This window comes from Aeromonas media, from assembly GCF_020423125.1.
In the GTDB taxonomy this organism is placed as follows: domain Bacteria; phylum Pseudomonadota; class Gammaproteobacteria; order Enterobacterales; family Aeromonadaceae; genus Aeromonas; species Aeromonas media.
The window spans coordinates 2544675-2601714 of record NZ_CP075564.1 but is presented as its reverse complement, the minus strand read 5'-3'; the positions used below and the strand labels follow the sequence as shown (position 1 = coordinate 2601714).

Here is a 57040-nt window from a genome sequence, read left to right as displayed (position 1 = left end):
GAAGCTGGCTCTGAACGACAAGGGCCAGCTTATCTCCCAGTCGAGCAAGGAGGCGGTGACGCCGGCCATCGGCGCCACCATCAAGGCCCACAAGGATGAGCTGGTGCGCTGCCTGGCGGCCCGCGTCGCCTTCGAGGCACCTATCGAGGTGCAAGGGGCATTGAGCGGCCCGCTCTCCTCCTCCCAGAGCGGACTCTGGTTTATCGAGCAGTACGAGGAGGCCTCCCGCCTCTACAATATGCCGGTCTATTTTCGCGTTAAGGGAGAGTTGGACACGGCGGCGCTGGAGTTTGCCTTCGACCACCTGTTTGCCCGCCACCCCAGCATGCGTACCCGTTTCATCAAGGACGAGGCGGGCAGGGGGGCCCAGGAGATCTTGCCCCACCAGCCGTTCAAACTGCAGATAGAGGATGTGAGTGCAGAGCCTGATGTCGAGCGCGAGGCCTATGTGGCCAGGCGGGTGCGCGAGGAGATAGGGCGCCCCTTCTCCCTGACCCAGGGGGATCTCAGCCGAGTGCATCTTATTCGGCTGGGCAGCCGCGAGCACGTGCTGCTGATCACCCAGCACCACATCATCTCCGACGGCTGGTCGGTCAAGAACATGTTCGCGGATCTCAAGCGCGCCTTTCTTGCCCATCAGAATCGTGAGCCCCTGCAGGTGAGCGAGCTGCCGCTCACCTACATCGACTATGCCCGCTGGTTCAACTCGCCGCGTTTTCTTGACTATCACGCCGAGTTCAAGCCGTTCTGGGTCGACCGGCTCGGTGGCAGCCCCGAGGTGCACGGTCTACCGCTCGACAAGCCGCGCCCGGCCCATCAGGACAGCGGCGGCGAGCTGGTCTTCTCCACCATCGAGAGCGACCTGTGGGAGGGCTTCAAGCGCCTCTGCCAGCGCCACAGCACCTCCAACTTCATCGGTCTGCACGCCCTGTTTGCATTGCTGATGGTGCGCCAGAGCGGCGAGAAGGAGGTGGTGATCGGCACCCCGCTCGCCTACCGCGAACGCCACGAGATAGAGTCCCTGGTGGGCTTCTTCGTCAACACCCTGGTGCTGAGAACACGGCTGGAGGGACGGCCTAGCTTTATCGACTACCTGCAACAGTGCCGGGAGGAGGATCTGGCGGCCTTTGACCATCAACTCTATCGGTTCGAGGCGTTGGCCGAGGCCATAGGAGCGGATCGCACTACCGCCATCAACCCCATCTTCCAGATCATGCTGGTCTATCAGGCCAAGGTGGATTTCAACGAGCTCATCCCCGGCTGCCAGCTGGTGGAGGAGACCTCCCCCGTGCTGCCCGCCAAGACCGACATCTCGGTCAAGGTGACCGAGCTGATGGATTCCGTCAGGGTAGACTGGCTGTTCGCCACCGCATTGTTCGAGCGAGAGACCATCCAGTCTTACGCCGATCGCCTGCTGCACCTGATGCGCGCCGTGGTGGCGGCCCCGGAGACCGATATCTGGCAACTGCCCCTGGAGGCGGGCACAGACAGGGCCGCACTGGCCGCCGAGCTTGCCGACCTGCCGCGGGACTACCACAACCGCGACACCCTGCTCTGCCATATCGAACGCCGCGCGGCGGAGCGTCCCGACGCCCTGGCGGTCAGCGACGGCGAGGGTGCCCTGAGTTACGGCGAGCTGGAGGCGCGCGCCAACCGGCTGGCCCACTGGCTGCTGGCCCGAGGCATCACCCCGGGCGCCGCCGTCGGCATCCAGGCCAGACGCGATGTCGCCTTCGTCATCGCCCTGCTCGCCTGCTGGAAGGCGGGGGCGGCCTGTGTGCCGCTGGATCCTGCCTATCCCGCCGAGCGGCTGGCCCATATCTTAGGCGATGCAGCCATCAGCCTGGTGCTGGGCGGCGTGCCAGACCCGCGGCTTGGCGAGGCGCTGGCGGGCACGACTGCCGAGTATCACGATCTGCACCAGCTTGCGCTGGACAAGATGCCAACCAGCACGCCCGCACTGCCTCGGGACGCCGCCATGCTGGCCCAGATCATCTATACCTCCGGCAGCACCGGCCTGCCCAAGGGGGTCATGGTGGAGCAGGGCAGCCTGGTCAACCTGATGGCGGATCACGGTGAGCGCATCGCCATTGATCAGAATGGCGCCATGTTCAACTGCATGTCCCTCTCGTTTGATGCGGGCAACATGACCGCCTTGCTGCCCCTGTACTGCGGCGCGGCCCTGCACTTCGGCGAGCCGGGGGAGGGGGTGATCGGCGCCGCCATCGCTTGCGGTGCCAGCCACATGATCCTGCCCACGGCGCTGTTGGCGAATCTATTGCCAGCGGCGGAACTCGGTTCCCTCAAGGCCATCGGCTTTGGTGGCGAGGCGTGCCCGAGCAGCCTGGTGGAGCGCTGGGGGGAGCGGGTGGCGCTGTTCAACATGTACGGCCCGACCGAGTGCACCGTCACCGCGCTCTGCGCGCGGCTCACCCCGGGGGCGCCCATCACCATAGGTCGCCCCGTCAACAACCTGAAGGCGCTGATCCTGGACGAGGCGGGCAACCTCTGCCCGGTGGGGGTGCCCGGCGAGCTCTGCCTGGCAGGGCTGGGGCTGGCTCGCGGCTACCTCAATCTGCCGGCGCGCACTCAGGAGGCCTTTATCGAGCTGGCCTTTGATGCAACGAATGAGGAACGTGCCCATCGCCTCTATCGCACCGGCGATCGGGCCCTGCTGCGCCGCGATGGCAACATCCAGTATCTGGGCCGGATTGACGAGCAGATCAAGCTGCGGGGCTATCGCATCGAGCCGGGGGAGATAGAGACCCGGCTCGCCGAATTGTGCCCGGACATTCGCCAGATCAAGGTGGTGGTGCAGGAGGGGCGCCTGCTCGCGTACGCCTGTTTGCAGGCCGGGGCAAGGGAGCCCGACGGCGATGCCCTGCTGCAACGGGCCGGCGAATGCCTGCCCGAATACATGGTGCCGGTGCGCCTCTGCTGGCTGCACGAGATGCCGCTCACCCCCAACGGCAAGCTGGACTTGCGCCGCCTGCCCGCCATCGTCTGGCAGCAGAGCAAGGGCGAGCCGCAAAACGAACTGGAGCAGACCGTGCTCGCCATCTGGCAAGGGGTGCTCAAGCAACCGCTCGGGGTGGAGGATGACTTCTTCCGCTTAGGCGGTGACTCCATCCTCAGCATCCAGCTCACCACTCGGTTGCGGGATGCGGGGCTGCACTGCAGCGTGAAGGACGTGTTCGAAGCCAAGACGGTGCGCCGTCTCTGCCGCCAGCTCGGCCAGCAGCAAGCCGTCAGCCACAGGAGCGAGCAGGGCAGCCTGACCGGCGAGTTCCCGCTCCACCCCATTCAGCACTGGTTCATCGAGCAGGGCTTTGCCAGGCCCGGTCACTGGAACCAGGGGGTGATCCTGCGCCTGCCGGCCGGGGTGGACGATGAGGCCCTGCGCAGCTGGCTGAATGCCCTGCGCCAGCACCACGATGCCCTGCGCCTGGCGGTGACCCCGGCCGGTCAGCGCTATCTGGCCGAACTGCCATTGCCGCCGTTGCCGACCCTGGATGCCGCCAATCTCGACGAGGCCGGGCTACAGGCCCGCCTGACCGAGCTGCAGGGAGATTTCGACCCTGCCAGCGGCCATACCCTGGCCTGGGCCCGCCTGCGCAATCTCTCCCTCGAGGGCGAGCGGGAGGGCGAGACGGTGGAGGGGCTCTTCCTCGCCTTCCATCACCTGGTGATCGATGCCGTCTCCTGGCGCATTCTGGCCGAGGATCTGGCCCGGGTGAGCAGGGGCGAGCCGCTGCCCGCCAAGGGCAGCAGCTATCGCCAGTGGGGTGAGGGGCTCGCGGCCTACGCCAAACGGGAAGAGGATCAGCTTGGCTTCTGGCTGGCTCAGGGGGAGGCCAGCAAGCCAGGCTTGCTGGAGGAGCGACGCGCCGCCAATGGCCGCGCCGCCGCCAGCCTGCTGCAACTGAGTCAGGAGACCACGGCCCGTCTCATCGACACCGCCAACCAGGCCTACTTCACCCGGGTGCCCGACCTGCTGCTGGCGGCACTGACCCGTACCCTGAGCGAGCAGGGTTACGGCAATCGTCACTGCGTGATGCTGGAAGGGCACGGCCGTGAGGCCATCGATGCCGAACTCGACGTGAGCCGTACCCTGGGCTGGTTCACCAGCACCTACCCGCTGGCGCTGGCGGATGCCAATGAGTGGGATGCGCTGGTGTGCGCCACCAAGGAGCAACTGCGCGCCGTGCCGGACAAGGGGGTGGGCTTCAACGCCCTGCGGCTGCACCACCCTCGTGGCAGGGCACTGCCCGAAGCCATGGTAGTCTTCAACTATCTGGGGGTCAGCCATCAGGGCGAGGCTGTTCAACCCTGGCAGCCCCTGCCGCTGGCGCCGGGGGCACCCACGTCCCCTGACAACCTGCCGCGCGAGCTGGTCAGCCTGCACGGGGGCGTGTTTGATGGCCGCCTCACCCTGCGTCAGGTGGGCGCCCTCAACCAGCAGGCGAGCGACGCCCTGATGGCGCGGCTGGCGGACAATCTGACGGCGCTGGTGGAGCACTGCTGTACGGTGAAGGCTCCGCGCCATACCCCGAGCGACTTCCCGGGGCTGGGACTCTCCCAAGCTGCGCTCGATCGGGTGCTGGCCGGGCGCGAGGTGGAGACCCTGCTGCCCATGACCTCGCTTCAGCAGAGCATGTTCCATCACAGGGCGCTGCTGCCCGGTGACACGGCTTATCACCTGCAGACCGAGTTTGACTATCACCAGCCGCTGGATGTGGCGGTCTACCGTCAGGCCTGGCAGGGGCAGATCGCCCGCTGGCCGGCCCTTCGCAGCGAACTGGTGCTGGCAGACGGGATCGCGTTGCAGCGCATCCTCAAGCGCGCCGAGCTGCCGTTCCACTATCAGGATCTGGTGGGGGATCCAGAGGCCGAGACACACATCGCGGCCTACCGCCAGCAGGATCTGGCCCGCCCGATCCCGCTGGAGCAGGCGCCTTTGCTGCGCCTTGCCTGCTTCAAATTGGCCCCCGATCACCACAAGGTGATCTTCAGCGCCCATCACGGCGTGCTGGATGGCTGGAGCGGCCCCGTGTTGCTGGGTTCCTTGCATCGTGGCTATCAGGCGCTGATGAACGGCCTGTTGCCGCAGGGCGAGCCGGATACCGCCTGGCTCGAATTTGGCCGCCATATCGCCAGCCGAACCCGCAGCGCCGAGACCTACTGGCAGGGGCGTGGCGAGCTCTTGGCAACACCTAACGATCTCGCCTGCCTGTTCGGGGTGACGCTGGACGCTAGCTCAAGCGGGCGCCATACCCAGCTGCGACCGGCGGTGTGCGCCACGGCGCTGTCGGCCGAGGTGGCAACCTTGCTCGCGAGCCGTGCCCGCGAGCTTGGCGTGACCGCGGGCCTGTTGGCCCAATATGCCTGGCACCGTCTGCTGGCACGCCGCTCTGGCGATGCCGTCACCCTGGTGGGCAACGTGACCCCAGGGCGGGACTATCCCATCGAGGGGATCACCGCGAACGTCGGGCTCTACATCAACAGCCTGCCGTTGGCGCTGGCGTGGCGCACCGAGCTGACCCTGGCCGAGCATATCGCCCGGTTGCAAGCCGACCTGATGGCGCTCAATGAGCACGGCACCCAGTCGCTGGCGGCACTGACCAAAGGTCGGGCGCGTCTGTTCCAGAGCCTGTTCGTGTTCGAGAACTACCCCATGCCGGCGGCCCCTGCCGCCCCCGAACCCCACCAGCTGGTGCCGCAGTTTGGCGCCGTGGTGGAGAAGGTGGAGCTGCCTCTGTCGCTCGTGGTCAGCAGTCGGGGCGAGACGCTCCAGCTGCGCCTCGAATTCGACGGCGAGCAGATCCCCGAGGCCCGGGCCGAGGCGGTGCTGGCTGACTGGCTGGCCGAGCTCGACTGGCTGGCGCAAGCGGATCTGAGCCAGCCGGCCAGAGTGGCGGCGGCCGCGCCGTTCCCAGTGAGGGCGCAAGTGGCCGCCACCAAGGCTGATGAACCTGGCCTGGCTCAGCCGCCGGCCGAGGCCCGCAGGCTGGTGGCCCTGTGGGAGCGCCTGTGCGGCGTGCCCGGCATCTGGCAGCAGACCCTGTGTGAACTCGGGGTGGATTCGGTGCAGCAGCTCGCCCTGCTGGCGGCCCTCAACGAGGCGTTTGGCCAGGATCGGGCGTCGCTCACCCTGCAGACGCTCAAGGCCCACCCATCACCCAGCCGGCTCTATCGGCATTGGCTGGTGCGCCAAACGGAGGCCGCACTATGACGGTGACCATCAAGCATGAGGCTTCGCTCGTGCAAACCCGGCTTGCCCCCCGTGAGGGGGCGGCCAACCTGGGCGCGCGGCTGGCGGCATGTCTGGCCGCCACCCCGCTGGCCCCCGCCATCCGTATGGGCGTGGGCATGAGTGTGGAAATGGCAGAGATCCGTGACGGTGCAACCGCAGGGCAGTGGCTCAGCTACGGCGCCCTCAATGCAAGGGTCGGCCAGATTGCCGCCCGCCTGCAGGGGCTGGCGGTGGGAGAGCGGGTCGGCCTCTATCTCTCCCGCAGCCCGGATCTGGTGGCCAGCCTGCTGGCCTGCCTGCGGCTCGGCCTCTGCTTCGTGCCGCTGGAGCCGGACTTTCCCCTGGAGCGGCTGCAGGGGATAGCCCGCCAGGCCAGGCTCTCGGCGGTGATCTGCGATGAGGAGGCGGGGACCCCGGACTTCGGTTGCCCCCTGCGTCCCCTCAAGGGGCCGGCCCCCGGCGGGGCTCTCTCCTGGCCCAGGGTGGACGACGCCCTGGCTGCCTACATGATGTTCACCTCGGGCTCCACCGGCGAGCCCAAGGGGGTGGTCATCAGCCGGCGGGCCCTGCTCTGCTTCCTCGACGGGATCCGCGATCGGCTCGGGCTTTCACCTGGCTGCCACTGGCTCTTCATCACCACCCCGGCCTTCGACATCTCCCTGCTGGAGATGCTGGGGCCGCTCTGGGGCGGGGGCCGGTTGACGGTGGCCGGCGGCGAGCACAACAAGGATCCGCTGGGGATGCTGGCGCTGCTCGAGGGCGACCCCTCCATCAACTGGCTGCAGGCCACCCCGGCCTGCTGGCGCATGCTGCTCAAGGCCGGCTGGCAGGGACGCAATACCCTCACCGCCCTGTGCGGCGGCGAGGCGCTGGACCCAGGTCTGGCCGAGCAGCTCTGTGCCCGCACCCGGCGGCTGTGGAACTGCTACGGGCCCACCGAGGCCACCGTCTGGTCCCTGGTGAGCGAGGTGCGCTGGCCACCGGCTGGGGGCCAGATCACCATCAGCCACAGCCTGCCCGGCTATCGGCACTGGGTGCTGGACGAGGCGGGGCTGCCGGTGGCGGAGGGGGAGTGCGGCGAGCTCTGCATCGAGAGCCCGGCCCTGTGCGAGGGGTACTGGCGCAAGCCGGCCTTGACCAGCGCCGCCTTCCTGCGCCTTGCCACCCATCGCCTCTATCGCACCGGCGATCGGGTGCGCCGGCTGGGGGCGGACCGCTTCCTCTATCTGGGGCGGCGCGATGATCAGGTCAAGCTGCGGGGCTTTCGCATCGAGCTCGGCGAGGTGGAGGCGGGACTGCGCCGCCAGGCAGGGGTGCAGGAGGCAGCGGTGCGTCTGGTGGGTGAGGGGGACGAGGCCATGCTGGTGGGCTACGTGGAGGTGAAAAGCGGGGTGACCCTCAATCGCCTCGCCCTGCGCAAGGGGCTGCAGGCGACGCTGCCGCACTACATGGTGCCGGCGCGGCTCATCCTGCTGGATGCCCTGCCCAAGACCGGCAGCGGCAAACTGGACAGAAAGGCGCTGCCCCTGCCGGAGTAGCATTGCCCGTTGCTCGCAAGCGTTGATAAACAAAGAAGCCCGCATGATGCGGGCTTCTTGTTGGCAGTCAACCGAGATGGGGATCAGTGCGCGATGGGGGCCGCGTCCGGCTTGGTGAGCAGCTGCTCGACGTCGTCGATCACCTTGAGGGCCGCCTGGGGGCCGCCGGTGGAGGTCCACAGCGATCCGTCCACGGCGCCGAAGCGCTTGCCCTTGATGGCGCCAAGCTGCTGGAAGGCCGGGGTCTGCTCGGCCTGCTTCATGGCATCCACCGCATCGCCGCTGGTGCTGAGGGTGCCGACCACCAGCCAGTCACCGTCCAGCAGGTTGAGGGATTCGAGACTCAGGGCCGGGGAGTGGGGGCTCTTGTCGCCGATCTGGTGGGCCGGGCGAGCCAGCCCCATCTCGGTGACCACGCTGCTGGCGAAGGTGCCGCCATGCATGTAGCTAGGCCCCTTGGGGTTCCAGCGCACTATGCTCACCTGCTCCCCCTGGTGCTTGGCGAGCTTGCTGCGGGCCTCTGCCAGGCGGGCGTCATACCGGGCGAGGAAGGCCTTGGCCTCGGCCTCCTTGTTCATCACATTGGCGCTGCGGTTGAACACGGTTTTCCAGGGCTCGCCCCAGTTGCCGGTGACGACGGTGGGGGCTATCTCCTTGAGCAGGGCCAGGAGTTCGGGCTTGGTCTGGCCGGTGAGAATGAGATCCGGTTCGAGGTCTATCAGCTTCTCCAGATTGGGGTTGTCCAGATCCCCGACCACCTGGATCTCCTTGCCCGCCTTGTCCAGCAAATAGCGGGGCAGGGTGGACTGGCCGCGACCGTTGACTGTGCCGACCGGTTGCACCCCCAGGGTCAGGGCGCTGTCGAGATCGAGCTCGCTCAACACAACGACCCGCTGGGGCGCCTCGGGGACAGTGTGGGTCTGGCCGTTGGCATCGAGCACCTGGCGGGTGCCTGCCTGGGCCTGAAAGCCGACCAGGCTGGCCAGCATGAGCGCGGCGGCCAGGGGGGAGAAGATCTTCATGGTTACATCCTTAATGGGTGAAATCGGCGGCACTCTTGGCCCATGCCGGGCGGCCCCTGTGGGGTGTGCCTGCCAGTCAGCCTAAAACCGGGGTCCAAATGGGCGGGGACATGCTACCACAGAAGCGCAAGTGAGAAACATTGTCATTTGTATTTGTGGTGTCTGCCCTGGGGATTTTGTTACCATGAGGCGCCATTGCGAGGAGCTCAGATGCCCCCCTTATCCCCTCTCACCTCCTTCCTTTTGCAACGGGATCGCCTGCTGCTGCCGGGTACGCCCCCCTTGACCCTGCATCGCATCTGTTTCGATGCCGCTGCCTTTACCCCCGCCTGCTTCGCGGCCCACGGCATGGCGCTGCCCGCCAGCCTGCAGCATGCGGCCCCCAAGCGGCTGGGGGAGTTTCTGGCGGGGCGCCTCGCGGCCCGCGAGGCCCTGCGCCCCTTTGGCCTTGCGGGGAATGGGGTGGCCATCGGGAGCGCCCGCGAGCCCCTCTGGCCTTTGGGAATGGAGGGGAGCATCAGCCACAGCCAGCTGGCGGGGCAGGGGGTGGCGCTGTGCGGGGTGCGCCGCGCACAGGGGGGAATGGGGCTGGATCTGGAGGCCTGGCTGGGGACGGAGCAGGGGAGTCAGCTCTGGCCCGGCATAGTCGATGAGGATGAATGGGGACGGCTGGAGGGCGGAGCCCGCGCGCTCGGGCTGGACAGGGCCAGAGGGCTGACCCTGGTGTTTTCCGCCAAGGAGAGCCTGTTCAAGGCGCTCCATCCCAGGGTGGGGCGCTATTTCGACTTTCTCGATGCCCGCTGGCTGGGGATGACGGCCCAGAGCCTCACCCTGGAGCTGAAGGTCCCGCTGACGCCGACCCTGCCTGCCGGCTGGCGCTGCACCCTGCACTGGCAGCCGCTGCCGGGAGGCGTGCTCACCACCCTGCTGCTGTGAGCGGCGCCCGGGCTCTCGCGCCCCGCCACTGCCCAGACAAAGAAACCGCCATCAGGCGGTTTCTTGCTATCCGGCTCAGGCCGACTGTGCATGGTCGACGCGCCGACGGGGCACTATGACGGGGGCACCGTCGCCGGGGGCGTGCAGTATGTCCACGTCGGTCTGGTAGAGCCGATCGATGAGGGACTTGGTCACCACCTCCCGGGCCGCGCCCATGGCCTGGATGCCGCCATCCCCCAGGGCAATCAGCTCGTCGCAGTAGCGGGCGGCGGTGGCGAGATCGTGGATCACGATGAGCACCGTCTTGCCCTCGGCGGCGACTCTGTGGATGGCCTCCATCACCTCGGTCTGGTGGCCTATGTCCAGGGCGCTGGTGGGCTCGTCCAGCAAGATGAGATCCGCATCCTGGGCCAGCACCATGGCGAGCCAGACCCGCTGGGCCTGACCACCGGACAGCGAGCTGGCGCTCTGCTGCCAGATGGCATCGAGCTGCATCCGCTCCCTGGCCCAGCCCACCATGCGGGCGTCCTCCTCGCTCCACTGGTTGAACCAGCCCTGATGGGGATGGCGGCCGTATTGCACCAGCTGCTCGACCCGGATGCCGGGCGGCATCAGGGGGCGCTGGGGTAGGTAGGCGAGCTCCCGGGCCAGGGCTTTCATGCCGTAGCTGGCCAGCGGCTTGTCCTTGAGCAGTATCTCCCCGCTCTGGGGCTGCTCCTGGCCCGCCAGCAGTTTGAGCAGGGTGGACTTGCCGCCCCCGTTGGGGCCGACTATGCCCACCAGCTTGCCCTGAGGCAGGGTGAAGGAGATCTCCTCGAAGATGCTCTTATGCGGGTAGCCGAACTGGAGTCGATTCACGGTGAGCGTCATCAGGCGGCCCTCGGTCTGTCTTGGAAATGGATGAATGGCATGGTCAGTCCGCCCGTTGTCTGTCTTTGATCAGGATGAACAGCAGCAGCAGGCCGCCGAGAATGCGGGTCATGATGCCGGTGGCCACCTCGTGGGGGCTGGCCAGCACCCGCACCAGGGTGTCGCTGGCGAGCAGCAGCAGGGCGCCGCACAGGGCGGCAATCCAGAGCGGCACGATGCGATTCCGGCTGAGCCAGGAGGCGAGTATGGGGGCCGCCATGGCGATGAAGACCACAGGACCGCCGATGGCGGTGCCAAGGGCCGCAACTATGATGGCCTGGGCCAGCACCCCGAGCTGTACCCGGTTCACGTTCACTCCCAGGGTTCGGGCGGTGACGGGCCCGAGGCGCAGCACGCCGAGGGCGCGGGAGAGATAGACGACCCAGGGGCAGACCAGCAGGATCAGTATCCCCACCGGCAGCACTGTGCCGTAGCCCTGGCCGACGAAGTTGCCCATGTTCCAGAGATAAAGGCTGGTGAGGTGCACCAGGGACTGGGTGGACATGGCGAACTGGCCGATGGCGTTCATCAGCTCGGAGACGCCGATGCCGATCACCACGAACAGATAGCCTTGCTCCCCCGGCTTGTTGCACAGGGCATAGAGCACGGCGGCGGCAAACAGGGCGCCAAAGGGGGCGGCCCACCAGGGCCAGCTGCCGAGGGTCAGGTAGAGGGAGAAGATGATGATGGCCAAGGAGGCCCCCTCGTTGACCCCTATCATGTCCGGGGTGGCGAGGCGGTTGCGGACCAGGGTCTGCACCAGGCAGCCGGAGAGGCCCATGGCGGCCCCCGCCACCAGCACCGCCAGGATGCGCGGCAGCCTGATCTTGAACACCGTCACCTCGCTGAGCCGGCTCCCCTCCCCAAGCAGTGTCTGGATCACCCCCATCATGGTGAGCTTGCCGGAGCCCAGGGTCAGGGCCAGCAGGGAGAGCAGGATGAGGGCAAGCACCAGCGCCAGGGTGACGAGCCAGGCGCGGCGCTCCAGCAGCAGGGTGCGGCGGCCGAGGCGCAGGCGCAGGGTGCCGGTGGGGACTGGGGTCTCGGGCAGGGAGCACGTCAGGTTGTCATTCATGGGAGGGCACCTTATTTGACGGCCAGCAGGGAGCGGAAGCCGCCGCTGCGCACCACCAGGATGAGCACGGGGGCGCCGATCAGCGCCAGAATGACGCCGTTGGGCAGCTCGAACGGCTGCAGCAGCCAGCGCGCCAGTATGTCGGCACCGAGCAGGAACAGCACCCCGAACAGGGCGGAGAAGCGCACCTGGATGGCGAGGCGCACCGGCTCCACCAGGCGGGCGCAGTAGGCGGCCAGGAAGCCGACGAAGCCGATGGGCCCGGCGATGGCGATGGCGCAGGCGGTGAACAGGGTGGCGGCCAGCAGCACGCCGATGCGCACCCGGGTCGGCCGGATGCCGAGGGCCTGGGCCTGGTTGTCCCCCATCTGCATCAGGGTGAGCTGGCGGCAGAGCGCCAGGGTCAGCAGCAGGGCGGCCAGCGCGAAGGGGGTGACCGTCAGCACGGACTCCAGGCTGGAGGCGGCAAGGGATCCTAGGTTCCAGAAGCGGAACTGCTCCAGCACCACCCGGTTGGAGAGCAGCAGGAAGTTGGAGAGGCCGCCGAAGGTGGCGGAGAGGGCGACCCCCACCAGGATGAGCTTGAGGGGGTTGGAGCGCCCCACCATGAGGCCGAGGCCGAGCACGATGAGGTTGCCAAGCAGGGCCCCCATGCCGGACCAGAGCAGGTAACCGTAGGCGGATTCGACGCCGAAATAGGTCAGCCCTATCACCAGGGCGAACACGGCGCCGGCGTTGACCCCGAGCAGGCCGGGCTCGGCCAGGGGGTTGCGGGTGGCGCTCTGCAGCATGGAGGCGGCGAGCGCGAGACAGACCCCCACCACCAGGGCCGCCAGGGTGCGGGGCAGGCGCAGGGTATTGACTATCATGGCGAGTTTTTCATCGGCCAGGAAGGCGGGATCGCCCATCAGGAAACCGGCGACCTCGCGGCCACCATAGACACCGGCACCTGTGGCCAGTGACAGAGAAATCAGCAGTAAGAGGAGCAGCACTCCGAGCCAGAACAGCTGTGCTTGGTATCTGAGCACGCAACAACTCCTTTGATACGGGGCAGTAGAAACGCAAAAAGGGAGCCCCGATCTCGGGGCTCCCACAGGGAGAGCTTACAGCTTGTAATCGACACCGGCGTAGACGGTGCGTCCTTCCAGGATGAAGTCGGTGTCGGTGGCCACCTCGTCACGCTGGGTGTTGGTGAGGTTGGTGATGCCGAGCTTGAAGTCCAGCGCCGGGGTGACGGTCCAGTTGGTGTTCACGTCCAGGGTCTGGTAGTGCTTGGAGGTGAACGCCTGGGAGTTGCGGGCCGGCACCTTGATCACCTGGCTGCCGACATATTGCCAGGCCAGGTTGGCGCTGACGAGCTCGCTCGCCTGCCAGTCCAGGCCGAGGTTGCCGGTGTGATCCGGGGTCTTGGCCAGATCATCCCCTGTGCTCCTGTCCTCGGAGTCCAGCAGGGTGAAGTTGCCGGTCAGCTTGACGTTGTCCAGCACGTCGACCCAGCCGGTCAGCTCCAGACCCTTGATACGGGCCTCCTTGACGTTGAGGTAGGTCATGACGGTCGGACGGTAGCCCGGGCCCCACTGATCGCTCTGGATCAGATCCTCGATCTCGTTGTGGAAGCCGGTCACTCCGGCGCCGAAGCGTGCGGCCTCGTAGGCGGTGCCCAGCTCGTAGCTGACGGCGGTTTCCGGCTTCAGGTTCGGGTTGCCGATGACCTGGCAGGCGCCGCGGCAGGCGGTGGTGGAGAAGCCTTCGCTGGACTGGGCCAGGGTCGGGGCCTTGAACGCCTTGCCGGCGCCCCCCTTGATCACCCACTCGTCGGTCAGGGTGTAGAGGGCGTAGGCGCGCGGGCTGAACTCGGTGCCATAGGTCTCGTGGTGATCCAGACGACCGGAGAGGGTCAGGGCCAGATCGCCGAAGCCGAACTCGTCTTGCAGGTAGACGGCGCTCTGGGTCGCATCCACGCTGCCATTGGCGATGTTGCGGCTGTGCTCCAGCTCGGTCTTGCGCAGCTCGGCGCCTGAGGTGAGCAGGTGATCACCCAGGTAACCGCTGACCTGACCGTCCACCGTGTTGTTGGTCTGGGTGATGTCGGCGGCGCCGCCATTGAGCTGGGAGTCATCCATCAGATCAATCTGCTCGAAGTAGTAACGAGCGCGGCTGTCGAAGTGCTCCCAACGGCCGTTGTGGGTCAGCCCCAGGCTCAGGCGATCCAGGTTCTGCACGTTGTGGGGGGTGGCCGGTGCGGTCGGGGCGCGGGGCACGTTGTTGAAGTAGCTGTCCATGTCGTTCTGGTTGTAACCCAGATCGAAGTCGATGTCCTGGTTGTCCGCCACCAGCCACTTCAGGCTGGTCAGCACGTTGACCACTTCGCGCTTCTCCAGAGCATCGGCGTCCGGGTTGTTGGACTGATCGCTCTTCCAGTTGTCGCGCTGATAGCCTTCCACCACCACGCTGCCCAGCAGCTTGTTGTCGATGAGGGCGCCGGAAACGTAGGCACTGCCTTGGTTGGCATCGCCGCCTTCCCCCTTGGTGGGCATGCTGTGGGTGTAACCGACGGCAGCCTCTGTCTTCTCCTTGGCCTGGCGCAGGATCACGTTGACCACGCCCCCCAGGGCATCGGCCCCGTACAGGGAGGAGACGGGACCACGGATCACCTCGATGCGCTCGATGGCGGCCATGGGGATGGAGCTCAGGTCGAAGTCGTTGCCGTAGGCGCTGCCCAGAGTCTCGCGGGCGTTGACCCGCTTGCCGTTGATCAGCAGCAGGGTGTAGTCACCCCCCATGCCGCGGATCTTGATCTCGTTGCGGCCGGTGGGGTTGGTGGAGACGATGTTGACGCCCGGCACGTGCTTGAGGGCATCGCCGATGTTGTTGACGTTCATCTTGTCCAGATCGGCACGGGTCACCACCGAGACGCTGGCCGGGGCGGACAGCTCGGTGTGCTTGGTCTGGGTGGCGGTGACCACCATGGTCTCGTTGGCCTTGACCGACTCTGCCTGGGCCAGGCCCGGTACGGCCAGCAGGCCGAGGGAGAGCAAAATCGGGTTCAAACGAAATACGCCATGCTGCAACTGCATTGTCAAAACTCCATGAATAAACAGAGGTTATGGGGTAGGGCGCGGTGTGCCCAAATGCTCACTGACTTCCTTGTCTGGCAGTACCAGAGGCAGGATTATTGTTATCTCTTGTGCTCTTCAGTCCCCGGATGAGGAACCAGACGCCGGTGCAGGCCAACAGGCCGCAGCCGATGTTGATCCAGGCCAGGGCGGCGAAACCGTGCAATGCGCCTCCCTCGTCGGAGACCAGGTATCTGGCGGAGAGCAAACTGCCGACCCCGGCCGCCACATTGGTGACCGTGCCCTGGAAGGACATGAAGGCGGCGCGCTGATGGGGGGCCGGAATGGCGGCGGTGACCGCAAGGGTGGTGCTGGCGCGGGCCGAGCTCAGGGCCATGAAGAGGGTGAACAGCAGGTAGACGGGCAGGCCGACCGGCAGGGCGAAGCCGAGCAGGGTGACCAGGGCCAGCAACAGGCTGGTGAGCAAGATGGCGCCCTGGGCGCGGCCCTGGTCTATCCAGCCGCCGCACAGGCGCATGGTGGCCATGCTGGCGAGGCCGCCGCACAGATAGAGGGCGGCGATCTGCTGGCGCGGGAAACCGAGATTGAACTGGAAGTAGTTTGCAAAGTGCGGGATCAGCAGGAAGTGGCCGAACATCTGCAGACAGAGGATGCACAGGGCCCCCTGACAGAGCGGCGATCCCAGCAACTGGCGCAGCCCCTGGCCCTGCGGGGCGCGGCTGACCGGTAGCGAGGGCAGCAGGCGGGCGCAGATCAGCGCCAGCAGCAGACCGCTGGCGCCAAACAGCAGGAAGGGGCTCTGCCAGCCGAGCCACTGGGCCAGCACCAGGGCGACGGGCACCACCAGGATGGCGGCCAGGGAGAATGCCATGCCCACGTAGGCGAGGCGGCGTCCGCGATCGCTTGGTGGCACCAGATCCAGCACGGAGGCCATCAGAATGGCGGCAAGGGGCCCGGCCACGCAGCCGGACAGGATGAAGAGCGGCAGCAGTTGCTGGCTGTCTTGCACCAGGGCACAGGCCATCAGCAGCAGAAAACGCAAGGTGAGCAGCACCAGCAGGGCGGGTTTGCGATTGACCCGATCGAGCCAGGGGGCAGCAAGGAGCCCCGTCAGGGCGGCTCCCAGGGTGGCGCCGCCGCTGAAGTAACCTGTCTGCTCCGGGGCCATGCCGAGGCTGGTCACCAAATCGGGCCCGAGCGGCATCACCATCATCATGCTGCCCATGGAGAGCATGTTGATCAGCAGGGCCAGATGGATGGCAGCAGGGGAAGAGACGACAGGTTCTGGCTTCATCAGAGGCTGACTCGAAAAAATGAGTCCGAATTGTATCCGAGGGATATTGCTGTGACAACAAATGATAACCATTTTTATTTGTATTGAGTGGTCCCTCAATGAGTCTTTTATTTGGGCTCGAAAATTCGCCGGATGGGGGCCTCCACGCCCCTTTCATAGGTCAGGCAGGCTGCCCCTTGCCATTGCAATCGGGGCGCCATGGCCCATGATGGCAAGGTGATGCAAGAGAGGCGGTGGGAAAGAAACTGATGTGGAGGCGACGATGAGAAGTTGGCGATGGTATTGGGTGCTCGGGTGCTGTGGACTCTGGGCCTTGCCCCTGCGGGCCGAGGTGAAAGTCATCCCGGTGTTTGAGGCAGAGGGGATGGTGCGAACCCTGAAGGAGATATACCCGGGGCTAGGGGTGAGTGCCATGGGTAACCAGCTGGTACTGAGCGGGACTCCTGCCCAGTTGCAGGAGGCTCAGGCCACCCTGGATCAGCTCAACCAGCCGCCCCAGAGCCTGCTCATCGAGTGGCGGGTAGCGGGGGCGTCCAGCAGCCGGCAGGCGGGAATCGGCATCGGCAATGACAACGCCAAACGGCGTTGGCTGGTGGAGGGGGGGGCCGAGGATTACCAGCGCACCCAGCAGGACAACTGGCAGGTGCGCGGCCTCTCGGGGCGGCCCGTGCTGCTGCAGATGGGCTCCTATCAGCCGGTCACCTTCTATCGCTGGCAGGGAGGCCGGGTGGTGGGCATGATGCCGCTGATGAACGGCCTCTACGCCACCGCCACCCTGATCGGGGACAGGGTGCAGATTGCGCTCAGTAGCGAGCAGGCCAGGCTTGAGCGGGGCGACATCAAGACCGGGCAGAGCGCCACCGAGGTGAGCGGCGCCCCGGGTCAGTGGCTGACGGTGGGGGAGCTCTCCACCAGTCAGGAGGGTCAGGGGGCTGCGCTATCCAATCCGTCACAGCTCGGGGTGGCGAGCGGCAGCGAGCGCCAGACCCTGCAGATCCGGGTCATGCGTCAATGAGGCGGACGAGGGTGGTCATTAATGGGGTTGATCCCGGGTGTAGTCCCGTAACTGACGGCTCTTGAGCAGATACCAGAGCGCCCAGAGGCTGGCGACCAGCACCAGGGCGGTGGGCCAGCTGAACGACCACGCCTGCAGATTGAGGCTGTGCAGCTGCATCACCAGACCGCTCGCGGTGGAGCAGAGCAACAGGCCCCGGCTGTGGCGCCTGAGTCTGGCACGAATGCTTTGGGTCTGCTGATAGGTGCCGCCGCAGGCCAGCAGCGCCAGCATGGCGGGCACATCCGTCAGCAGGCCGAGATAGAGGCTCATCTTGTCCGGGTAGAAGAGGGTCAGGATGGCGCTGCCGCTCTCCCGAGTGACGCCGGCCATCAGAAACAGCCAGACCGAGCGGGTCAGCAAGAGGGCGATGGGCCAAAACCAGAGCGGCGGGCGCAGCTGGCCATGATCGTCATAGCGATGTTCGGGGTAGAGGGTCATAAGGCCCGTTCCGGGGTTGAACTATTGATGCAGGGGATATGGGGCGGGGGGCGGCCCTTTGCAAGGCGGGGGAATTAATCGGGGGGCCATGCCCCCCAATCTCTGTGCAGCTTGTCTGACGCCGGAAGAGGTTACAGCCAGCCCTTGCGCTTGAAGAAGAGGCCGGTGCCGAGCGACGACATCACCATCAGCACCAGCGACATCTGATAGCCGTACTCCCAGGCGAGCTCCGGCATGCGGCCGAAGTTCATGCCGTAGATGCTGGCGATAAGCGTCGGCGGCAGGAAGATCACCGCGGCCACCGAGAAGATCTTGATCACCTTGTTCTGCTCCAGATTGGTCACCCCCATGGAGGCCTCCAGCTGGAAGTTGATCTTGTCGAACAGGAACTGGGTGTGGGGCAAGAGGGACTCCACGTCGTGCAGCATCTCGTCGATCCACTTGTTCTGCTCCCCCGTCATGCGCTGGCGCAGGCTGCGTTTGAGGAAGCGCAGGGCACGGCGGGTATCGTGCAGGGAGAGACGGATCTGGCCGTTGGCCTCTTCCTGGGCCATCAGCTCCTTGAGCATGGAGTTGATCTGATCCGGTTCGAAGATCTGATCGGCGGTGTTCTCCAGGGTCTTGTAGCCGTCTTCGATAAGATCCGAGAGGTACTCCACCTTGAGGTTCTGCACCTCCAACAGGATGTCGAGGGCATTCTCCACCTCCAGCCTGTCTTGGCGCATGTAGTGGCGCAGCAGGCGCACCAGGCCGATATCATCCTCGCGAATGCTGATCAGCAGGTTGTTGCGCAGGGTAAAGGAGACGTGGACACCCTTGGTGTCGCGGCCGATACGCTGGGGGAACAGGGAGTGGATGTGCAGACCATCTGTGTCCCAGTAGAAACGGGCGGACGCCTCGATGTCGTCCAGCTCTTCCTTGTCCGGCACCTCCTCCAGGAACAGGCCCGTCAACCATTCTCGTTCCGCCGTATCCGGCTTGTAGGCATCCAGCCAGACGGTGTTGTCGGGGACGATGTCGTCCGGCCCGAGCGTGACTATGTCCAGCACCTTGTTGTTGAGAATATAGGCGGTGATCATCTGTCCCCCCTTAAGAAGTCATGGGTAATCAGGGATGGTTGCACAGGTTCATGCGGCCTTAGATCGCACAGAAAGCGATTCCATGAAATAGCATAACGAGGCCGATGGACAACCTGAATGCGGCGAACTATACAGGGGCGGGCCCCGCTTGTCAGGGGCTATTCATCGGGGGTTCAGCCTGTTCGCTCAAAAAAACGGCGAGGTCGGAGCAGCTGTTCACATCCCCATGACCTGGGTGGGATAGCCAGGGCATGGGTGCTTGTTCGGGTGAACCTCTTGAGGTCAAGCCCCAGCCTGAATCGCAGCGGTCACATATTGGGATAGTTCGGCCCCGAGCCTCCTTGAGGCGGTGCCCAGGCGATGTTCTGGGGCTGAGCATCCTTGATGTCACCAGCCGGTTTGCCTATCTCACATATTTGGATAGTTCGGCCCCGAGCCTCCCTGAGGCGGGGTCCAGACGATGTTCTGGCTGGGATCCTTGATGTCACAGGTCTTGCAGTGAATGCAGTTCGCCGCGTTGATCTGCAAGCGAGGCTGACTCTCCGCCTCCGGGGTCTCGGCCTCTATTATCTCAAAGACGCCGGCCGGACAGTAGCGCTGGGCGGGCTCCGCCCAGGTGGGCAGGTTGACCGTCACCGGGATGCGCTCGTCCTGCAACTTGAGGTGGCAGGGCTGATCCTCGTCGTGGCTGGTGTTGGCCAGGTACACCGAAGAGAGCTTGTCAAAGCTGAGCCGCCCGTCCGGCTTGGGGTAGTCGATGGGCTGGCAGCGGCTGGCCCGGCGCAGTTGGCGATAGTCCGGCTCCTTGTCCAGCAGGGTAAAAGGAGAGGCGCGGGGGAACAGCCGTTGCTCCAGCCAGTTGAAGGCGCCGCCAAGCCAGGGACCGAAGCGGTGCAACGCCGCGCCGAAGTTGCGGGCGGTTTGCAGCTCCTGCGCCAGCCAGCTCTGTTGCAGCGCGTCCTGATACTCGGCCAGATCCCGACCCCCCTCATCGCCGCCGCGCAGGCTCATGGCGACTGTGCCGGCCGCCAGCATGCCGGACTTCATGGCGGTGTGAATGCCCTTGATGCGTGAGAAATCCAGGGTGCCCGCATCGCAGCCGATGAGCAGGCCGCCGGGGAAATGCATGCGGGGCAGGGAGTGCCAGCCCCCCTTGGTGATGGCCCTGGCGCCGTAACTGATGCGCTCGCCCCCCTGCAGGGTCTGGGCGATGAGCGGATGGTGCTTGAGGCGCTGGAACTCGTCGAACGGACTGAGCCAGGGATTCTGGTAGTTGAGATCGACGATGAGGCCGACCGCCACCTGATCCTCTGCCAGATGATAGAGATAAAACCCCCCCTGACTCTTGCTGCCCCGCTGCTCACCGAGCGGCCAGCCGCTGCCGTGCAGCACCCGGCCGGGATGAGACTGGCCAGCCGGCACCTGCCACAGCTCCTTGAAGCCGATGGCATAGTGCTGAGGTTGGTGTTGCGGTTGGGCGGCGTTTTCCAGCGTGAACAGGGCGATCAACTGTTTGCCGAGGTGGCCGCGGGCCCCCTCGGCAAACAGGGTGTAGCGGCCATACAGTGCCATACCGGGCACGTGATCCGCCTTGGGATTGCCCGCTTTGTCGAGACCCAGATCGCCGGTCACCACCCCTCTTATCCTGTTCGCTTCCACGATGAGTTCGCTCGCCGCGAAGCCGGGGTAGATCTCGACCCCGAGCGCCTCGGCCTCCCGGGCGAGCCAGCGGCAGAGGTTGCCGAGGCTGATGATGTGGCAGCCGTCGTTGTGCATGCGCGGTGGCACCGCCCAGTTGGGCAGTTGCAGGGCGCGGTTGTCGCTTTGCAGCAGATGGACCTGATCATCCGTGACCGGGACGCCGAGCGGCGCCTCTTGCCAGCGATCCGGCAACAGCTCCTTGAGGGCGACGGGATCGAGCAGGGCGCCGGAGAGCAGATGGGCGCCCACTTCCGCCCCCTTTTCCAGCAGGCAGACCGAGAGATCCGGGGCCTGCTGCTTCAATGCGATGGCGGCACTGAGGCCAGCCGGGCCGCCACCGACGATGACGACATCAAATTCCATTGCTTCGCGTTCCATCTTGCCTCTGCGCTCGACTTGGCCTAGGGTAGTGCTGGTAGTTTACGTAAACGTAAACCATTTTGTCAGCATAAAAGTGTGAGAGTGCAAAATGGATTCACTCAACCGATACGAGGGATGACCGCCATGAAGCTGCTGGTCGCAGTCAAACGGGTCGTTGATTACAACGTCAGGATCCGGGTCAAGAGCGATGGCTCCGATGTGGAGCTCGCCAATGTGAAGATGGGCATGAACCCGTTTTGTGAAATCGCGGTGGAGGAGGGGGTCAGGCTGCGCGAAGCCGGGGTGGCGAGCGAGCTGGTGGTGGTGACCTTTGGCCCGGAGGCCGCGGCCGAACAGCTGCGTCACGCCCTGGCGCTGGGGGCGGATCGGGCGCTGCACTATGTTACCGATGAGACTTTGACCCCACTCACCGTGGCCCGCGCCCTGCAACAGGTGTGCGAGCAGGAGCAGCCCAGCCTGGTGCTGCTCGGCAAGCAGTCCATCGACTCTGACAACAACCAGGTGGGTCAGATGCTCTCGGCCCTGTGCGACTGGCCGCTCGCCACCTTCGCCTCCGCCGTCAGGCTGGTGGAGGGAGAGTTGCAGGTGACCCGCGAGATTGACGGCGGCCTCGAGACCCTTGGCATGCCGCTGCCGGCGGTGGTGACCGTGGATCTGCGCCTCAACGAACCGCGTTTTGCCTCGCTGCCCAACATCATGAAGGCCAAGCGCAAGCCGCTCGAGAGCGCGTCCTTTGCCGACCTCGGCGTCGAGCCGGCCGGTCAGACTCGGTTGCTCGGGGTGATGGCACCTGCCCCCCGGCGCGCCGGCGTCAGGGTGGGCTCGGTGGACGAGCTGCTGGACAGGCTCAAGCACGAAGCCAAGGTGATCCCATGAGCGTATTGAGGGGCACGGCCTATCCCGCGGGCCAACTGGTTGCCGCCAGCGAGCGCGTTGGCGAACGGACAGGAACATCAACGGACGACATCAAGGTGCTGCCATGAGCGTACTCATCATTGCCGAACATCATCAGGGCCAGCTGGCGGACAGCGCCGCCCGTCTGGTCACGGCGGCGACTCAGCTGGGCGCCGAGGTTCACCTGCTGCTGCTGGGTCAGGGTCTGGCGGAGGCGGGCGAGCAGGCGGCCTCCTTGCAGGGGGTCAACCGGGTGCTGCTGGCCGAGCACCCCATGTTGGCGGAAGGGCTCAATGACGGGCTCGATCGACTGCTGGCCCCCGTGGTGCGGGACTATCAGCACTGCCTGATGGCGGCGAGCAGTCACGGCAAGGATCTGCTGCCGCGGGTGGCGGCCAGGCTGGGGGTGGAGATGATCTCCGAGGTGACGGGCATAGAGGGGCCCGATACCTTCCTGCGCCCCCTCTATGCGGGCAACGCCATTGCCAGGGTGGCGAGCACGGCGCCCGTCAAGGTGCTCAGCATACGGGCATCGGCCTTCCCAGGCGCCGAGAGCGGGGGGGCTGAGGCCAGGGTAGAGCACCTTCCCGTCCCCGAGCTGGCGTGCCGGACCCGGCTCATCGAGCGGCGCGCGGTGCGATCCGCACGGCCCGAGCTTGGCGCGGCGCGGGTGGTGGTCTCGGGCGGGCGGGCGCTCGGCTCCAAGGCGCAGTTTGCCCTCATCGAGGCGCTGGCCGACAAGCTCGGCGGGGCTGTGGGTGCCTCGCGGGCCGCGGTGGACGCAGGCTTTGTGGCCAACGATCTGCAGGTGGGCCAGACCGGCAAGATAGTGGCCCCGGAGCTCTACATCGCCATCGGCATCTCGGGGGCCATTCAACACCTGGCGGGGATGAAGGAGTCCAAGGTGATCGTCGCCATCAACAAGGACTCGGAAGCCCCCATCTTCCAGGTGGCGGATTACGGCCTGGTGGGGGATCTCTTCACCCTGCTGCCGGAGCTCACCGCCAAGCTGTAAATGTGCCAAAAAGGGGCGCAGAAAGCCGTCTGTGCTGTCTCGCCCCCGTTTCCATGCATGTTCGCTGCAAGCCCTGGCCCGTTCAGGGCTTTTTCCATGGCGGGGGCGTCGGCCATGGGGGCAAAAGGTTGCGCTGGATCCCAAAAAGCCTTTGCCCCCACGGGGGCCTGTCGTGTAAAAACGTTCGAGTCATCGATCACTCTCATCCACTCACGGAAAGCGTCATGAGCAAACAGATTTACAACTTCTGCGCCGGCCCCGCCATGTTGCCGGTTGAAGTCATGGAGCGCGCCCAGCGCGAATTTTGTAATTTCCAGGGGCTGGGAGCCTCGGTCATGGAGCTGTCCCATCGCGGCAAGCCCTATATGGCGGTCGCCGAGAAGGCCGAAGCCGATCTGCGGGATCTGCTGGCGGTACCGGACAACTACAAGGTGTTGTTCATGCACGGCGGCGGTCGCGGCCAGTTCTCTGCCGTGCCCATGAACCTGCTGGGTGGCGCCAACAAGAAGGCGGATTACCTGGTGACCGGCGTCTGGGCCCAGAGCGCCGTGGATGAGGCCCAGAAATACGGGGACATCCAGACCTTCCACGGGGTCGCCAAGAACGAGCAGGGGATAAGCCACCTGTTGCCGACCCCGGCGTTTCGTGCCGACGCGGCCTATGTCCACTACTGCCCGAACGAAACCATAGATGGCATCGAGATGTTCGACATCCCGGCCACCGGCGATGTCCCCCTGGTGGCGGATCTCTCCTCCACCATCCTCTCCCGTCCCATCGACGTGAGCCGCTTCGGCATCCTCTACGCCGGTGCCCAGAAGAACATAGGCCCATCGGGCCTGGCCATCGCCATCGTGCGGGACGACCTGCTGAACCAGGCGAGAGCCGACGTGCCCTCGATCTTCGACTACCAGCTCACCGCCAAGAACGACTCCATGTTCAACACCCCGCCCACCTACGCTTGGTATCTGGCCGGCCTGGTGTTCGAGTGGCTGAAAGAGCAGGGTGGGCTCGAGGCGATGGAGGCGCGCAACAAGGCGAAGGCCGATTTCCTCTACGGCTACCTCGACGACTCCAGCTTCTACGGCAACAAGGTGGACGCGGCCTGCCGCTCCCGCATGAACGTGCCGTTCCAGTTGAAAGACGAGGCCCTGGACAAGCAGTTCCTGGCCGAGTCGGAAGCCGCCGGTCTGCTGGCGCTCAAGGGGCACCGCATCGTCGGCGGCATGCGCGCCAGCCTCTACAACGCCATGCCGCTGGAAGGGGTCAAGGCGCTGGTCAGCTTCATGGATGGCTTTGCCAAGCGTCACGGCTGAGGCGTGTTCCCCCAATAGCAATGACGCCGGGGGCTCCCCGGCGTCTGTTTTTCCAGAAGATCCTGACCGCCAGCCTCGTTGCCCCGGTTTTGTGCCACAGACGGTCTTGCCGCGCGGGGCGCGGGCTGTTAACGTCCGGTCAGGTGATTTACTTGAGATCGTACGGGAAGTCTATGAATTCGTTGCGTTTGGAACCCATTTCTAGCGTGGCCGGGGTGGTCAATCTGCCTGGCTCCAAAAGTGTCTCTAACCGTGCCCTGCTGCTGGCAGCCCTGGCACGGGGCACCACCCGGCTCACCAACCTGCTCGACAGCGATGACATCCGCCACATGCTGGCGGCGCTGACCCAGCTCGGGGTCAAGTACAAGCTCTCCGCCGACAAGACGGAGTGCACCGTGCATGGCCTGGGTCGCAGTTTTGCGGTATCGGCGCCGGTCAACCTCTTCCTCGGCAATGCCGGCACCGCCATGCGCCCGCTCTGTGCGGCGCTCTGTCTGGGCTCCGGTGAATACATGCTGGGGGGCGAGCCGCGCATGGAAGAGCGCCCCATCGGTCATCTGGTGGATGCCCTGCGCGAAGCGGGTGCCCATATCCAGTACCTGAAAAAAGATGGCTATCCGCCCCTGGTGGTGGATGCCAAGGGTCTCTGGGGCGGCGACGTGCACGTCGACGGCTCCGTCTCCAGCCAGTTCCTGACGGCGTTTTTGATGGCGGCCCCCATGGCGGCCGGCGACACCCGCATCCACATCAAGGGGGAGCTGGTCTCCAAGCCCTACATCGACATCACCCTGCACATCATGAAGCAGTTCGGGGTGGTCATCGAGCACGACGACTACAAGGTGTTCTACATCAAGGGCAACCAGACCTATGTCAGCCCCGGCGACTTCCTGGTGGAAGGGGACGCCTCCAGTGCCTCCTACTTCCTCGCGGCGGGCGCCATCAAGGGCAAGGTGCGGGTCACCGGCATCGGCAAGCACAGCATCCAGGGGGACATCCACTTCGCCGACGTGCTGGAGAAGATGGGCGCCCGCATCACCTGGGGTGACGACTTCATCGAGGCCGAGCAGGCTCCCCTGCACGGCGTCGACATGGACATGAACCACATCCCGGATGCGGCCATGACCATCGCCGTCGCGGCGCTGTTTGCTAAGGGACCGACCGCCATTCGCAACATCTACAACTGGCGCGTGAAGGAGACCGACCGTCTGCATGCCATGGCGACCGAGCTGCGCAAGCTGGGCGTGGAGGTGGAGGAGGGGCACGACTTCATTACAGTGACGCCGCCGGAGCAGCTCAAGCACGCCGAGATCGATACCTACAACGATCACCGCATCGCCATGTGCTTCTCCCTGGTGGCGCTGTCCGATACCGCGGTCACCATCAATGATCCGGGTTGTACCTCCAAGACCTTCCCGGACTACTTCGCCAAGCTGGCCAGCATCAGCCAGGCCTGAGCCCGTCGGGCCCGCCTTGTGCGGGCCCGTTCGTTTCTGCCTCCCATCTTCTTCCCGGTTTGTCAACGCCCCTTAGCAGCATTATCCAAACTTGCAAGGTGTGGTAATAAAATTCCTTTCCAAAGAATGTAATTTTCTATTTACACCGTCCCGGTCGCGGGCTAGATTGAAGTTTCTTCATCGCAGTCATTTAGCAGGAAACTTGGTCATGCAGCATCAAACCGACGACGTTCGTATCAGTGAAATCAAAGAGTTATTGCCCCCGGTTGCGGTGCTTGAGAAGTTTCCGGCGACCGAGACTGCATCAAATACCGTCTTTGAATCCCGTCAGGCCATCCACAACATCCTGGCCGGTGACGATCAGCGCCTGCTGGTGGTGATAGGTCCCTGCTCCATCCACGATCCGGTCGCCGCCCTGGAATACGGCAAGCGCCTCAAGACTTTGCGCGACGAGCTCAAGGGCCAGCTGGAGATCGTGATGCGGGTCTACTTCGAGAAGCCGCGCACCACGGTCGGCTGGAAGGGGCTGATCAACGATCCCTACCTCGACAACAGCTGCCAGATCAACGACGGCCTGCGCCTGGGTCGCAAGCTCTTGCTGGATCTCAACGACATGGGGCTGCCGACCGCCTCCGAGTTCCTCGACATGATCACCCCGCAATACGTGGCGGATCTGATGAGCTGGGGCGCCATCGGTGCCCGTACCACCGAATCCCAGGTGCACCGCGAGCTGGCCTCCGGCCTCTCCTGCCCGGTGGGCTTCAAGAACGGTACCGACGGCACCATCAAGGTGGCCATCGATGCCATCGGCGCCGCCAGCGCCCCGCACCACTTCCTGTCGGTGACCAAGTACGGTCACTCCGCCATCGTCTCGACCGCCGGCAACCCGGATTGTCACATCATATTGCGCGGCGGCCGCGAGCCGAACTACAGCGCCGCCCACGTGGATGAGGTGGTGAAGGGGCTGGACAAGGCCGGTCTGCCCCAGAAGGTGATGATCGATTTCAGCCATGCCAACAGCAGCAAGCAGTTCAAGAACCAGATGTTGGTGGCCGAGGACGTCGCCGGTCAGCTGCGTGCCGGCAGCAAGGCGGTGTTCGGTGTCATGGTGGAGAGCCACCTGGTGGAAGGTCGTCAGGATCTGGTGGAAGGGTGTGAGCTCACCTTCGGCCAGAGCATCACGGATGCCTGCATCGGCTGGGCCGATACCGAGGTGCTGCTGCGCAATCTGGCGGACGCCGTGGCCACCCGAAACGCCCTCTGAGGCAAGGGCGGGGATGCCCGCTCACGGCAATAAAAAAGCGCGACCCCAGGGTCGCGCTTTTTGTTGGCTCAGAAAGAGAGGGCCTACTTGGCCCGCTCCTGATGACCGCGCAGGCGGATGTTGATCATCTCCACCACCAGCGAGAAGGCCATGGCGAAGTAGATGTAACCCTTCGGAATGTGCAAGTCCAACCCCTCGGCCATCAGGGCGACCCCGACCAGGATCAGGAAGGAGAGGGCCAGCATCTTGATGGTGGGGTGGGTGTCGACGAAGTCACCGATGGCCTTGGCGGCAAACATCATGACGCCGACGGCGATGACGATGGCCAGTACCATGACGGGCACGTGATCCGCCATGCCGACCGCTGTGATGACGGAGTCCAAGCTGAAGATGATGTCGAGGATGGCGATCTGCACCAGTGTCGACATGAAGCCGACGGTCTTGCTCACTGTCCCTGGCTCCTCGGCGGCGCCCTCCAGGCTCTGGTGGATCTCGTGGGTGCTCTTGGCGATGAGGAACAGGCCCCCCACCAGCAGGATCAGATCCCGGCCGGAGATGGCTTCATTCAGCACGCTGAACAGCGGTTCGGTGAGACGCATCACCCAGGCCAAGGAGAGCAGCAGCAGGATGCGGGTGCCCATGGCAAGCCCCAGCCCCAGGATCCGCGCCTTCTGGCGCTGAGCCTCCGGCAGACGCCCCACCAGGATGGAGATAAAGATGATGTTGTCGATGCCCAGCACGATCTCGAGCAGGGTCAGGGTGGCGAGCGCTACCCAGGCTGAGGGGTCAGCAATCCATTCCAGCATGATTGAACCTTGGTTGAAAAATTTGAAGCAGCGCATTCTAGCAGGGGGTTATGGCTTGTCCCAGTGGCGGGAAAAGATAAAAATGGCAGCCATCCAACGGGAGGAAAACATGTTTCGATTAGGGCTCATCATCAACCCCATCGCCGGCATCGGCGGTGCCGTCGGTCTCAAGGGCAGCGACGGCATGGTGGCCGAGGCGCTGGCACGCGGTGCCACCCCCAAGGCCCGGGAGCGGGCCCGCCAGGCCCTCTTGCCCCTGTGCGAGCTGTCCACGCCGTTCGAGCTGCTGACGGTGGCCGGGGAGATGGGGGAGCGGCTTGCCGCCGAGCTGGGGCTGCCTCATAGCATCGTCTACCAGCCAGCCGGGGCCCAGACGTGCGCCGAGGACACCCGGGCAGCCGCCTTGGCTCTGCGGGAAGCGGGGGTGGATCTGCTGCTGTTCGCCGGTGGCGACGGCACCGCCCGTGACATCTGCGCGGCGGTGGGGGAGTCCTGCCATGTGCTCGGCATCCCGGCGGGGTGCAAGATCCACTCCGGGGTCTACGGCGTGACCCCGGCGGCGAGCGGCCGGGTGGCGGCGCGGATGATAGCGGGCGAGCTCCTGAGTCTGGTGGATGCGGAGGTGATGGACATTGATGAGGAGGCGTTTCGGGCGGGCAAGGTGCGCGCCCGCCACTACGGCCAGCTGCTGGTGCCCGGGGATCTGCGCTACGTCCAGGCGGTCAAGCAGGGCGGCAAGGAGTCCGAGGAGCTGGTGCTCGCCGATCTCGCCGCCGGTGTGGTGGAGCAGATGGAGCCCGATACTCTCTATCTGATGGGGTCGGGGAGCACGGTGGCCGCCTGCATGGCCGAGCTGGGTCTCGAAAATACCTTGCTCGGTGTGGATCTGGTGGAAAATGGCCAACTTATCGGGCAGGATCTCTCCGCCGCCGAGATCCTGACCCGGATCCGCGGCCGTCGCTGCCGCCTGATCATCACCCTGATCGGTGGCCAGGGACATCTGTTCGGGCGCGGAAATCAGCAATTGAGTCCAGAGGTGATCCGGGCCGTCGGGCGAGACCATATCCAGGTGCTCGCCACCAAGTCCAAGCTGGCGGCGCTCGAGGGCCGTCCGCTGCTGGTGGATACCGACGATCCGGCACTGAACCGGTCGTTGAGTGGTTATCTGCGTATAACCACCGGATACAAGGATCAGGTCATCTACCCGGTGGCCAACCCGGAATAGGACATCAAGGATGCGGCTGGCCTGGCGCCAGAGAGCCGCGATCAACCGGATCGCGGTTCCACTCCCCCGAATTTTTTGCCGGCAATCCCGGAAATGAGGCTGCGTTAAATGACGATTCACGATTTTGAACACAAGTTGTTGGGACTGATCGACGCCATGGTCGCCACGGCCAGCGAGGACGAGCTGTTTGCGGGCGGCTACCTGCGGGGTCATATCTCGCTGGCGGTGGCGCGCGCCGAGCTGGAGGGCAAGACGCTAGTGCGGGACGTAAAGAGCTATGTGCTACGCAGCCTGAACGAGGCCATCTTGCAGGGGGAGCTCTCCGAGCAGGACGAGGTGCTGGTGCAGGAGATGTGGAAGCGTCTGCAGCAGCAGGCGGAAGCTTGAGCCCTTTCGCAATTCAAACAGAAGTTTAAGTAATCTGCTTCCCTGAGTGTTATCAAAAGGTTAATAATGAGGCTCGCCTTTTGTTTCAGGGATTAAACTATGGCCTCCTCCTCACGCATTGCCACCAAACTGCCGCTCGAGATGCTCTATCACTGGGAGCGGCAGTGTCCCGACCGGATCTATCTTCGCCAGACCATCCACCGCGAATACGTCGACTTCACCTGGGGTGAGGTCGCCGACGAGGCGCGGCGCATGGTGACGGCACTGCGTGCCTTGGGACTGGTTGCCGGTGACAAGGTGGCGCTGCTTTCCAAGAACTGCGCAGAGTGGTTCATCGCCGATCTGGCCATGCAGATGGGGCAGTACGTGAGCGTGCCCATCTACCCGACCGCCAACGTCGATACCATCGAATACGTGCTGCGCCACAGCGAGGCCAAGGCGATCTTCGTTGGCAAGCTGGACGACTGGAAGAGCCAGGAGGCGGGGGTGCCCGCCGATCTGTTGCGCATCGCCCTGCCGTACGACACCATGCCGGCTGCCCACCAGTGGGATGCGCTGCTCGATGCCCATGACCCCATCCCGGACAGCCCGGTGCAGGCGCCGGACGCCCTGCTGAGTCTGGTCTACACCTCAGGCAGTACCGGCAAGCCCAAGGGCGCCATGCTGAGCGTGGAGCGCTACGCCTGGTCCTGCGAGAAGCTGGTGGAGGCGGTCTCCCTGACGGCGGCAGATCGCGGCTTCTCCTACCTGCCGCTCGCCCACATCACGGAGCGAGTCTACATCTACGGCGGCAGCCTGTTCAGCGGCGCCACCATCGCCTTCCCCGAGTCCCTCGATACCTTCATCGAGGACGTCAAGCGCTGCCGGCCTACCGTTTTCATCTCGGTGCCGCGGCTGTGGGCCATGTTCCGTATCAAGATCCACGAGAAGCTGCCCCAGAAAAAGCTGGCGCTGCTGCTCAAGATCCCGCTCATCTCCGGTCTGGTTAAAAGCAAGTTGCAGAAGGGGTTGGGGCTGGATCAGGCGCGGGTACTGGGCTGTGGCTCGGCCCCGGTGGCCCCGGCACTGCTCGAGTGGTATCACAGCATCGGCATCGAGATCACCGAGGCCTGGGGCATGACCGAGAACCACGCCTACTCCACCCTCAACTACCCCTTCCGGGCGGACAAGATCGGGACCGTCGGCAAGGCCGGGCCCGGGGTGACCATCAAGATCTCCGAGGAGGGAGAGATCCTCTGCCGCTGCGACGGCATGATGCTGGGCTACTACAAGGATCCCGAGCACAGCGCGGAGGCCATCGACGCCGACGGCTGGCTGCACACCGGTGACATGGGCAAGCTGGACCGGGAGGGCTACCTCACCATCACAGGGCGCATGAAGGACGTGTTCAAGACCGCCAAGGGCAAGTACGTGGCGCCGGTGCCCATCGAGGGGCTCTTGGGGCAGGAACCCATCATAGAGCAGTTGTGCGTCATTGGTTATGGCATGCCGCAGCCGGTTGCCCTGGTGCAATTGGCCGAGAGTGCCATGAAGGGGGACAAGGCCGGGGTCGACGCCCAGCTGGAGGCTGCCCTGACCCGGGTCAACGGCCAACTCGAGTCCCATGCCCGCCTGCGTGGCATCCTGGTGGTCAAGAGCCCCTGGAACATCGAGAACGGGGTGCTGACCCCCACCATGAAGATCCGCCGCCATCTGCTGGAGCAGAAATACGCAGACATCGGGGAGCGCTGGTCCGGTGTCCAGCGTATCATCTGGGAGTCCTGACAAGGGCGAGCGGAGTCTTGAACACAAATGCAAAGAGGGGAGCCAGTGGCTCCCCTTCGTCATTGCAGGCAACGGTAGTTCAGACCGCCTGGTACTCCAGCTCCACCCGCCCCAGCGCTTTGAGGGTTGACTGGGCTGAATCCCGCTGGCTGATCTGGCCATCCTTGCTCTCCAGCAGCACGGCGCGGCGCACCGAGGCGAGATCCTCGCCACCCAGCACCGCATGGGCGCAGGCCATCTGCATCGGGGGAAGGCTTGGGTTGAAGGCGGCGTTCTCGGCGTAGCGGCCACAGAAGATGCGGCCATCGGCAAATTGCAGTGCCACAGCGGCATAGCCCTGACTGTAGGGAGCATAGCTCTGGCGGGCGGCGGCCAGCGCGGCCTGCCACAGGGGGTCGTCGCTCTCGAGCACCAGCTCGTCGTGGGCCTGGGGGCTCATCAGGGCATCGGTGATGTCGAGATCGGCGGGGCCGAAGGAGTGAGGCAGGAAGGACTGCAGCTCGCTCAAGTCATCCGGCAGGGAGACCTTCAGGGTCTTGGCGGTGCTCAGCTCGTTCATGAACTGGCGGCAGTGACCGCACGGAGTGTAGTTGACGGTGATCTCGCTGATCCCGGTCTCGCCGCCCAGCCAGGCGTTGGAGATGGCGGACTGCTCGGCGTGCACCGAGTGGAACAGCCCCTGGCCCGCAAACTCCATGTTGGCGCCAAAATACCAGCTGCCGCTCAGGCCGCAGGCGATGGCGCCGACGAAGAACCTGGAGATGGGGGCGACCGAGCAGGCGGCCGCCAGCGGCAGCAGGGCCAGGCGCAGGGCCCGATCGTCGAGCCCGGTGGCGGCTTTCAGGGTCGCCACTTGCTCAGGGGTAAAACGGGCCTGGAAATCGTCCCCCAGCATGGGCAGCAAGGCAGCCTGGAGCGGGGCGGAAAGGGTCTCGAATGGCTTGGCAAAGCGGGGATGCATACTGTGTCCTCAAAGGCCAATTGGGGGGCCATTGTAGGGAGCAAGCGCGGCTAAATGTGTGAGCGCGCTCACGCCTTGATGGGCAAAGGGGCGGGGATGGTAAAGGAAACGTTTGTCTTTCGCAATCTGTGCGCTTGCTCGCAGCACGGGAGGCGTAGCAGGGCTGCCTGAGTATGGTTGGACGCCAAGATCGCGCCCCAGCCATAACCGTCAGGGGCGGCTATGGCTGGGCGCTGTGGGGATCAGGTCAGCCAGTGATAGAGGGCAAACAGCAGGGGGGCGGCGGCGGCGGTCAGCACGCCGCATACCACCATGGCCAGCGACGAGAAGGCCCCCTGGGTGACTCCCTGCTCGGCGGAGGCGGCGGTGCCAATGGCGTGGGCACAGGCCCCCATGGCGAGCCCCTGGGCCTCGGGGTCGGTCACTCGCATCAGCCTGAGCAGGGGATAGCCTACCAGGGCCCCCAGTATCCCCACCACCACCACCACGGCGGCGGCGATGGCGGGAATGCCGCCGAGGGACTGGCTGACGCTCATGGCGAGCGGGGTGGTGATGGACTTGGTGGCGATGGAGGCCAGCAGCGCCGGATCCGCCCCCATCAGGTGGCCCACCACCAAGGTGGTACAGACCGAGATGAGCACCGAGGTGAGGGTGCAGATGACGATGGGCTTGAGCTTGTCCCGGATCTGGCGGGCCTGTTGGTAGAGGGGCAGCGCCAGCGCTACCACGGCGGGCTCCAGCAAGGCGGTGATGGGGGCGGTACCGTGCTGGTACTGATCCAGCGGCAGATCCAGCCAGAGCAGCAGACCTATGATGACGGCGGTGGGGATCAGCACCGGGTTGATGACGGGCCAGGGTAGGCGGCGGTAGAGGGACCGGGTCATGAAATAGAGTGCCAGGGTCAGGGGCAGGGCAAACCAGAACATCATTGTCTGTTCATCCTCTGATAGAGATGGCCGACGGTGGCGAGGATCAGCACTATGCCGAGCACGACGCAGAGCATGATGAGGCCAAACGACTGGCGCAGGGGCTCGAGCCAGGCCACGAGGCCGACGGCGACCGGCACGAACAGCACCCCCATGTGGCGTAGCAGCAGGCCGCCCCCCTGCTCGACCCAGGAGAAGCGGATGAGCTGCAGGGAGAGCAGCACGAACAGCAGCAGCATGCCGAGGATGCTGCCGGGGAAGGTGAAGGGCAGCAGGGCCGCCAGGGCCTTGCCTGCCAGCAGGCAGGCGATGATGACCAGAAAATCACGAAGGTAGCGCAAGGCGCGTTGCAACAACACGGGGGCCTCATCTTGGCAACTGTGAGCGAGGTCGCAGTTTAACAGGCACGGGGGGGATGGAACAGGGTCAACTGACCCGCAGGGGATACAATGGCCACTCGCGTTTTTCCCATCACACGCAGGAGATCCCATGTCTTCCCCCTCTTTTCTGACCAGGTTGCGCCAGCTGCCCGCCGATCCCGCCCTGCCTCCCCACCTGCTGCAAACCCGCCAGTGGGACGGCCCCCTGTGCCGGGTGAGGCTGGACAACAGGGGGTCCAGCCCCGAGGCCGTTCGCCACTGGCGGCTGTTTGAGGGGGATCTCGGTCTTGCTCCCGACGCGGCCATCTACGGAGAGGGGTTCCAGATGCTGGCCCAGACCATGGGCAGCTGGCAGGCCCCCGAGCCGGTGGGCCGCTGCCCCGACGCCAGCGTCTATCGCATCACGGACGACGACGGCTATCACACCGTGCACAACCTGCTGCTGGTGGCCTGCGAGGGGGGCTGGCTGTTGCTGGCGTTCGCGAGCTGTCAGCGCTTTGGCGGGGAGTTTCGCCTCTACCCGGACAGGCGCCTCGAGATAGTGATGAACGCCGAAGGGCGCACCCTGGCCCCCGGCCAGCACTGGCAGAGCGAGGCGCTGATCTGCCTGGAGGGGCCGGACAGGGAGGCCCTGCTGGGGTCGCTGGCGGACTATATCGAGGCCGAACACCCGTCGCTGGTGAACGAGGTGCCCGCACGCCCGAGTGGCTGGTGCTCCTGGTATCACTACTATGCGGACGTGAGCGCCGCCGACATTCGCGAGAACCTGGCGGTGCGGGCGATGCGCTTCCCGGCCCTGCGCTACGTGCAGATAGACGACGGCTATCAGGCGAAGATGGGGGACTGGCTCACCCCTTCCCCCAAGTTCGAGCAGGGGGTGGCAACCCTGGCCGGGGAGATCCGCGCCGCCGGCTGCGAACCCGCACTCTGGGTCGCCCCCTTTATCGCCGAGCCCGGCTCGCAAGTGTTCCAGCAGCACCCGGAGTGGTTCGTGAAGGGGGAAGATGGCCTGCCGCTGCCCTCGGAGCGGGTCACCTACGGCGGCTGGCGCTGCACCCCCTGGTATGTGCTGGACGGCACCCATCCCGAGGTGCAGGCCCACCTCGAGCAGGTGTTTCGCACCCTGCGCGAGCAGTGGGGCATTCACTACTTCAAGCTCGATGCGAACTTCTGGGGCGCCATCCACGGCGGCCGCTTCCACGACCCGGCCGCCACCCGGGTGGAGGCCTATAGACGCGGCATGGCCGCCATCCTGCGCGGTGCCGGGGAGGGGGCCTTCCTGCTCGGCTGCAACGCCCCTATCTGGCCGAGCCTCGGCCTGGTGCACGGCATGCGGGTGAGCGATGACGTGGAGCGCCAGGGCCGGCGTTTTCGCCAGATAGCGCGGGAAGCCTTCTGCCGCGCCTGGCAAAACGACCGGCTCTGGGCGCTGGATCCCGACTGCGTCTGCCTGCGGGATATCCCGGGCCAGCACGCCAGCCGCGCCGAGTACGACTTCCACCTGGCCGCCCTGGTGGCGAGCGGTGGCATGGTGCTGGCGGGGGACAGGCTGCAGGATCTGGATGAGGTGCAGGGGGCGCACCTTGGCAAGCTGCTGGCCCTGTGCGCGGCGCGCACCCCAGCAGCCCGTTTCGATGACATGGGGTTCAGCCGTGGTCGGGTGGCGCTGCCCGGGGGCGGCGAGCTGCTCTGCCTGTTCAACTGGGACGAGCAAGCCACAGAGATGGCGCTGCCGGCGGGGGGGACGGATTTCTGGAGTGAGGCCCCCCTGGCAGAGACGCTGGTGCTAGAGGGGGGCCAGGGGGCGGTGATCCGCTACTACTGAATGTTGCACTCAGCAAAAAGGCTCCCTCGGGAGCCTTTCTATCGGGTGGGGTTGACCCCTAGAAGTGCCACTCCATCCCGATGGCGTAGTTGGCGGAGCCATAACCCGGGATCTCGTTGCTGGAGGCGAGCGCCTTTAGGGTCAGGCGGGCGCTGAGGGGAATGCCGAACCCCATGCCGATGGCGACCTCGTCGCTCTGATCACCCATCATGTCGACCCGCAGGGTGCGATAGAGGGAGAGATCCTGGCTCATCTGGGCATAGATCTGGGACGATTTGTTGTAGAGCTGGCCGAAGATCTCCATCTGGAAGCCGTTCTGCGGCGTGATGGCCAAGGGAATACCGGCGAAGCGATAGAGGTCCGAGTGGTTGAAATAGCTGTTGGTGATCTGGGGGGTGAAGTCGGTCTGCTGATAGAGGGTGCTGAAGTTGCGCTCGATGAGCTGATAGGTCTGCTCCGGCAGACGCAGCAGATAGTCCGGCACTTCAAAACGCACCCCGGCCAGGGTGGTCTGGGGCAGCAAGGCACAGGCGACAAGGGTGAGAGCAGACAGTGCTGAACGCATAAAACGAGAGATCCCCAACAGTCGAGGCGCGGCATCCATGCCGGCAGCGCATGTAATTATCAAACTATCAGGAGCTTGGCTCCCCTGCTCATTATGTCGCGGACGCGGGGAGCTTACCGGGTTTTAAGTGTGAAACGCCTCACATCTCATAGATCTTCCAGGTAGCGATAGAGACTCTTCAGGATCGCAAAGTTCCGTTCGTTACTCTGATTCTGCTCCGCCAGCGCCTCGAGACGGGGCACATAGTCCGGCAGACGGCGGCTGAAGTAGTCGCTGCAGTGCAGGCGCCAGCGCTTCTGCTCCGCTTCGCTCAAGGTGTGGGGCCAGTTGCGGGCGCGGTAGCGGAACAGCATTTCCGGCAGGCGCGGATCACTGAAGGCAAACTCCCGCTCCCCCAGCAGATCCGCCGGGGTGGCGCGCACCAGATCCATGGTGGACTTGTCGCCGTGACCGAAGAAACCGGCGTAGAGCTGGGTATCGGGATCGCTGTCATTGCTGCCGGCAAACTCCTGATTGAACACCTCCACCAGTTTCTCCCGCACCTCGGGATGGGCTCGCAGCAGATCCAGGCTCTTGCGACACTGCTCCCGGTCTATGCCAAGCTGGTCGGCCCGCTCCGGGGTCAGGGTGGCGGCCGGCGCCAGCACCGGGCACTTGTTGATGTGCACCAGTTTCACCGGAATGGCCGCGAGATCTCCCAGATCCTCTTTTTTGGTATAGAGGCGCTCGCGGATCTCCTCGCTCGTGAGCTCGATGAGCGGGGTGGGGTCGCGGGTCAAGTCCACCATGATCACCGCATTCTGGTTGCTGGGGTGCCAGGCGAGTGGCGAGACCCAGCTTGCGCACCCCTGCCAGGGGGAGAACATGCCGGAGACGTGCACCAGGGGCTTCATGCTCACCACGTCGATCAGCGCCTTCACCTTGTTCTTGTTGCGCAGGGCAAACAGGTAGTCAAACAGCTTGGGCTGGGCTTTTTTCACCAGTTTGGCCATCTCTATGGTGGCCAAGACGTCCGAGAGCGCATCGTGGGCGTTGGCGTGGGCCACGCCGTTGGCCACCGTCAGCTTCTCAAGCCGAAAGCTCGGCTTGCCCTCGTCGTCCTGGGCCCACTCTATCCCCTCCGGACGCAGGGCATAGCAGGCCCGCAGCATGTCGAGGATGTCCCAGCGGGAGTTGCCGTTTTGCCAGCTGTAGGCATAGGGGTCGTAGAAGTTGCGATAGAGGGTGTAGCGGGTCACCTCGTCATCGAAGCGGATGCTGTTGTAGCCCAGCACGCAGGTGTTCGGGGTGGCGAACTGCTCGTGGATCTGGCGAATGAAGTCCGCCTCGCAGAGCCCGTCCTTCATCGCCTTTTGTGGCGTGATGCCGGTAATCAGGCACGCCTCCGGCTCCGGCAGGTAATCCGCGGGCGGCTTGCAATAGACAACTAATGGCTCGCCGATGATGTTGAAGTCGGTGTCGGTGCGAATGCCCGCAAACTGCGACGGCCTGTCCCTGGCGGGGCTGATGCCGAAGGTCTCGTAATCGTGGAAGTAGAAGGTGGGCTCGCTGCCGGGCTGTGCTGTTTTGCTCATGTTGCTCGAGGTGAGGTGTCCGATGGCGGCGCCATGGCGCCTGGGTGGGCGGTGCCATGCACCGCAGTTGCCAGCATGGTAAACCATAGCGCAGGCAGAGCGAAGCCCGGGCGCCCTGGCTGCCGGTTTATTAAACGCTCAAAGGGGGCGGCTCAGGGGGCTGTACAGGATTGCGGCTGGATGGGGGCTTATCGGACCGTACCCGGGGGCAGGGGCATCAGGGTGTGCAGATCCAGCAGGGTGAAGAAGCCGCCTTCGTCGGGATACCAGCCGCCGGTGTCTATGTAGTAGACGTTGCCAAGGCGGGCCGGGCGGCCCACCGGGGTGTGGCCCACCACCAGGGCGACGAGATCCTCGACACCGCTCTCATCCAGCCGCTCGATGCGGCGCCTTGACCAGAGGCAGACGTTCTTGATGGCGCGAAGCCTACCGCCGCTTACCCCCGCATCCAGTTGGTCCAGCAGCCCCTGCCAGGAAGAAAAGGGGCAATCGGCGTGGAGCAGCCCGACCGGGCCGGCCGGAGTGGCCACCTCGATGGCGATAGGCAGAGTGCGGTAGTGGGCGGCGAACGCCCCCTGCTCGTCCGGGGTCAGCTGCTGAAACCAGCCGCCGCCGTTCTGGATCCAGTTCTCCCTATCGCAGCTCTCGTAGCGGCAGACGTAGTCATCGTGATTGCCACAGACCGGGTGAAACCAGGGCTTGGCCAGCCACTCGAGCGCGGCTGTGCAGTCGGGGCCGCGATCCGTCAGATCCCCCACGGAGAAGAGGCGATCCCGAGCGGGGTCGAATCCCGCCTGCTCCAGCGCCCCTTGCAGCAGCGAAAAGTAGCCGTGGATATCGCCGACGGCGAGATCCCGCCCCAGAGGATTGCGGGAGAAGCGTCTGATCAGCGGGGACGGGTTCATGTCGATCTCCTTGCCCGTGCCGACGGGCGGCTTGTTCGCTTTTGTCTGGCTGTACATAAGGTTACAGAAGAAAGATGGCGGCCTCGCGGGGGCTGGTAAATCATATGACAGCATGCATGAAAAGGGGGCTCAGTGGCGAGCTCTTCCCGCCTTGCCCTTTCATGTGCAGGTGCCACGGGGGCCTTGTTCGCCGTCCCATGGCAGCGTCGTCATCTCGCTTTTTGACAGGAATCTTGAATGCGGCGTCAGCTGTTGATCTGGATAGGCCCCCTGTGCAGCCTGCTGCTGCTGGGGGCGGCCTTGACCGTCCTCTATCATTTGACCCACCTGTGGCACTGGCACGACATCCGCCAGGCCATCTGGTCACAACCCTTGCCGCAGTTGGGGGGCGCCCTGCTGCTCACCCTGCTCAGCTATGGCTGCCTCTGCTGCTACGATCTGCTGGCCCTGAAGGTGCTGGACAAAAGCCTGCCCTGGCAGCAGGTGGGGATGACCTCCTTCATCGCCTACACCTTCTCCAACACCCTGGGCTTTGCGCTGCTCACCGGCTCCTCGGTACGCTACCGGCTCTACTCCTCCCTGGGGCTTGGCACCGGGGAGGTGGCCAGGGTAATCCTCTTTTGCTCCATCACCTTCTTCCTCGGTCTGCTGGGCTGGGGAGGCAGTGCCCTGCTGCTGGGGCAGGGGGCGGCCCTGCTGGTGGACTGGCCCCGCTGGGCGACCGGGTTGTTGCAACTGGCGGGGGGCCTGGCCCTGCTGACGGTGCTGGCGTATCTGGTGTGGCCGGGGACCGCCCTGGTCTGGCGCGGGCACCCGCTGTTCCTGCCGCGCATCAGATACCGCCTGCTGCAACTGCTTATCGCCCTGCTCGACTGGATGGCCGCCGCCGCCGTGCTCTATGTGCTGCTGCCATCGGGCAGCGTGCCCTATCCGGTACTGCTCAGTGCCTTCGTGCTCTCCAGCCTGCTCGGGGTGCTGGCCCATGTGCCGGGGGGCATCGGGGTCTTCGAGGCGAGCATGAGCCTGCTGCTCACCCACTATCTGCCGGTGGACAAGCTGCTCGCCTCCCTGCTTATCTACCGCTGCACCTACTACTTCCTGCCCTTCCTCTGTGCCCTGCTGCTGTTCGCAGGTCAGGAGCTGCTGCAACAGCGGGCCCGCCTACACCGGTTGCAGGGAGTGATGATGGCGACCCGGGAGTTTGTGCCCGCCCTGGTGAGCATGGGCACCTTCGCGGCGGGCACCCTGCTGCTCTGCTCCGGGATGATCCCGACCATGAAGGGGCGCATCGAAGCCTTCCTGCAGGTGCTGCCCCTGCACCTGCTGGAGCTCTCCCATGTGCTCGGCAGCGTCAGCGGCGTGTTGCTGCTGTTGCTGGCCCACAGCCTCTACCGCCGTCATGACGGGGCATTCAGGATCACCCAGTGGCTGCTGGGGCTTGGCATGCTGTTCTCCCTGTTCAAGGGGTTTGACTGGGAGTCGGCCCTGCTGCTCGGGGGCTTCTTGCTCATCATCACCCCCTGCCGCCCTCTCTTTTATCGCAAGGGTTCCCTGCTTCACGCCCGCTTCACCCCTTCCTGGCTGATGTCGGTGGGGGCCGTGCTGCTGGGAGCATTGTGGTTGCTGCTCTTCTCCTACCGCCATGTGGAGTACGACCCCTCCCTCTGGCTGCACGTCTCGGCCCACGGGCCCGGGGCCGCCTCCCGCGCCCTGCGCGCCATGGGGAGCGTCATCGGCGTGCTGGCGGTGGTCGGGGTGGCCCATCTGCTGGCTCCCTTGCGCCTCGCCACCGACAAGCCGGATGCCGAGGCGCTCTCCCGTGCCCATGGGCTGGTGATGCGGGCAGGGGGAGGCCACGGCTACCTGGCCCAGCTCAGGGACAAGTCCCTGCTGTTCCACCCAAGCGGCGAGGCCTTCCTCATGTACGGGGCCGAGGGCAGCAGCTGGATAGTGATGGGGGATCCCGTCGGTCAGCCCTCCCTGGTGGAGGAGCTGCTCTGGCAGTTTCGCGAGCGCTGTGACGAGCACGACGTCAGCCCGGTCTTCTACCAGGTGTCGGCCCGTTATCTCCCTGTCTATCTGGATCTCGGGCTCATCCCCTTCAAGCTGGGGGAGGAGGCCATCGTGGATCTGCCGAGCTTCGATCTCGCCGGCAGTCGCCTGCGCAACCTGCGCCAGAGCCACGCCAAGGGCAAGCGGGAAGGGCTGCGCTTCGAGGTGGTGGCCCCCGGTGAGATTGCCCCCCTGCTGCCCGAGTTGAAGGGGATCTCCGACAGCTGGCTGCACAGCAAGCAGGGCAGGGAGAAGGGCTTCTCCGTGGGCAGTTTCGATCCTGCCTACCTCACCCTCAACCCGATGGCGCTGGTGCGGCGGGAGGGACAGATCGTCGGGTTTGCCAACCTCTGGATCAGCGACAACAAGGAGAGCCTCTCCATCGATCTGATGCGCTACAGCCTGGACACGGGGGCGGCGCCGGTCATGGATTTCCTGTTTGTCGAGCTCCTGCTGTGGGGCAAGCAGGAGGGGTATGCCAGCTTCAACCTGGGGATGGCCCCCATGTCAGGCTTCAACGACAACCCCCTCGGCGGTTACTGGGCCCGCCTTGGCAACACCCTGTTCACCCGGGGCAGCCGTTTCTACAACTTCCAGGGATTGCGGCGTTACAAGGAGAAGTTCGGCCCAAGGTGGGAGCCCCGCTACCTGCTCTGTACCGGTCATCTGGTGCTGCCCCGCACCCTGACTCACCTCGTCTCCCTCATCAGTCGCGGCCCCTTCGGGCTCATGAAGAAATAGGAGTTGGCCCATGAGAGCCATGTTGTTGCTGTTGATTTGCTGTTTCGTCTCCTCGTTCACCTTGACGGCGGTGGCCGCCCAGCCGGGCCGGGTCGGCGCGGATCTGGGGCTGGTGGAGTTGCCGGTGGCGCAAGCCTCGTCCGCCCCCATGGTGGTCTTCATGAGCGGGGATGGCGGCTGGGCGGCGCTGGACAAGGGGCTCAGCGCCCAGTTGCAGGCCCACGGCATGCCGGTGGTGGGCTGGAGCTCGCTCTCCTATTACTGGAAGAAGAAGACGCCGGAGCAGGCGACGGCGGATCTGGTGCGCATCCTCACCGAGTACCAGTCCCGTTGGGGGCGTCAGCGCTGGTTGCTGGTGGGCTTCTCCTTTGGCGCCGAGATAGTGCCCTTCGTCATCAATCGTCTGCCGCCAGCCTATCGCGACAGCCTGGCGGGGGCCGTGATGCTCTCCCCCTCGACGGCGTCGGATTTCGAGATCCACGTCAGCGACATGGTGGTGCACGACAAGGGGGGCCGCTATCCCACCCTGCCGGAGGTGACACGCATTCAGACTCTGCCGCTGCTCTGCGTGCAGGGGGCGGAGGACAACTCCCCGGTGAAGCTCTGCCCGCACCTGCAGCAGCAGAATGTCACCACTGTGACCCTGCCGGGATCCCACCACTTCGACGACGACTACGGAGTGCTGTACCGGAGCATCGCCGATCGGCTGCCCTGGGCGGGGGAGGAGCAGGATCACTGAGCTGCCTTGCCCGCCAGGGGAGGCCGACTGAGAGAATCATTCAGCTGTCAATAGAATAAAAAAACGCCAGTCAATTGACTGGCGTTTTTTTATTCTGTGATAAGGCTTTTGATGGCGAGTCAACCGGCCTTAGAGCAGGTCTTCCAGCTGATACTTCTTGAGTAGTTGATCGAAGGTGCCATCGGCCTTGACGCTCTCGATGGCAGCATCGAACTGGCTCTTGAGCTTGTCATCCTTCTTGCGCAGGGCCACCGCCACCCCTTCTCCCAGGATCTTGTCCTGGGTGCCGTTGAACTGGGGACCGACGAAGGCGAACTGCTTGCCCATCTCCTTGTCGAGGAAGCCCACCTTCAACTGCACCATGTTGCCGAAGGTGTAGTCGGCGCGGCCGGACTGCAGATCCAGCATGGGGGACTGGGCATTGACGTAGCGCTTGATCTTGGCCACCTCGCCATAGCGGGCGGTGACGAAGTTGTCCTGGGGGGTGCCCTCCTGCACCGCGATCACCTTGCCCTTGAAGTGGGCCGGATCGTCTGCAAAGTCGGCGGCCTTGTCGCTGCGCCCCACGAAGCGGTTCTGCATCATGTAGTAGACCTGGCTGAAGTCCACTTTCTGGCGCCGCTCGTCGGTGATGTTCATGGAGGACATGATGGCGTCGTACTTGCGCACCTGCAGGCCGGGCAGCAGGGCATCCCAGGGCTGGTTGATCACCTCGCACTCGGTCTTCATGGCCGCGCACAGGGCATAGGCCAGATCGACCTCGAAGCCGCCGAGCTGGCCGTTGCTGTCGACCATCTCGAAGGGGGGATAGGTGGCATCGGTGGCGATCACCAGGGGTTTGGCGGCGGCCTGGCCGGCGGTGGCCAGGGCCATCAGCATCATCAGTGTGTTGAGTTTCATGGTCAGTCCCTTGAAGTGTGGTGTCATTCCTAGCGTGCTAAAGGGTGCCGGCCTCAAGGGCCGACGGCTATCTTGCGATGGGTGAGGGCCGGCAACTGGCTGCGCACCGTGCGCTGTGCCGCCAGATCCAGGGTGGCGATGGCCATGCCCTGACCCTCCTCTACCTGGGCCAGTATCCGGCCCCAGGGATCGATGATCATGCTGTGGCCGAAGGTGCGCCGCCCACCGGGGTGGTGTCCCCCCTGGGCACTGGCGAACACGAAGGCAAGGTTCTCTACCGCCCGGGCCCGCAGCAGCAGCGCCCAGTGCGCGAGCCCGGTGGTGTGGGTGAAGGCCGCGGGCAGGGCGATGAAATCGGGGGCGGGCCCCAGGCGAAACAGCTCAGGGAAGCGCAGGTCGTAGCAGATCCCGAGGCGCAGCACGCCCCAGGGCAGGGGATGGCTCACCACCTCCCGGCCCGGGGTCATGGTCGCGGCCTCGTCATACTGCTCCTGTCCGGTGCAAAAGCCAAACAGGTGCAGCTTGTCGTAGCGGCTTGCGAGCTGCCCTTGGGGGTCGATGAGCAGGCTGCTGTTGTGCATCTTGCCGGGCTCGTGGCTGGCAAGCGGCAATGTGCCGGCCAGGATCCAGACTCCGAGCTCCCGAGCCAGCCTCTGTACCCAGGCAAGCAGGGGGTGATCGCCAACGGGGGCGGCCAGGGCCACCCGCGCCCGCTCGTCAACCGGCATCAGGTAGAAGTATTCGGGCAGCAGGGCCAGCTCGGCCCCCTCGGCCGCGGCCTGACGCAGCAGCGCCTCGGCCTGGGCCAGGTTGTGGTCAAGGTCATCCCCGGAGACCATCTGGAGGACGGCAACGCGCAGTGAATCCATGGTGCCCCCTAGACGCCGCACAGGCGCTCGGCGCCCGCCAGCAGGGTGTCGTCATCCTTGGAGAAGGAGAGACGGATGACTCTTTGATCCGTGCCGTCGTGATAGAAGGCGGAGACCGGAATGGTGGCGACCCCGTGGTCGCGGATGAGCCGCTGCACGAACAGGCTGTCCGGCTCGTCGCTTACCCGCTCGTAGCTTGCCAGCATGAAGAAGCTGCCCGCCGAGGGGAGCAGGGTCAGGCGCGAACCGGCCAGGGCCGTGGCGAGCAGGTCGCGCTTGCGCTGGTAGAAGGCTGCCAGCCCCTGATAGTGGGCCGGTTGCTGCAACAGGTGGGCGAAGCCGTACTGCATGGGGGTGTCGGCGGCGAACATGGCGAACTGGTGCACCTTGCGGATCTCCTCCATCAGGGGGCGGGGCGCCACGCAGTAGCCCACCCGCCAGCCGGTGACGTGGAAGGTCTTGCCGAAGGAGAAGACGGCGACGGCGCGCTCCACCAGCTCCGGATAGCGGATGACGCTCTGGTGCAGAGCGCCGTCGAACACCACGTGCTCGTACACCTCGTCCGAGAGGATCAGGATGTCGGTGCCGCGCACCAGGCGGGCGAGGCGCTCCTGATCCCCTGCCTGCCAGACGGTGCCGGTGGGGTTGTGGGGGGTGTTGAGCACTATCATGCGGGTGCGGGGGGTGATGCGGGCGGCCACCTCGTCCCAGGGAATGGCGAAATCCGGCGCCTTGAGGGCGATCACCACAGGGGTGGCTCCCTGCAACTGGATCATGGGGCGGTAGCTGTCAAACGCCGGCTCGAACATGATCACCTCGTCGCCGGGGTGAACCAGGGCGGTGATGGCGCAGAACAGGGCTTCGCTTGCGCTGGCGGTGATGGTGATCTCCTCGCCCGCATCATAGTGATGGCCGTAGCTGGCTGCAATCTTGGCTACCAGTTGTTCGCGCAGGGCAGGCAGCCCCGTCATGGGGGCGTACTGGTTTTCACCGGCCAGCATGGCCTCGTGGGTCACCCGGATGAGTTCGGGATCGCAGGGGAAGCTCGGCGCCCCCTGGGAGAGGTTGATGCTGGGGTGGCGGGCGGCCAGATCCCCGATCACGGTGAAGATGGTGGTGCCCACCTGGGGCAGTTTGCTGGAAACCTGGGGGATGGACATGGCGCCGTCACCTGCGTGTGTGAAAGAGGTCCCTTTTTAGCCCCCCCAAGGCTTGCCGGACAACGGATTATTCGGCATGGTATGCATGAGTTTTTCTCAAGCATGGAGGCTTGTCATGTTGTCCACCCAGCCGCGTACTCAGTTGCCTCTCTATGGCCTGCAGGTCTTCGAGTGTTCTGCCCGCCATCTGAGTTTTACCCTGGCCGCCGACGAGCTGTGTGTGAGCCAGGGGGCGGTGAGCAAGCAGATCGCCCAGCTGGAGGCGCGCCTGGGCCACCTGCTGTTCGTGCGTGGCACCCGTTGTCTCACCTTGACCCCCGCCGCCGAGCGGCTGCTGCCTTTCGTTCGTGAAGGGCTGGCCCGCATGGGGGAGGGGCTCAGCGCCTTGCAGGCCCTGCCCCACGAGCAGGCGATCAGCATCAAGGTGCCCTCCTGCGCCAGCCGCTGGCTGCTGCGGCGGTTGCAGGCGTTCGAGGGGGAGGCGGTGGAGGTGCGTGGCAGCCACAGCCATGGCATCGACTTCTCCCGGGAGCCCTTCGATCTCGCCATCGTCTACCAGCCCTGTCTGGGGCGTTATCCCCACAGCCAGCCCCTGTTTCGGGAACGGCTGACCCCGGTCTGCGCCCCGGCGTTTGCTGCCAAGCATCGACTGTTCGAGCGCGACCTGAACGAGCTGCCCCTGCTGCCCCTCATCCATGCCAGCGCCGATAGGCGGGACTGGCGCAACTGGTTTGCCGCCTTCCTCGACATCCCCTGGCAGCCCCAGGGGGGGCAGCTGTTCGATACCCTGGACTTGGCGATGAATGCCGCCTTGCAGGGGTTTGGCCTCTCTCTCGGGGATCCCACCATAGTGGCCGAGGAGCTGGAGAGCGGCGCCCTGGTCGCTCCCTTTGCCCCCGTGCTGGAGACGGATCACGAATACGCCCTGCTCGCCCGGCCTGACAGCCAGCGCCACGGGGTGCAGCGGGTCTGTCACTGGCTGCTGGAGGGGGAGGGTCATCCCTGAGGGGACGCGAAATGAAACAGCCCCGCGGGCGGGGCTGTTGTCATGGTGATGGCCGCTGGCCGATTAAAGGGTCACTGGCAGATCTTGTAGTAGACCTCGTTCCAGCGCAGTTGCTCCTTGAGCGCGGGGATGCGGGTGTGCTCGTCGATGACCACAAACTCGATGCCCATGATGTCGGCGAAGGTGCGCAGCTGCTCGATGTCCACCGCCTGGGTGAACACCGAGTGGTGGGCGGCGCCCGCCAGGATCCAGGCCTCGGCGCTGGTCTGCAGGTCCGGCAGGGGTTTCCACAGGGCGCTGGCCACCGGGAGTTTCGGCATGGCCTCTGGCAGGTCCACCACTTCCAGCTGATTGACCACCAGACGGAAGCGGTTGCCGAGATCGATGAGGCTGGCGTTGACCGCCTTGCCCGCCGGGGCCGCGAACAGCAGGCGGGCCGGATCGGCCTTCTTGCCTATGCCTAAATGCTGGGCGTCCAGCACGGGTTTGCCTGCGGCGATGGAGGGGCAGACTTCCAGCATGTGGGCTCCCAGCACCAGGTTGTTGCCCGCTTCCAGATGGTAGGTGTAGTCCTCCATGAAGGAGGCGCCCCCCGCAAGGCCTGCACCCATCACTTTCAGGGTGCGCAAGAGGGCCGCGGTCTTCCAGTCCCCTTCTGCCCCAAAACCGAAGCCTTGCTCCATCAGGCGCTGGCAGGCGAGGCCCGGCAGCTGGTGCAGACCATAGAGATCTTCGAAGGTGGTGGTGAAAGCGCCAAAACCACCGTCGGTGAGGAACTTCTTCATCCCCAGCTCCTGGCGCGCCGCCTCATACAAGGAGGCACGAAGCCCCCCGCCCGCCTGCACCGCCTCGGTCAGGGTGTAGGTCGCCTCATATTCGGCCAGCAGCGCCTCGATGTCGCTGTCGGGCACGGCATCGATAACCTTGACCAAATCGCCGACCGGGTGGTAGTTCACCTGATAGCCGAACTGGATCTGGGCCTCAATCTTGTCGCCCTCGGTGACCGCCACGTTGCGCATGTTGTCGCCAAAACGGGCGATCTTGAGGTGGCGGCTGTCGTGGATGGCGGCGGCGATGCGCATCCAGTTGCCAATCTTCTGTCTGGCCTCTTCATCCTGCCAGTGACCCACCACCACGGTGCGGGGCAGCCGCAGGCGGGCCCCCATGAAGCCGAACTCGCGTCCGCCGTGGGCGGTCTGGTTCAGGTTCATGAAGTCCATGTCGATCTCGCTCCAGGGGAGATCCCGGTTGAACTGGGTGTGGAACTGCAGCAGGGGCTTTTGCAACTGGCTCAGCGCCGGGATCCACATCTTGGCGGGGGAGAAGGTGTGCATCCACACCATGAGCCCGGCGCAGCGCTCGTCGTGGTTGGCATCCCGGGCCACCGCGCTGATTTCATCCAGGGTGGTACCGGTGGGTTTGAGCACTATCTTGAGGGGCAGGTTCGCCCCCTCGTTGAGCTGGCTGGCGATGGTGTGGGCGTGATCGGCCACCTGCTTCAATGTGGTGGCGCCATACAGGTGCTGGCTGCCGACCAGGAACCACACTTCCAGCTGTTTCATCAATTCCATCTTGGTGTCCTCATTATGCTTTTGTCTGGCCGTAATAGGCGTGTTTGCCATGTTTGCGCTGGTAGTGCTTCTCCAGCAGGTAATCGGGCAGTGGGTGGGCCGTGGGGTTGATCTGGCCGGTGAGCCAGGCCATGCGCGCCACCTCCTCCAGCACCACGGCGTTGTGCACCGCGTCTTCGGCACTCTTGCCCCAGCTGAAGGGGCCGTGGTTGGCCACCAGCACCCCCGGCATGGTGAGGATGGGGGTCTGCTTGAGGGTTTCGACGATGAGATGACCGGTCAGCCCCTCGTAATCCTCCTCCACTTCGCCCGGGGTGAGCAGGCGGGAGCAGGGGATCTCGCCGTGGAAGTAGTCGGCCTGGGTGGTGCCGAAAATGGGGATGGGGCGCCCCGCCTGGGCCCAGGCGGTGGCGTGGGTGGAGTGGGTGTGCACCACGCCGCCAAGCTCCGGATAGGCGCGATAGAGCACCAGGTGGGTGGCGGTGTCGGAGGAGGGGCGCAAGGCGCCCTCCACCTGCTTGCCCGCCAGATCCAGCACCACCATGTCCTCGACCCGCATCCGCTCGTAGCTGACGCCGCTTGGCTTTATCACCACCAGATTGCGCTCTCGGTCGATGCCGCTCACGTTGCCCCAGGTGAAGGTCACCAGGCCATGGCGCGGCAGATCCAGATTGGCGGCGAGCACCTGCTCCTTGAGGGTCTTGAGGTTCATGCCGACACCCCCCGGTTGTAGAGGGGTTCGGCGGCGGCGCCCCAGGCGAGGTAGCGCTGGTAGAGGCGTTCATACTCGGCGACCCGCTCAGGGTGTGGCTGGTGGGTGCGCTCCACGGCGCTCGCCATGTGGTGCTGGGCCTTGGCCACATCGGGATGGATCCCGGCCGCCACGGCGGCAAAGATGGCCGCCCCCAGGGCGCAGCACTGATCCGAGGCCACCACCTGGATGGGCCTGTTCATCACGTCGGCGCAGGTCTGCATCACGGTGGCGGACTTGCGGGCAATGCCGCCAAGGGCGATCACCTGCTCCACCGGCACCTGCTGACTGGTCATGCACTCCATGATGCTACGGGCACCGAAGGCGGTGGAGGTCACCAGGGCGCCGAACAAGTCGGGGGCATCGGTACCGAGGTTGATCCCCGTGAGGGTGCCCTGCAGGCGCTGGTTGGCATAGGGGGTACGCCGGCCGTTGAACCAGTCGAGCACCACCGGCAGGTGCGCCAGGTCGCGCTGCTGATCCCAGGCGGCGGCAAGGCTGGGTAGCAGGGCCTGCTTGTGGCGCTCGATGGCGGTGCGAAGCTCCGGATACTGGGCGGCGAGGCTGTCCAGGGGCCAGCCGAGCTGGCGCTGATACCAGGCATAGATGTCACCGAACGCGGACTGTCCCGCCTCCAGCCCCACCATGCCCGGCACCACGCTGCCGTCCACCTGGCCGCAGATACCGGCAATGGCCCGATCACCTATGGTGGCCTCGTCGGCGATCAGGATGTCGCAGGTGGAGGTGCCTATCACCTTCACCAGGGCATTGTTGCCGGCCCCGGCTCCCACCGCCCCCATGTGGCAGTCAAAGGCGCCGCCGGCGATCACCACCTCGCAGGAGAGGTGCAGCCGCTCCGCCCACTCCGGGGTCAGGGTGCCGACCGGGAGATCGGCGGTCCAGCTGTCGGTAAAGAGGGGGAAGTCGAGATCCTCCGTCAGCAGGGGATCCAGGGCATTGAGGAAGTCGGCGGAGGGCAGGCCGCCCCAGCTCGGGTGCCAGAGGGACTTGTGGCCGGCGGCACAGCGCCCGCGCTTGAGGGTGGCCGGGGCCTGGGTACCGCTCAGGATGGCGGGTACCCAGTCACACAGCTCGACCCAGTTGCAGGCGGCGGCGCGCACGGCGGCATCGGCGCGGGAGACGTGCAGGATCTTGGCCCAGAACCACTCGGAGGAGTAGATGCCGCCGATGTAGCGGCTGTAGTCGGGGAACTGGCCGCCGTGGCACAGGGCGGTGATGGCCTCCGCCTCCTCGATGGCGGTGTGATCCTTCCACAGCACGAACATGGCGTTGGGGTTGTCGGCAAACTCCGGACGCAGGGCCAGCACGCGCCCCTCTCTGTCGATGGGGGCGGGGGTGGAGCCGGTGCTGTCCACCCCGATGCCGCGCACGGCGGTACGCTGACTCGGCGTGAGCTGGCTCACCACCGCCACCACTGCCTGCTCCATGGACTCCAGATAGTCGAGGGGGTGGTGGCGGAACTGGTTGTTGACCGGTTGGCAGTAGTGGCCTGCCTGCCAGCGCGGGTAATAGACGACATGGGTCGCCAGCTCGGCGCCGTCCTGGCAGCGCACGGCGAGTGCCCTGACCGAGTCGCTGCCGAAATCGAGTCCGATGACGATGTGCTCAGACATAAGTGCTCCTGACCATCAATGAGGGGTGACTGGGGGGAACCATAGGAGATGGGCAGGAGGGGCGGTTAGCCATTGGCTGCTGGAAATATGGATTTTAACGCTGTCAGTGCGACAGGGTGACGGCTCTCTAAAATTCAATATGTGACGAAATTGCTAATTATATAGACGAAATGGCTGCAATCTCATGGCGTGATCCTGCTCTCCATTTTAAATTGTGAAAACGATTACAACTTGGTTCGCTCAACCAGCAACAACAATAAAGTCCTGTTTAAGCATGTTTTTATATGGCTGCGACTTGATTGACTCAACGAGCAGCACTGCGTGAATACATGGATTGATAGAACCGTTGGAGACATTCGCATGAACAAAATCGTTAAAGGCATGATCGCGATGGGGTTCGCCCTTGGTATGGCAAATTCTGCTTTCTCGGCCGAAGCGCTGAAGCTGGGCTACCTGGTCAAGCAGCCCGAGGAGCCCTGGTTCCAGACCGAGTGGAACTTCGCCGACAAGGCGGGCAAGGATCTGGGCTTCGAGGTGATCAAGATAGCCGTCCCCGATGGCGAGAAGACCCTCAATGCCATCGACAGTCTGGCGGCGAATGGCGCCAAGGGCTTCGTCATCTGTACCCCGGATCCCAAACTCGGTGCCGCCATCATGGCCAAGGCCAACAGCATGGATCTGAAGGTCATCACGGTGGATGACCAGTTCGTCAACGCCAAGGGCCAGCCCATGGAGCAGGTGCCACTGGTAATGATGGCCGCCACCAAGATTGGCGAGCGTCAGGGGCAGGAGCTCTACAAGGAGATGCAAAAGCGCCAGTGGGACGTAAAGGCGACCGGGGTGCTCGCCATCACCGCCGACGAGCTCGACACCGCCCGTCGCCGGGTCGAGGGCTCCCTGGGCGCGCTCAAGGTCGCCGGTTTCCCCGAGGGCCAGATCTTCCGCGCGCCCACCAAGAGCAACGACATTCCGGGGGCGCTGGATGCCGCCAACTCCATGCTGGTGCAACACCCCGAGGTCAAGAACTGGCTCATCGTCGGCATGAATGACAACACGGTGCTCGGCGGCGTGCGCGCCACCGAAGGGCAGGGCTTCAAGGCGGAGAACGTCATCGGCATCGGCATCAACGGGGTGGATGCGGTGAACGAGCTCTCCAAGTCCAGCGCCACCGGCTTCCTCGGCTCCCTGCTGCCCAGCCCGGACGTACACGGCTACAAGAGCATCCAGATGCTCCATGACTGGGTCGTCAACGGCGCCGAGCCGGCCAAATTCACCGAGGTGACCGACGTGGTGCTCATCACCCGCGACAACTTCAAGGTCGAGCTGCAAAAGAAAGGGCTGTGATCCCCATCCCTTGATACCCATGCCGGCATGGCGGAGTGCGCCGTGCCGGCTGGCTGGAGTCATCTCATGAATCAAGTTCCATATCTGGAGTTTTGCGGCATCAGCAAGGAGTTTCCCGGCGTCAAGGCGCTGAAGAACGTCTCCTTCTGTTGCCAGCAGGGCACGGTACACGCGCTGATGGGGGAGAACGGCGCGGGCAAGTCCACCCTGCTCAAGATCCTGAGCGGTTTTCAGGCGCCCACCCGCGGGGTGGTGAAGCTGGCGGGTCAGGAGAAAGTGTTCCAAAACACGGTCGATGCCCTTGAGAGCGGGATTGCCATCATCTATCAGGAGCTGCACCTGGTCCCTGAAATGAGCGTGGCGGAGAACATCTACCTGGGGCAGTTGCCGACCCGGCGCGGCGTCATCGATCGGGAGAAGCTCTATCAGGATGCAGCCAGGCAGCTGGCACGCCTCGGGATGGATGTCTCCCCCGAGACGCCGCTCAAGTACCTGTCCCTGGGTCAGTGGCAGATGGTGGAGATCGCCAAGGCGCTGACCCGGGACGCCAGCGTCATCGCCTTCGACGAGCCGACCAGCAGCCTGTCGTCCCGCGAGATTGAGCAGCTGTTTCGGGTCATCCGCCAGTTGCGGGACGAGGGCAAGGTCATTCTCTACGTCTCCCACCGCATGGACGAGATCTTCGCCCTGTGCGATGCCATCACGGTGTTCAAGGATGGCCAGTTCGTGCGCACCTTCGCTTCCATGGCCGAGGTGGACCGGGATCTGCTGGTCAAGACCATGGTGGGGCGCGAACTGACCGACATCTATGGTTACAGCCCAAGGCCGCTTGGCGAGGCGGGCCTCAAGGTGGAGCACCTGATGGGGCCCGGCCTCAAGGCGCCGGTGTCGCTCGAGGTGAAACGCGGGGAGATCCTCGGCATCTTCGGGCTGGTGGGGGCCGGGCGCAGCGAGCTGATGAAGCTTATCTTCGGTGCCGAGACACCTCGAGGGGGCGAGATATCGGTGTTTGGCAAACAGGTGGTCATTCAGAGCCCCATCGACGCCATTCGCAGCGGCATCATGCTCTGCACCGAAGACAGGAAGGCGCTCGGCATCATCCCCATCCATTCGGTGCAGGAGAACATCAACATCAGCGCCCGCCGCCACCACGCGTGGGGAGGCTTCTGGATCAACCAGCAGTGGGAGGACGAGAACGCGAGGCTGCGGATCCGCGACATGCGGGTCAAGACCCCGTCTCCCCAGCAGGCCATCATGAACCTCTCCGGCGGCAACCAGCAGAAGGCCATTCTGGGGCGCTGGCTGTCGGAAGACATGAAAGTGATCCTGCTCGATGAACCGACCCGGGGCATCGACGTCGGGGCGAAGAACGAGATTTACAACGTGATTTACGATCTGGCCAAGGTGGGCATCGCCGTGGTGGTGGTATCGAGCGAGCTGCCGGAGGTGCTGGGCATCGCGGATCGGATCCTGGTCATGCGGGAGGGGGAGATCGCCGGCGAGCTTTCCCACGACGAGGCCAACGAGGTCAAGGCGCTCAATCTGGCCATGCCGGCCCGTTGATCTGCTGACCGCAACGAGATAGCACCCGGAATTTTCAGGAGAAATACCATGACAACAACGACCTTGGTCGGCCAAGCCGCCAACGACACCGCGGCGAGCGGTACCCGCCTGCAACTGACCCGCATCTGGGATCAGTACGGCATGCTGGTGATCTTCGCCATCCTGTTCCTGCTCGCCTGCGTGCTGGTCCCCAACTTCGCCAGCCTGATCAACATGCGGGGGCTCGGGCTTGCCGTCTCCATGTCGGGTATGGTGGCCTGCGGCATGCTGTTCTGCCTCGCCTCCGGCGAGTTCGACATGTCGGTGGGCTCCGTGGTGGCCTGCTCCGGGGTTGCCTGCGCGGTGGGCATCAACGCCACCGAGAGCATCCCCCTTGGCATTCTGGCCGGTCTCTCGGTGGGCCTTGTCTTTGGCCTCATCAACGGCCTCGTCGTGGCCAAATTCAAGATCAACGCCCTCATCACCACCCTTGCCACCATGCAGATGGCGCGTGGGGTGGGCTACATCATCTCCGACGGCAAGGCGGTGGGCATAGTGGAAGAGGGCTTCTTCGAGCTTGGCAACTCCGCCCTGTTCGGCATCCCGACGCCCATCTGGCTGACGGCGGTCTGCTTCGTGCTGTTCGGGCTGCTGCTCAACAAGACCACCTTCGGGCGCAATACCCTGGCCATGGGGGGTAACGAGGAGGCGGCACGTCTGGCCGGGGTCAACGTGGTGCGCACCAAGATCATCATCTTCACCATGACCGGGCTGATTGCCTCCATCGCGGGGATCATACTCGCCTCGCGCATGACCTCGGGCCAGCCCATGACCTCCATCGGCTTCGAGCTGGTGGTGATCTCCGCCTGCGTGCTGGGTGGGGTCTCCATGAAGGGGGGGATCGGCAAGATCTCCTACATCATCGCCGGGGTGCTGATCCTGGGGCTGATGGAGAACGCCATGAACCTGCTCAACATCTCCCCGTTTGCCCAGTACGTGGTGCGTGGCCTCATCCTGCTCGCCGCCGTGCTGTTCGACCGCTACAAGCAGGTGCGCAAAGCCCGTATCTGAGCGATGTCTTTCCTCGTCACCGGGCCGGCCTCGCGCCGGCCCGGTGTTTTCCCCGGCAAGCTGTGAGCCAGTTCAACAATTTCACAACGAACAGCTTGCGAACTTAGGGGGTTCCTACGCCGGATCTCTACAATGGCCCATGTCGACTTTTTTACCGAAACCCTGTTTTCCGCCATGTCCTCGATGCAAAAAGAGAAGCCGAAACAACTCAATCCCCTGCTGCCTGGCTACGCCTTCGACGTCTTCCTGGTCTCGGGGATGACTCCCATAGAGCAGGGGAGCGCGCTGGATTTCACCATCGACAGGCCCCACGGCATGAAGGGGTTCATCGTCAATCTGACCATCAAGGGCAAGGGGCAGATCTTTCAGGGGGACACGGCCTTCACCGTGGAGCCCGGCGACCTGCTGCTCTTTCCACCCGCGGCGGTGCACCATTACGGCCGGGCGCCGGATGCCCGGGAGTGGTATCACCGCTGGGTCTATTTCCGTCCGCGGGCCTATTGGGCTGACTGGCTCAAGTGGCCCCAGGTGACGGAGCGGGTGGGGCGACTGCAACTGGCGGACAACCAGCTGCTCACCGAATTCGACGCCCTCTTCCTCGACATCGAGGAGACCCACAAGCAGCTGCGGCCCATGTCGGAGCAACTGGCCATGAACCTGCTGGAGCGGCTGCTTATTCGCTGCTATGAAGCCTCCTCCCTAAGTGCCTACCCCACCATAGATCACCGGGTGCACCAGGCGTGCCAGATCCTGAGCGAATCGCTCTGCGCCGAGATCTCGGTGGAGGCGCTGGCGGAGCAGGTGTTTTTGTCCCCGTCACGGCTGGCCCACCTGTTTCGCGAGCAGGTGGGGGTGAGCATAGTGCGCTGGCGCGAGGATCAGCGGATCATGCGGGCCAAGCTGCTGCTGCAGACCACGCCGCTGTCGGTGGCCACCATAGGCCAGCAGGTGGGCTATGACGATCAGCTCTACTTCTCGCGGGTGTTCAGGAAGCGGGTAGGGGTCAGCCCCACCGAATACCGCAAATGCGCCACCCCGCTGTGATGCCGGGTTCGGCAAGGTCAGAGAGACGACAAAGCCCTCGTGATGAGGGCTTTGTCATTCAGGTGCGGCAAGGGGCGGGGATCAACCCTGGCGAGCCTTGAATCTGGGATTGCTCTTGCAGATGACGAACAGCTTGCCGCGCCGACGCACGATCTGACAGTCTGGGTGACGCGACTTGGCGGATTTCAGGGAGGCGAGGACTTTCATTGTTTCTCTTTTCCTTTGCTGAAGAACTGACCGAATCGCTGGCCGAAGCGAGCGACCTGACCTTCCTTGCCGACCTGCTTCTGTTTGCCGGTATAGAAGGGGTGGGACGCGCTGGAGACATCCAGCGTCACATAGGGGTAGGTGTTGCCATCTTCCCACTCTCTGGTGCGATCGGTGGCCAGCGTGGAGCCGATCAGAAAGTAGGTATTGCTGGCGAGATCGTGGAACAGAACCTTGCGGTATTCAGGGTGAATATGGGGGCGCATGATTGCCTCTGTTGTTATGTTATAACAAGGCATGAATAATGCGATGGATGAGAATCAATATCAACTGTTTTTTCCATGATGACAGCGATGGGGGAAAATCGGGGCCGTTCGGCTGCACATCGTCAGCGAGAAGGTGTGAGCGGTGAGGGCCTATGTGCAGCCACCATCTTTACTTTTTAAAATTACTGTATAAAAATACAGTTAATTATCATGGAGACGTACCCTATGCGCCTGGAAATCATCATCGACAGAAAACATCAGATCCCCACTGCGACCATGGAGGCGCTGCGTCAGGAGTTGCTCAAGCAACTGGGCGAGCGATTCCCTGATCTACATGTGCGGGTCGCCCCTGGCAGCGCAATGGCCCTGACGGTCAGCCGCGCCAGCAAGGAGGACAGGGAACTGGCCGAGGCCATGGTGCAGGAAGTATGGGAGAACGCCGAGAGCTGGATGCCGGAGGCGGAAGGCGCCGAAGTCTGATCAGGAACAGGTTGTCATTTTGCCTGTCATGGTAACAGGCTGGCTCTTACCCCGGTTTGAACGAAACGCAGCTCAAGGCTGCGTTTTGTGTTTGTGAGAAGGTGGCAGGGTGCTGGGCCAGCTAAGAGGGCTCAGAGCCCGGCCCAGCGTCTGAGGCTGCCGTTCTGTACCCGCTGGTTGGCCTCTGCGATGTCGCCATTGGCGCGAAGCGCCTTGAGGGCGATGGGCAGGGCTGTGCGCACCTCGTCGGTGGTCATGCCGGCATGGAGGGCGGGATGATAGGCGAGCTTGAGCAGCACATAGTCGAGCCCGGTGGGGAAGCTGTCGATGCTGTTGTCGTTGAAGATGGAGGGAAACACCTTGTCCGAGTCATTGGGCAGCCCCATCACCTGGGTGAGCTCCTCCACTACGCAATCCAGAAAACGGCCCTTAGCCCGGCTGTAGTCCACCGGGATGATGATGGTGGCACGGGTGATCTCATAGCGGCCGTTGGTCGCGAAATTGGCCAGGCAGATCCCCTCCTTGAGGGCAATGCCGACAGAGTCATCCTGGCGCATGGTGCGGCGGGCCCAGCCGGCCATCTGCTGGTGCCTGGTCATGATGAGGGTGAGATTGGGGTTGTCGCTGACGAGCTGTATGGGGTGGCCAGTGATCCTGGCCAGATGCTGGCTCTGCACCTTGACCACCTCGGCCTGCAGCGCCTTGTCGCCAAACTCGTTGATGAGCTTGAGGCGGATGGGGCCTTGCCAGCGGGAGAAGCGTACCTGGGCCTCATGACCATATTCCCGCTTCATGGCGACTTCCATGAAGCTCTGGATCAGATAGTCGTCGCTCTGCCAGCGCTCGGTTGCCAGCAGGGAGCAGGGCAGCAGCATGGCGAGCCACAGGGCCATCACCCGGCCTCGCGCGGCATGACGACAGCTATGCCCTGAACGAGTGTGCCCTGGGATCATCTTGCCTCCTTGCAACCGATGGCCTCAGCCCGAGGTGCGTTCGATGTCACGCCAGGTGAGCCAGAGCCTGAGATCGAACTCCAGTTGATGATAGTCCGGTTCCATGTGCAGGCAGAGCTGGTAGAAGGCCTTGTTGTGATCCTTCTCCCGCAAGTGGGCCAGCTCGTGCACCACTATCATCTTCAGGAAGGCGGGATGGGCCTCCTTGAACAGGGCGGCGATGCGGATCTCGTTCTTGGCTTTGAGCTTGTTGCCCTGTACCCGGCTGACATAGGTGTGCAGGCCGAGGGCATCCTTGATCACGTTGATCTTGCCGTCGAAGATAACCTTGGAGAGCGGCGCCGAGCTTTTCAGGTAGCGGTTTTTCAGCTCCATGGTATAGGCAAGCAGCGCCTTGTCACTCTGGACGAGGTGGGTCTCAGGGTAGCGTTTGGCCAGCATCTCGCCGAGTTTCCCTGCCGCGATCAACTGCTGTACCTGGCTCTTGAGGGGGTCAGGATAGCCCCCCAGATAGGTCAGTTCCGCCATGATGTCTCCCCCTTCACACTAAAAAGAGCGCCATTGTAATCATGATGGGTCCCCTTGAACACACGTCTGCACGCCAATGAAAGGGGCCGTCGCTGTTGCCAGCGACGGCCCCGACTTTCGCAATCGGTCTCAGCGACGGCGATAGAGACCCGGATCCACCTCTT

The 57040-nt window shown here is 64.6% G+C and carries 48 protein-coding genes (2 of these 48 only partly in view); 21 read left to right on the top strand and 27 right to left on the bottom strand.

Translation table 11 applies throughout. The features are described 5' to 3' along the window. Positions 1-6232 carry the 3' portion of an amonabactin biosynthesis non-ribosomal peptide synthetase AmoG gene (amoG, locus tag KI797_RS11910; protein ID WP_226169464.1) on the top strand. The gene continues 47 nt to the left of window position 1, outside the view, so the window shows 6232 of its 6279 coding nt (coding positions 48-6279); its start codon lies beyond the left edge, outside the window; it ends in the stop codon at positions 6230-6232. Next, complete coding sequence (gene amoH, locus KI797_RS11905; RefSeq protein ID WP_042648507.1) at positions 6229-7791, top strand: amonabactin biosynthesis glycine adenylation protein AmoH; 1563 nt, start codon at positions 6229-6231, stop codon at positions 7789-7791. The genes amoG and amoH overlap by 4 nt, the downstream gene beginning before the upstream one ends. A gap of 83 nt (positions 7792-7874) precedes the next feature. On the opposite strand, the gene KI797_RS11900 is transcribed toward amoH, so the two are convergent. Continuing rightward, entirely contained in the window at positions 7875-8813 is a 939-nt protein-coding gene (locus tag KI797_RS11900) for an ABC transporter substrate-binding protein (protein WP_161507301.1), read from the bottom strand. A 210-nt stretch (positions 8814-9023) separates the two neighbouring features. On the opposite strand from KI797_RS11900, the gene KI797_RS11895 reads away from it, so the two are divergent. Next, complete coding sequence (locus tag KI797_RS11895) at positions 9024-9749, top strand: 4'-phosphopantetheinyl transferase family protein (RefSeq protein WP_226169462.1); 726 nt, start codon at positions 9024-9026, stop codon at positions 9747-9749. Positions 9750-9824: 75 nt separating this feature from the next. Here the strand turns inward: KI797_RS11895 and KI797_RS11890 are convergent, their stop codons facing one another. The 5 genes from KI797_RS11890 to KI797_RS11870 all read right to left on the bottom strand — a co-directional run bounded on the left by KI797_RS11890 (position 9825) and on the right by KI797_RS11870 (position 16104). Continuing rightward, entirely contained in the window at positions 9825-10619 is a 795-nt protein-coding gene (locus KI797_RS11890) for an amonabactin ABC transporter ATP-binding protein (RefSeq protein WP_226169460.1), read from the bottom strand. Positions 10620-10662: 43 nt separating this feature from the next. After that, a complete protein-coding gene (locus tag KI797_RS11885) occupies positions 10663-11733 on the bottom strand; it encodes an amonabactin ABC transporter permease subunit 1 (protein ID WP_226169458.1) in 1071 nt (356 codons plus the stop codon). Between the two features lie 11 nt (positions 11734-11744). Then, positions 11745-12761: an amonabactin ABC transporter permease subunit 2 gene (locus tag KI797_RS11880; RefSeq protein WP_042648664.1), complete on the bottom strand. Its 1017-nt coding sequence runs from the start codon at positions 12759-12761 to the stop codon at positions 11745-11747. Positions 12762-12836: 75 nt separating this feature from the next. Further along, the gene (locus KI797_RS11875) at positions 12837-14810 is read right to left on the bottom strand and encodes a siderophore amonabactin TonB-dependent receptor (protein ID WP_226169456.1); all 1974 of its coding nucleotides are present in this window, start codon (positions 14808-14810) and stop codon (positions 12837-12839) included. 58 nt (positions 14811-14868) lie between these two features. Then, positions 14869-16104, bottom strand: coding sequence for an MFS transporter (locus KI797_RS11870; protein WP_226169454.1), 1236 nt, complete (start codon positions 16102-16104; stop codon positions 14869-14871). A gap of 262 nt (positions 16105-16366) precedes the next feature. Here KI797_RS11870 and KI797_RS11865 point away from each other — a divergent pair, with 262 nt between their 5' ends. Then, positions 16367-17119 (top strand): hypothetical protein, encoded by a 753-nt coding sequence (locus KI797_RS11865; RefSeq protein ID WP_226169452.1) that lies wholly within the window; start codon positions 16367-16369, stop codon positions 17117-17119. An 18-nt stretch (positions 17120-17137) separates the two neighbouring features. On the opposite strand, the gene KI797_RS11860 is transcribed toward KI797_RS11865, so the two are convergent. From KI797_RS11860 to KI797_RS11850, 3 genes are all read right to left on the bottom strand, one after another. Further along, a complete protein-coding gene (locus KI797_RS11860; protein ID WP_042648660.1) occupies positions 17138-17599 on the bottom strand; it encodes a DUF2919 domain-containing protein in 462 nt (153 codons plus the stop codon). Between the two features lie 131 nt (positions 17600-17730). Next, entirely contained in the window at positions 17731-18678 is a 948-nt protein-coding gene (gene corA / locus KI797_RS11855; RefSeq protein WP_005332981.1) for a magnesium/cobalt transporter CorA, read from the bottom strand. 408 nt (positions 18679-19086) lie between these two features. Further along, positions 19087-20757, bottom strand: coding sequence for an electron transfer flavoprotein-ubiquinone oxidoreductase (locus KI797_RS11850; protein WP_264160708.1), 1671 nt, complete (start codon positions 20755-20757; stop codon positions 19087-19089). A 126-nt stretch (positions 20758-20883) separates the two neighbouring features. Here KI797_RS11850 and KI797_RS11845 point away from each other — a divergent pair, with 126 nt between their 5' ends. The 5 genes from KI797_RS11845 (at position 20884) to aroG (ending at position 26700) form a co-directional block, all read left to right on the top strand. Beyond that, positions 20884-21636: an electron transfer flavoprotein subunit beta/FixA family protein gene (locus KI797_RS11845; protein ID WP_226169450.1), complete on the top strand. Its 753-nt coding sequence runs from the start codon at positions 20884-20886 to the stop codon at positions 21634-21636. A 103-nt stretch (positions 21637-21739) separates the two neighbouring features. Then, entirely contained in the window at positions 21740-22669 is a 930-nt protein-coding gene (locus KI797_RS11840) for an electron transfer flavoprotein subunit alpha/FixB family protein (protein WP_182785643.1), read from the top strand. A 224-nt stretch (positions 22670-22893) separates the two neighbouring features. Beyond that, positions 22894-23982 carry a 3-phosphoserine/phosphohydroxythreonine transaminase gene (gene serC, locus KI797_RS11835; protein WP_226169449.1) on the top strand — a complete coding sequence of 363 codons (1089 nt, stop codon included), beginning with the start codon at positions 22894-22896 and terminating at the stop codon, positions 23980-23982. A 173-nt stretch (positions 23983-24155) separates the two neighbouring features. After that, a complete protein-coding gene (gene aroA / locus KI797_RS11830) occupies positions 24156-25436 on the top strand; it encodes a 3-phosphoshikimate 1-carboxyvinyltransferase (protein WP_226169447.1) in 1281 nt (426 codons plus the stop codon). A 208-nt stretch (positions 25437-25644) separates the two neighbouring features. After that, the gene (gene aroG / locus KI797_RS11825; protein ID WP_041205532.1) at positions 25645-26700 is read left to right on the top strand and encodes a 3-deoxy-7-phosphoheptulonate synthase AroG; all 1056 of its coding nucleotides are present in this window, start codon (positions 25645-25647) and stop codon (positions 26698-26700) included. Between the two features lie 83 nt (positions 26701-26783). Here aroG and KI797_RS11820 read toward each other — a convergent pair whose 3' ends face one another. Beyond that, positions 26784-27506, bottom strand: coding sequence for a TerC family protein (locus tag KI797_RS11820; RefSeq protein WP_226169445.1), 723 nt, complete (start codon positions 27504-27506; stop codon positions 26784-26786). A 109-nt stretch (positions 27507-27615) separates the two neighbouring features. Between KI797_RS11820 and KI797_RS11815 the strand changes: the two genes are divergently transcribed. The 3 genes from KI797_RS11815 to KI797_RS11805 all read left to right on the top strand — a co-directional run bounded on the left by KI797_RS11815 (position 27616) and on the right by KI797_RS11805 (position 30882). After that, positions 27616-28731 carry an ATP-NAD kinase family protein gene (locus KI797_RS11815; RefSeq protein WP_226169442.1) on the top strand — a complete coding sequence of 372 codons (1116 nt, stop codon included), beginning with the start codon at positions 27616-27618 and terminating at the stop codon, positions 28729-28731. A 108-nt stretch (positions 28732-28839) separates the two neighbouring features. After that, positions 28840-29118: a YfcL family protein gene (locus KI797_RS11810; protein ID WP_005332956.1), complete on the top strand. Its 279-nt coding sequence runs from the start codon at positions 28840-28842 to the stop codon at positions 29116-29118. 99 nt (positions 29119-29217) lie between these two features. Next, the gene (locus KI797_RS11805; protein WP_042648653.1) at positions 29218-30882 is read left to right on the top strand and encodes an AMP-binding protein; all 1665 of its coding nucleotides are present in this window, start codon (positions 29218-29220) and stop codon (positions 30880-30882) included. A 79-nt stretch (positions 30883-30961) separates the two neighbouring features. On the opposite strand, the gene cdd is transcribed toward KI797_RS11805, so the two are convergent. From cdd to KI797_RS11790, 3 genes are all read right to left on the bottom strand, one after another. After that, positions 30962-31843 (bottom strand): cytidine deaminase, encoded by an 882-nt coding sequence (gene cdd / locus KI797_RS11800; RefSeq protein WP_226169440.1) that lies wholly within the window; start codon positions 31841-31843, stop codon positions 30962-30964. Between the two features lie 242 nt (positions 31844-32085). After that, the gene (locus KI797_RS11795; protein WP_226169438.1) at positions 32086-32772 is read right to left on the bottom strand and encodes an LrgB family protein; all 687 of its coding nucleotides are present in this window, start codon (positions 32770-32772) and stop codon (positions 32086-32088) included. Beyond that, the gene (locus tag KI797_RS11790; RefSeq protein WP_226169437.1) at positions 32769-33128 is read right to left on the bottom strand and encodes a CidA/LrgA family protein; all 360 of its coding nucleotides are present in this window, start codon (positions 33126-33128) and stop codon (positions 32769-32771) included. Before KI797_RS11790 ends, KI797_RS11795 begins: the two co-directional genes overlap by 4 nt. Before the next feature lie 130 nt (positions 33129-33258). Here KI797_RS11790 and KI797_RS11785 point away from each other — a divergent pair, with 130 nt between their 5' ends. Beyond that, a complete protein-coding gene (locus KI797_RS11785; RefSeq protein WP_226169436.1) occupies positions 33259-34974 on the top strand; it encodes a glycoside hydrolase family 36 protein in 1716 nt (571 codons plus the stop codon). Between the two features lie 58 nt (positions 34975-35032). On the opposite strand, the gene KI797_RS11780 is transcribed toward KI797_RS11785, so the two are convergent. From KI797_RS11780 to KI797_RS11770, 3 genes are all read right to left on the bottom strand, one after another. Further along, positions 35033-35539 (bottom strand): hypothetical protein, encoded by a 507-nt coding sequence (locus KI797_RS11780; RefSeq protein ID WP_226169435.1) that lies wholly within the window; start codon positions 35537-35539, stop codon positions 35033-35035. Positions 35540-35685: 146 nt separating this feature from the next. Continuing rightward, complete coding sequence (sbcB, locus tag KI797_RS11775; protein WP_182785639.1) at positions 35686-37113, bottom strand: exodeoxyribonuclease I; 1428 nt, start codon at positions 37111-37113, stop codon at positions 35686-35688. Between the two features lie 188 nt (positions 37114-37301). Then, positions 37302-38018, bottom strand: coding sequence for a metallophosphoesterase (locus KI797_RS11770; protein ID WP_182785638.1), 717 nt, complete (start codon positions 38016-38018; stop codon positions 37302-37304). Between the two features lie 237 nt (positions 38019-38255). On the opposite strand from KI797_RS11770, the gene mprF reads away from it, so the two are divergent. After that, positions 38256-40811 carry a bifunctional lysylphosphatidylglycerol flippase/synthetase MprF gene (gene mprF, locus KI797_RS11765; RefSeq protein ID WP_226169434.1) on the top strand — a complete coding sequence of 852 codons (2556 nt, stop codon included), beginning with the start codon at positions 38256-38258 and terminating at the stop codon, positions 40809-40811. A 10-nt stretch (positions 40812-40821) separates the two neighbouring features. After that, entirely contained in the window at positions 40822-41550 is a 729-nt protein-coding gene (locus KI797_RS11760) for an AcvB/VirJ family lysyl-phosphatidylglycerol hydrolase (protein WP_226169433.1), read from the top strand. A gap of 129 nt (positions 41551-41679) precedes the next feature. Here KI797_RS11760 and KI797_RS11755 read toward each other — a convergent pair whose 3' ends face one another. The 3 genes from KI797_RS11755 to KI797_RS11745 are packed head-to-tail and all read right to left on the bottom strand — an operon-like array spanning position 41680 to position 44479. Next, positions 41680-42450 carry an ABC transporter substrate-binding protein gene (locus tag KI797_RS11755; RefSeq protein ID WP_226169431.1) on the bottom strand — a complete coding sequence of 257 codons (771 nt, stop codon included), beginning with the start codon at positions 42448-42450 and terminating at the stop codon, positions 41680-41682. A gap of 53 nt (positions 42451-42503) precedes the next feature. Beyond that, the gene (locus KI797_RS11750) at positions 42504-43319 is read right to left on the bottom strand and encodes a carbon-nitrogen hydrolase family protein (RefSeq protein WP_041211571.1); all 816 of its coding nucleotides are present in this window, start codon (positions 43317-43319) and stop codon (positions 42504-42506) included. Between the two features lie 8 nt (positions 43320-43327). After that, entirely contained in the window at positions 43328-44479 is a 1152-nt protein-coding gene (locus KI797_RS11745) for a methionine aminotransferase (protein WP_041211346.1), read from the bottom strand. A 115-nt stretch (positions 44480-44594) separates the two neighbouring features. Here KI797_RS11745 and KI797_RS11740 point away from each other — a divergent pair, with 115 nt between their 5' ends. Continuing rightward, positions 44595-45485 (top strand): LysR family transcriptional regulator, encoded by an 891-nt coding sequence (locus KI797_RS11740; RefSeq protein ID WP_041211347.1) that lies wholly within the window; start codon positions 44595-44597, stop codon positions 45483-45485. A 71-nt stretch (positions 45486-45556) separates the two neighbouring features. Here KI797_RS11740 and araA read toward each other — a convergent pair whose 3' ends face one another. Genes araA through KI797_RS11725 form a run of 3 tightly spaced genes read right to left on the bottom strand, consistent with a single transcriptional unit; the run spans position 45557 to position 49441 of the window. Beyond that, complete coding sequence (araA, locus tag KI797_RS11735; RefSeq protein WP_041211348.1) at positions 45557-47056, bottom strand: L-arabinose isomerase; 1500 nt, start codon at positions 47054-47056, stop codon at positions 45557-45559. A 13-nt stretch (positions 47057-47069) separates the two neighbouring features. Continuing rightward, on the bottom strand, positions 47070-47768 hold the full coding sequence (locus KI797_RS11730; protein WP_226169429.1) for an L-ribulose-5-phosphate 4-epimerase: 699 nt from the start codon (positions 47766-47768) through the stop codon (positions 47070-47072). Beyond that, positions 47765-49441, bottom strand: a complete 1677-nt coding sequence (locus KI797_RS11725; RefSeq protein ID WP_109112933.1) for a ribulokinase — start codon at positions 49439-49441, stop codon at positions 47765-47767. The genes KI797_RS11730 and KI797_RS11725 overlap by 4 nt, the downstream gene beginning before the upstream one ends. Positions 49442-49801: 360 nt before the next feature. On the opposite strand from KI797_RS11725, the gene KI797_RS11720 reads away from it, so the two are divergent. The 4 genes from KI797_RS11720 to araC all read left to right on the top strand — a co-directional run bounded on the left by KI797_RS11720 (position 49802) and on the right by araC (position 54442). Beyond that, positions 49802-50785: an arabinose ABC transporter substrate-binding protein gene (locus KI797_RS11720; RefSeq protein WP_226169427.1), complete on the top strand. Its 984-nt coding sequence runs from the start codon at positions 49802-49804 to the stop codon at positions 50783-50785. A 66-nt stretch (positions 50786-50851) separates the two neighbouring features. Beyond that, on the top strand, positions 50852-52348 hold the full coding sequence (gene araG / locus KI797_RS11715) for an L-arabinose ABC transporter ATP-binding protein AraG (protein WP_226169425.1): 1497 nt from the start codon (positions 50852-50854) through the stop codon (positions 52346-52348). 48 nt (positions 52349-52396) lie between these two features. Continuing rightward, complete coding sequence (gene araH, locus KI797_RS11710; protein ID WP_226169423.1) at positions 52397-53398, top strand: L-arabinose ABC transporter permease AraH; 1002 nt, start codon at positions 52397-52399, stop codon at positions 53396-53398. A 132-nt stretch (positions 53399-53530) separates the two neighbouring features. After that, positions 53531-54442: an arabinose operon transcriptional regulator AraC gene (gene araC, locus KI797_RS11705; protein WP_404801060.1), complete on the top strand. Its 912-nt coding sequence runs from the start codon at positions 53531-53533 to the stop codon at positions 54440-54442. An 81-nt stretch (positions 54443-54523) separates the two neighbouring features. Here the strand turns inward: araC and ykgO are convergent, their stop codons facing one another. After that, positions 54524-54649, bottom strand: coding sequence for a type B 50S ribosomal protein L36 (gene ykgO, locus KI797_RS11700; protein ID WP_010674479.1), 126 nt, complete (start codon positions 54647-54649; stop codon positions 54524-54526). After that, on the bottom strand, positions 54646-54915 hold the full coding sequence (locus tag KI797_RS11695) for a type B 50S ribosomal protein L31 (RefSeq protein WP_039040091.1): 270 nt from the start codon (positions 54913-54915) through the stop codon (positions 54646-54648). The genes ykgO and KI797_RS11695 overlap by 4 nt, the downstream gene beginning before the upstream one ends. A 225-nt stretch (positions 54916-55140) precedes the next feature. Here KI797_RS11695 and KI797_RS11690 point away from each other — a divergent pair, with 225 nt between their 5' ends. Further along, positions 55141-55395: a DinI family protein gene (locus KI797_RS11690; protein ID WP_171269759.1), complete on the top strand. Its 255-nt coding sequence runs from the start codon at positions 55141-55143 to the stop codon at positions 55393-55395. A gap of 131 nt (positions 55396-55526) precedes the next feature. On the opposite strand, the gene KI797_RS11685 is transcribed toward KI797_RS11690, so the two are convergent. From KI797_RS11685 to KI797_RS11675, 3 genes are all read right to left on the bottom strand, one after another. Next, positions 55527-56288, bottom strand: coding sequence for a DUF2927 domain-containing protein (locus tag KI797_RS11685; protein WP_226169422.1), 762 nt, complete (start codon positions 56286-56288; stop codon positions 55527-55529). A gap of 84 nt (positions 56289-56372) precedes the next feature. Beyond that, positions 56373-56876, bottom strand: coding sequence for a M48 family metallopeptidase (locus KI797_RS11680; RefSeq protein ID WP_043132136.1), 504 nt, complete (start codon positions 56874-56876; stop codon positions 56373-56375). A gap of 129 nt (positions 56877-57005) precedes the next feature. Beyond that, positions 57006-57040: the 3' end of a hypothetical protein gene (locus KI797_RS11675; protein WP_226169420.1), read on the bottom strand. 1609 nt of this gene lie beyond the right edge of the window; only the last 35 of its 1644 coding nucleotides appear in the window; its start codon lies off the right edge, out of view; the stop codon is at positions 57006-57008.

Excerpts from the sequence above, each read along its gene's own strand:
- KI797_RS11885 (WP_226169458.1), bottom strand. The coding sequence starts at position 11,733 with ATGAATGACAACCTGACGTGCTCCCTGCCCGAGACCCCAGTCCCCACC.
- KI797_RS11795 (WP_226169438.1), bottom strand. The coding sequence starts at position 32,772 with ATGATGTTCTGGTTTGCCCTGCCCCTGACCCTGGCACTCTATTTCATG.
- araG (WP_226169425.1), top strand. The coding sequence starts at position 50,852 with ATGAATCAAGTTCCATATCTGGAGTTTTGCGGCATCAGCAAGGAGTTT.
- KI797_RS11805 (WP_042648653.1), top strand. The coding sequence starts at position 29,218 with ATGGCCTCCTCCTCACGCATTGCCACCAAACTGCCGCTCGAGATGCTC.
- KI797_RS11685 (WP_226169422.1), bottom strand. The coding sequence starts at position 56,288 with ATGGCCCTGTGGCTCGCCATGCTGCTGCCCTGCTCCCTGCTGGCAACC.
- KI797_RS11730 (WP_226169429.1), bottom strand. The coding sequence starts at position 47,768 with ATGAACCTCAAGACCCTCAAGGAGCAGGTGCTCGCCGCCAATCTGGAT.
- KI797_RS11740 (WP_041211347.1), top strand. The coding sequence starts at position 44,595 with ATGTTGTCCACCCAGCCGCGTACTCAGTTGCCTCTCTATGGCCTGCAG.
- mprF (WP_226169434.1), top strand. The coding sequence starts at position 38,256 with ATGCGGCGTCAGCTGTTGATCTGGATAGGCCCCCTGTGCAGCCTGCTG.
- amoH (WP_042648507.1), top strand. The coding sequence starts at position 6,229 with ATGACGGTGACCATCAAGCATGAGGCTTCGCTCGTGCAAACCCGGCTT.
- KI797_RS11810 (WP_005332956.1), top strand. The coding sequence starts at position 28,840 with ATGACGATTCACGATTTTGAACACAAGTTGTTGGGACTGATCGACGCC.
- KI797_RS11870 (WP_226169454.1), bottom strand. The coding sequence starts at position 16,104 with ATGAAGCCAGAACCTGTCGTCTCTTCCCCTGCTGCCATCCATCTGGCC.
- KI797_RS11680 (WP_043132136.1), bottom strand. The coding sequence starts at position 56,876 with ATGGCGGAACTGACCTATCTGGGGGGCTATCCTGACCCCCTCAAGAGC.
- KI797_RS11860 (WP_042648660.1), bottom strand. The coding sequence starts at position 17,599 with ATGACCCTCTACCCCGAACATCGCTATGACGATCATGGCCAGCTGCGC.
- araC (WP_404801060.1), top strand. The coding sequence starts at position 53,531 with ATGGCCCATGTCGACTTTTTTACCGAAACCCTGTTTTCCGCCATGTCC.
- KI797_RS11890 (WP_226169460.1), bottom strand. The coding sequence starts at position 10,619 with ATGACGCTCACCGTGAATCGACTCCAGTTCGGCTACCCGCATAAGAGC.
- ykgO (WP_010674479.1), bottom strand. The coding sequence starts at position 54,649 with ATGAAAGTCCTCGCCTCCCTGAAATCCGCCAAGTCGCGTCACCCAGAC.
- aroG (WP_041205532.1), top strand. The coding sequence starts at position 25,645 with ATGCAGCATCAAACCGACGACGTTCGTATCAGTGAAATCAAAGAGTTA.
- araA (WP_041211348.1), bottom strand. The coding sequence starts at position 47,056 with ATGGAATTGATGAAACAGCTGGAAGTGTGGTTCCTGGTCGGCAGCCAG.
- KI797_RS11760 (WP_226169433.1), top strand. The coding sequence starts at position 40,822 with ATGAGAGCCATGTTGTTGCTGTTGATTTGCTGTTTCGTCTCCTCGTTC.
- KI797_RS11745 (WP_041211346.1), bottom strand. The coding sequence starts at position 44,479 with ATGTCCATCCCCCAGGTTTCCAGCAAACTGCCCCAGGTGGGCACCACC.
- araH (WP_226169423.1), top strand. The coding sequence starts at position 52,397 with ATGACAACAACGACCTTGGTCGGCCAAGCCGCCAACGACACCGCGGCG.
- KI797_RS11895 (WP_226169462.1), top strand. The coding sequence starts at position 9,024 with ATGCCCCCCTTATCCCCTCTCACCTCCTTCCTTTTGCAACGGGATCGC.
- KI797_RS11720 (WP_226169427.1), top strand. The coding sequence starts at position 49,802 with ATGAACAAAATCGTTAAAGGCATGATCGCGATGGGGTTCGCCCTTGGT.
- KI797_RS11850 (WP_264160708.1), bottom strand. The coding sequence starts at position 20,757 with ATGGAACGCGAAGCAATGGAATTTGATGTCGTCATCGTCGGTGGCGGC.
- KI797_RS11900 (WP_161507301.1), bottom strand. The coding sequence starts at position 8,813 with ATGAAGATCTTCTCCCCCCTGGCCGCCGCGCTCATGCTGGCCAGCCTG.
- KI797_RS11755 (WP_226169431.1), bottom strand. The coding sequence starts at position 42,450 with ATGAAACTCAACACACTGATGATGCTGATGGCCCTGGCCACCGCCGGC.
- KI797_RS11725 (WP_109112933.1), bottom strand. The coding sequence starts at position 49,441 with ATGTCTGAGCACATCGTCATCGGACTCGATTTCGGCAGCGACTCGGTC.
- KI797_RS11750 (WP_041211571.1), bottom strand. The coding sequence starts at position 43,319 with ATGGATTCACTGCGCGTTGCCGTCCTCCAGATGGTCTCCGGGGATGAC.
- KI797_RS11845 (WP_226169450.1), top strand. The coding sequence starts at position 20,884 with ATGAAGCTGCTGGTCGCAGTCAAACGGGTCGTTGATTACAACGTCAGG.
- corA (WP_005332981.1), bottom strand. The coding sequence starts at position 18,678 with ATGATCACCGCCTATATTCTCAACAACAAGGTGCTGGACATAGTCACG.
- KI797_RS11780 (WP_226169435.1), bottom strand. The coding sequence starts at position 35,539 with ATGCGTTCAGCACTGTCTGCTCTCACCCTTGTCGCCTGTGCCTTGCTG.
- KI797_RS11875 (WP_226169456.1), bottom strand. The coding sequence starts at position 14,810 with ATGCAGTTGCAGCATGGCGTATTTCGTTTGAACCCGATTTTGCTCTCC.
- serC (WP_226169449.1), top strand. The coding sequence starts at position 22,894 with ATGAGCAAACAGATTTACAACTTCTGCGCCGGCCCCGCCATGTTGCCG.
- KI797_RS11770 (WP_182785638.1), bottom strand. The coding sequence starts at position 38,018 with ATGAACCCGTCCCCGCTGATCAGACGCTTCTCCCGCAATCCTCTGGGG.
- KI797_RS11695 (WP_039040091.1), bottom strand. The coding sequence starts at position 54,915 with ATGCGCCCCCATATTCACCCTGAATACCGCAAGGTTCTGTTCCACGAT.
- sbcB (WP_182785639.1), bottom strand. The coding sequence starts at position 37,113 with ATGAGCAAAACAGCACAGCCCGGCAGCGAGCCCACCTTCTACTTCCAC.
- KI797_RS11840 (WP_182785643.1), top strand. The coding sequence starts at position 21,740 with ATGAGCGTACTCATCATTGCCGAACATCATCAGGGCCAGCTGGCGGAC.
- KI797_RS11865 (WP_226169452.1), top strand. The coding sequence starts at position 16,367 with ATGAGAAGTTGGCGATGGTATTGGGTGCTCGGGTGCTGTGGACTCTGG.
- KI797_RS11815 (WP_226169442.1), top strand. The coding sequence starts at position 27,616 with ATGTTTCGATTAGGGCTCATCATCAACCCCATCGCCGGCATCGGCGGT.
- KI797_RS11820 (WP_226169445.1), bottom strand. The coding sequence starts at position 27,506 with ATGCTGGAATGGATTGCTGACCCCTCAGCCTGGGTAGCGCTCGCCACC.
- aroA (WP_226169447.1), top strand. The coding sequence starts at position 24,156 with ATGAATTCGTTGCGTTTGGAACCCATTTCTAGCGTGGCCGGGGTGGTC.
- KI797_RS11690 (WP_171269759.1), top strand. The coding sequence starts at position 55,141 with ATGCGCCTGGAAATCATCATCGACAGAAAACATCAGATCCCCACTGCG.
- cdd (WP_226169440.1), bottom strand. The coding sequence starts at position 31,843 with ATGCATCCCCGCTTTGCCAAGCCATTCGAGACCCTTTCCGCCCCGCTC.
- KI797_RS11785 (WP_226169436.1), top strand. The coding sequence starts at position 33,259 with ATGTCTTCCCCCTCTTTTCTGACCAGGTTGCGCCAGCTGCCCGCCGAT.